Consider the following 57,671-nt stretch of genomic DNA (forward strand, 5'->3'; position numbering starts at 1 on the left):
CTTCTCGGCGATCTTGAGGGTTTACCCAAATAAAAATGGCAAAACGGGGCCTGGGGCATCGTTTGCATCCGATGAATGGGGCGTTTATCAGAAATAGTGCTCAATCGTTTTGGAAATGACTAGCACAGGTGAATGCCTGATCTTTGAGTCCTTGGCCTGGGTGATCAGCGGGCTGTTGCAGAGGTCTTGATATGGCTCAAGGCTGCATGCGTGCCTGGCATTTTTCGTGGGTGCTTCGAAGGGGAACGTCATATAGTCCAAGGTAAGCTTTTGTGTTTCCTGCATGACAGATCCTCTTGTGCCCGCGGGCATCGACGTTGTGGACAGCCCCCACTACTTGCGTGCGTTGACCGATATGGCCGACCAGCGCACCGTGGTCGCTGACGCAGCCATTTACACCGACAACGGCATCAAGCTGGTTGAAAAAGGCACACGCATTGACAGCCGCCTATACGACCGCCTGGTGCAGCACAAGCTGCGCGAGCCCATTGATCGCCATCTGTCCATCGAGAATCCCGTAGACGTACCCGCTTTGCTGGTGGCAGGGCAGGCCATGAGCGAGCAGGAAGTGCTGTTCAATCTGCTGGCAGAAGCGTTGGGTTCTGCAGCCCGGCTGCTGGCGCCGCTGCGTTCGCTGCCCTTGCCTTCATCCATGGCCTGCAAGCTCACCGTGATGCGCGACCAGCGGCCAGAGCTTTTTCAGCACAGCCTCCAGATGATGGCCGTGGCCGTGTTTCTGGGCATCAAGAGCGGGCTGGCGGAGCGCGATTGCGCCAACCTCGCCGCTGCGGCCTTGCTGCACGACCTGGGTGTGCTGCACATGGACCCGGCCTGGATCGATCCCGACCACAAGGTGGTTGGTGCGCAGCGCAAGCATCTGGTGGCACACCCCATCACCGCCATGCTCATGATTCGCGATACCCAGGTCTACCCCAAGGCCGTTGAGGTCGCTGTGCTGGAGCATCACGAGCGCATGGATGGAAGCGGCTACCCGCGTGGCCTGGCAGGTGCCGATATCTCCGCCCTGGGACGTATCTTGCTGCTGGCCGAGGTGGTGGCTGCGTTCTACGAAAAATACGAAGACATGCCCGCGCAGCGCCTGTCGCTGGTGCTGCGGCTGAACCACCGCAAGTTCCCTGCGGCCCTGGTGGCGCACATCCTGCCCCTGCTGCAGGAAGAGGTCGCCCGGGAGTCCGCCCTCATGCCGCTGGGCAACGACGCCTCGCGCCAGATCGACTTGCTGGCCGAAGCTTTTGAATGCTGGGACCAGCTCAAGGTCGCACTGCCCCCCGAAACCAGCGCCAAGGCACTGCCGGGAAGCGCCTTTGTATTCCTCGACGCGCGGCTGTTGGCTCTGCAAAAGGCCTTGCTGGAGGCTGGCTCACATCCCCGGCAGCAGGGCGAGCTCATGGCCCAGTTGCAGGGTGATGCCATCGGCATGGCCGAAGTGGCGCTGGTGGGGCGCGAGGCGCTGTGGCAACTGCAAAGCATCCTGAATGCCAGCCATCGCCGCTGGCCGCAACTGGCAGACCGCGCCACGCCTGCGGATGCGGCGGTGGCGGATTGGTGTGATTGGGCCGTTCGGAGGCTTTGAAGAGAGTGGTCAGCCCACTACGTTTCGCCGCGAGAGTCGATGGCGCGTCGCCCAACCAGCCATGAGCACCGCGAGGATCAGCAGCCCCCACTCAGACAGCGTAGGGATGGATGCAGGCGGTGCGATGCCGATGTGAATCGTGAAGGAATCCGCTGTAGGGCCAGCATCCCAGGTCCAGAGATAGGTGCCCGGTGTGAGTCCCAGACTGGCGAGTGAGGTCGCAGTCCAGGTGGCCGAGGACGTCAGCGCAGAGCCCGAGACGTAGCCTGTCGGGGCGAAGACAAACCCGGGCCCTGTGCTGTCCAGGCCCACCATGTTGCCAGATCCTGCATCCGCCCCGACGGGGCCTCCGCCTCCGAACGCTGGCGGGCCGGATATCCCCAGGTAGGCGTCCACTGTACCTGCCGTGCCGGTGAAGACCAACCCAGCCGAGGCAATGACTCCGGGGAACAGAGGCCCGCTGCCCGCAGGCAAGAGGGCCCCCAGATTCATGCTGCCGCTGCCACTGGCGACCACATTGCCACCGCTTTCAAAAAAGTAGAGCGTATAGGCTGCGAACGTGTTGCCGGACAGGAGCAGCAACAGGGCGACTGCTGCCGATTGGATTGTTTTCATTCAACGGACCCTCTCTTTTTTTGTCCGGCCCATTGTAGGGAGCGTGGCGTGCATTGGCCCAGATTTATATGGCCGGGGATGCACCGGTGTGCAAAGCCTCTCACCCCAAAGTCTTCCTCGCCAGGTACCCCATGGCTTCAAAATACTGGTTATATTTACAGTATTCAAATCGTTCTCCTCTTTGTCTTCACCATGTCTGCGCCACGCCACTCCCTGCGGGTTGTCGCGTCCGATCTGCCATTCGCCGTGCCCGGTGTCTGGCATGCGGACGCATTGGGTGCGGGCCAGCAGTCGGCGCAGTCCACGGGCTATGGTCCTCTGGATGCGCAGTTGCCTGGCGGGGGCTGGCCGGTCGGGGCGCTGAACGAGGTGCTGCAGCCCGTGGCGGGCCTGCACGAATGGCAGTTGGTGCTGCCCGCCCTGGTGCAGGCCACGGCCCGGCGCTCGGGTGCGGTGGTGGTGGTCGCGCCGCCTTGTGAGCCTTTTGGACCCGCGCTGCAGGCCCAGGGGCTGGCGGCCGACCGGCTGTGTGTGGTGCGGGCCGATGCCGCCACCGCACTGTGGGCTGCAGAACAGGCGCTGCGCTGCCGGGAGGTGCTGGCCGTGATGGCCTGGCTGCCGCAGGTGCAGCCCGCAGCCCTGCGCAGGCTGCAACTGGCAGCAGCACAGCAACGGCAACTGCTGTGGGTGTTTCGCCCGGCCAGTGCTGCGCACCAGGCCTCACCAGCCTTGCTGCGGCTGCAGGTGCTGGGGATGGCCATGCCGGGAGGTGTATCCACATTCCCCGGTATGCAGGTGCACATCCTCAAGCGCCGGGGGCCGCCCCTGGCGCAGGGGCTGGATCTACCGGGTTGCCATTCCCGGTTGGCCCAGGTGCTGGCGGCACAGGCCGAGCGCCGACGCTCAGCGCAGGTGGTGGCCAGCACTTTCGCTGCAGCCAAGGCCCCCGGGGTGTTAGCCATGCGCCCACCGCTGGGGGCGCTGGGGGCGCTGGGTATAAGGCCAGAGGGGAGGGGGCATGCACTGGATCGCGCTGCCATGGCCCTGGTGCGATGAGTCTTCACTGTCGCCCGGGGCGTCGGTGCAAGCTGCCGCGGCAGGCTGGTGGGCTTTGCGCTTTACCCCGCGTGTGGCACTGGTGGATGCAGAGGCCGTGCTGCTGGAGGTGTCCTCCACCGAGCGGCTGTGGGGTGGGCGCGAGGTGCTGCTGGCCCAGGTGCTGCAGGCCTGGGTCGAGGCATCTGTCAGGGGCATGGACCCCACAGCTACCAAGGGCGCAGTCGAACGTGGGCCTGCAAGAGCAGGGTTGGTGGCGGGCGCCCAATCGCCTGGCGCGCCGGTGGCTTGGGGCAGTGGCCCCACAGCCCTGGTGGCGCACGCCCGGCTGCGGATGGCCTTGGCGGGGCATGCGCTTCCTGCGCAGGGGCCGCTGGGCCTGCCCCTGCACACGCTGACGGCCGTGCGCCCGCATGTGGCCAGCCTGGAGCGCATGGGCTGCCGCACCTGGGGGGCACTGCGGGCGCTGCCGCGCGCCGGGGTGTCGCGGCGTTTTGGTGCGGCGGTGCTTCGGGTGCTGGACCAGGCCCTGGGGGATGCCCCCGAGGCCCACGCCTGGGTGGAGCTGCCTGAGCAGTTTGTGCTGACGGGCGAGCTGCCTGCGCTGGCAGAGTCGGCCGATGCCTTGCTCTGGAGTACCAGCCGCTGCCTTTGCGCCCTGCAAGGCTGGCTGCAAGCGCGGCAGCAGGGCGTGCTGGGCCTGGAACTGGCCTGGCGCCACGACCTGCGGCGCATCGATGGCGTGGCCATCGCCCCCACGCAAGCGCTGCAGGTTCGCACGGCCCAGGCCACGCAGGACATGGGGCACCTGCGGCGCCTGCTGTCTGAGAACCTGGCGCGCACCACGCTGGCCGCGCCAGCCAACCAGATCACGCTGCGCCTGCTGGAGGCGGCACCACTTCCACACCGCAGCGCGAGCCTGCTGCCGCCCGATGATCTTGGCGGGGGTGATCCCACCGGCGTTCAGGGTGAGGCCTTGCACCAACTGCTAGAGCGCCTGTCAGCCCGCCTGGGGACTGACCATGTGCAGGCCCCGGTGCTGCAGGCCGACCACCGCCCCGAATGCATGCAGCAATGGCGCCCTGCGGCCGAGGTGCTGCGTCTCACGGCAGCGGTGACAAAGCACGCTGCAGCCCGGAATGCCCTCGCCAGCGTTTCCGACAGGCTCCTCGATGCGGCCCCCGATGCCCTGCTGCTGCCCACCTGGCTGCTGAATCCGCCCCGGCGGCTGGCCGTGCAGGGCAACCGCCCCTGCCACCATGGCCTGCTGCGCCTGCTCGCCGGGCCCCACCGCTTTGAGGCTGGCTGGTGGTCTGCGGCCGAGGAGGGCGCAGGCCCAGCCCCCGGTGGGGGGGCGCTGGCCTTGCGCGACTACTTTGTGGCGCACAACGACGTCGCGGGGCTGGTGTGGGTGTTCCGCGAGCGGCTGGCGCCGGAGCCAACCGGGTCTGATGGCCCCCCAGCCGCCGTGCGGCCCCATCGCTGGTTCCTGCATGGGGTGTTTGGGTGATGCCAGCGGAGCTTTTATGGGGCTGATACCGTCCTCTGCATCTTCCGCATCTTCTGCAACTGCCTTGGCGGGGCGTTCCACTGCGGCCCCGCCTGCGCGGCCGACCCCAGCCGTACTGCCGGGCTATGCCGAGCTGCACTGCCTGTCCAACTTCAGCTTCCAGCGGGGGGCATCGCACCCCCAAGAACTCGTGGAGCGCGCACTGGCGCTGGGCTACCAGGCCCTGGCGCTGACGGACGAATGCTCGGTGGCAGGCGTGGTACGTGCCTGGGAAGCGGCCCTGGAATGCGGCTTGCACCTCATCGTGGGCAGCGAGTTTGTGTGGGGCGATCTGCGGGTGGTGGTGCTGGCGCGGGATGCCGAGGGCTGGGGCAACCTGTGCGAGTTCATCACCGCCGCCCGCGCGGCCGCACCCAAAGGGCAGTACCACGTGGGCACGGCCAGCCCATGGGCGGCTTTGAAGGGGTGCGAATTGTTGCTGTCCCCATGTCGGCAGGGCTTTGATGCTTCTGATTTGATAGCTATTAGCGCTTGTCTATCAAGCGCTAGGGGCCAATTTGACTCATATTTTGACGGCCACCTCTGGCTGGCGGTCGAGCTGCACCTGGCACCGGACGACAGCCTGTGGCTGGCCACGCTGCAGCGTGCGGGCGCGGCGCTGGGCTTGCCACTGGTGGCAGCGGGTGATGTGCACATGCACGCCCGTTCGCGCAAGCCGCTGCAGGACGTGATCACCGCCGTGCGCCTGGGCTGCAGCGTGGGCGAATGTGGTTTTGCGCTGCAGCCCAATGCCGAGCGCCACCTGCGCCGGCGCGTGCGACTGGCGGGCATCTACCCGCCCGAGTTGCTGGACGCCACGCTCACGGTGGCGGGGCGCTGCACTTTCCGCCTGGATGAAATCAAGTACCAGTACCCGCTGGAGACGGTGCCCGCCGGCATGACACCCGCACAGGCCCTGGCCTGGCTGGTGGATGTGGGCGTGCAGGGCGAATACCCGCAAGGCGCGCCAGAGAAGGTGTGGGTGCAGATCCGCAAAGAGCTGGATCTGATCGCACACTGCCAGTACGAGATGTACTTCCTCACGGTGCATGACATCGTGCGCTACGCACGCAGCCAGAACATCCTGTGCCAGGGCCGTGGCTCGGCTGCGAATTCGGTGGTCTGCTACATGCTGGGCATCACGGCCGTCCCGCCCGAGAACACCAACCTGCTGTTCGAGCGCTTCATCAGCAAGGAGCGCAAGGAGCCGCCCGACATTGACGTGGACTTCGAGCACGACCGGCGCGAGGAGGTCATCCAGTACATCTACGAAAAATACGGCCGCGAGCGCGCCGCCATCGCTGCGGTGGTCACCACCTACCGCACGCGCAGTGCCCTGCGCGATGTGGGCAAGGCACTGGGTGTGGCGCCGGCCTTGGTCGATGCCTTTGCCAAGGACCACCACTGGTTTGACGAACAGTTCGCCACCGACCGGCTGCAGGAACTGGCTGAAAGCCTGGGCGCACCGCTGCACCGGCACACGGCCCAGCTGTGGCTGGAGCTGGCGGCGGACCTGAAAGGCTTTCCGCGCCACCTGAGCCAGCATGTGGGCGGTTTTGTGCTCACGCAGGGCAAGCTCACGCGCCTGGTGCCGGTGGAGCCGGCGAGCATGGAGGATCGTTCCGTCATCCAGTGGGACAAGGACGACCTGGATACCATGGGCTTGCTCAAGGTCGATGTGCTGGCCCTGGGCATGCTCAGTGCCTTGCGCCGCTGCCTGGATCTGCGCGATGCCTTGCGCGGTGAGCGCTGGGACCTCAAGGGCATTCCGCCCGAAGACCCTGCCACCTACGACATGATCTGCGCCGCCGACACCGTGGGCGTGTTCCAGATCGAGAGCCGCGCGCAGATGAGCATGCTGCCGCGCCTGCGGCCCCGCAAGTTCTACGATCTGGTGGTGGAGGTGGCCATCGTGCGGCCCGGGCCTATCCAGGGTGGCATGGTGCATCCTTATCTGAAGGCGCGAGAGGTCGAGCGGCAGATGCGCAGTGCGGGCAGCACGGAGCCTTTTCCGTTGGAGTACCCGGAGCTGCGCAACGCACTCGAACGCACGCTGGGTGTGCCTATCTTCCAGGAACAGGTGATGCAGATCTCCATCGATGCCGCCGGTTTCACGCCGGGCCAAGCCGATGACCTGCGCCGCTCAATGGCGGCCTGGAAGCGCAAAGGGGGCGTGCACCGGTTTGAAAAGCCGTTGAAAGACGGCATGGTCGCCCATGGTTATGCCGCCGAATTCGCCGACCGCATCTTCCAGCAGATGTTGGGCTTCGGCGAATACGGCTTTCCCGAAAGCCACGCGCACAGCTTTGCCTTGCTGGCCTATGCCAGCAGCTGGCTCAAATGCCACGAGCCCGCGTGTTTTCTGGTCGCGTTGCTCAACTCGCTGCCCATGGGCTTTTACACCGCCTCGCAACTGGTGCAGGACGCACGACGCCACGGCGTGCGTGTGCTGCCCATCGACGTGACCCACAGCAACCACGATTGCACGCTGGAAGGCCCGGCTGAATACCTGCGGCCTGCCAAGGGGTTGCCCACGCCACTGCTACCGCAGCCTGCCGTGCGCCTGGGCCTGTGCCTGGTCGGTAGTCTGGGCAAGGGCGCAGCGGAACGCCTTGAGCAGGCCCGTGCCTCTTCGCCCTTCACCACCGCCGAAGACCTGGCCCTGCGTGCCCACCTGAGCCAGCAAGACCTGCAGGCCCTGGCCGCTGCCGATGCCTTGGTCAGCCTTTCGGGCCACCGGCGCCAACAGATGTGGGACGCAGCCGCGCAGCACACCGCACCCGCGCTGCTGCGCGATGTGCCCGTGCACGAAGCGCTGCTGGCCTTGCCAGCCGCGCCCGAGGGGGAGGAAATCCTGTTCGACTACGCCGCCACCGGTCTCACCCTGCGCCGCCACCCGTTGGCCCTGCTGCGCCCGCGCCTGGACCGCTGGCGCCTGCAGACCGCCCTGCAGTTGAACACCGTGCCCCACGGCCGCAAGGTGCGCGCCTGCGGCATCGTCACCGTGCGCCAGCGCCCCGGTACCGCCAAAGGCACGATGTTCGTCACGCTGGAAGACGAGACGGGCCCCGTCAACGTGATCGTGTGGCCTGCGCTGGTGGACACTTGGCGCAATGCGCTGCTGCGCTCACAGCTGCTGGCGGTGGAAGGCATGTGGCAGTGCAGCGCGCCGGAGGGGGGGGATGCCACCCCCGGTCGCACCCCATCGCCTCCCTCAGAGAACCCGGTGCCGACGGTGGTCCGCCACCTGGTGGCCCAGCGTTTCAAGGACCTCACCCCGCTGCTTGGGCGCATGGCCCAGGCACTGCAGGGCAGCCGGGACTTTCATTGAAGGCAAGTGGCAACCCCCTGAGCGGCTACGCTGGTTGTCTGTGATGAGTGCGAAGCGCCGCAAAACAAGGTGTTGAGATGAGAGGCCTGACTCCAGCGGCTACCGCTCGCGCAGATAAGCGTGGGGGTCGATGAAAAACGCTTTTTTGTAGCCCTGCGTTGCGCCATCCACCTTCCACGGTGCGGGCAGCATGCGCACGATGGAATAGTGCAGGTGTGGCGGTTTACCCTGCGCGTTGCCGCTGGCGCCCAGCGTGCCAATCGCCTCACCAGACGCCACGAAGGACAGGGCCCCGGTTCGGATCGAGTCCAGGTGCGCAAAGTAATGCAGCCGCCAGCGCGGCCCGAGGATCAGTACCACCTTGCCGCCTTTGGCGATTTCCCCTGTAAACAGCACGACGCCGTCCGTGGTGCTCAGCACCGGCGTGCCCGTCTTGCCAAAGATGTCGATGCCCTTGTGCACACCCGAGCTGCCCCAGGGCTCGAACCAGAAGGACTGAGGGTGCCAGTCCTTCGCCAATGCCCAGGCCACCGGGATCTGGATACGCTCCGGAAGCAGCAGGCCCGCCACGAGCGCCGCCAGCAGGGTGAGGCCCAGAATCTTTGCAATTTTCATGAACGCGATTATTCCGCGCCCCAAACGTTGTAGCCGATACCGATCAGCGCGAAGGGTCTGTCTTGCTGGCGGCCTGCCGCGCGGGCTGCGAGGCCGTGCCGGCTGCCCCCTGTACGCCGGGCTTGACAGGCTGCTGGGCCAAGTTCAGCAGCGGCTTGCAATGGGTGTCGTCGTCCGCTGCAGGCACGGTGATGGGTACCAGGGCCAGCGCGGCGGGAGCCACCACGGCGGCTACCACCGCAGCGCCCGCACGCAGCAGCAGCGGGCCGGCTTCGACGCCCACATCCGGGTTGCCAAACGTGCCCCTCACATACAGGGGTGAACGCAGCGAAAAGAACTTCCATTGCAATGACTCGGGCTTGATGCGCAGGTCCAGGGCCTCGGTCCCCAGGTCGATGGTGCCCGTGGCCTCCACCACGGCATCGTCGGTGCTCATCTTCACGATGCGTGTGGTGGCCAGGCCGTCCACCACGGTGAAGTCCGCCACCGCGCAGCGCAGGTGCACTTCCTTGTTTTCCCCAAAGAGCTTGCCCACAATGATGCTGCCCACGTTGAGGGCGGCCAGGTCCAGCATCTGCTTGCTCAGCGTGCCCTCGCGCACATACAGGCGCATCTCGCCCGTGCCGTGGCCCAGCAGCCCGGCCATGCTGTTGCCGGTGCTCTCCAGGGCGATGGCTCCGTCCATGCGTCCAAGGCTCTTCTTCATGAGCTGCACCTTGGGGAACAGCGCAGACAGTTGCAAGCCCTGCACGGTGCCGCGTATCTGCGCCTTGAGGGGGGCTGTGCGTCCATCGATGGTGACCTGCGATTCGATCTTGCCGTCTGCCACGCCAAACGTGAGGGGCGCCAGCCTGAGCTGCGCGTTCTCCATCACAGCGCGCGTGCTCAAGTCCTGCAGCGGCAGGCTCTCGGGGCGGATGATGTGGCGGCCCTTGAACACGATGTCCATGTCCATGGCATTCCAACGCTCAGCCGCAAATTGCGAGTCTGGCAGCACCTTGCCGCCCTGGCTGCGGCTGCGTGGTGTGTTGCCGGACTGGCGGGTGCCCAGCGTCGGCCCCAGGTCTGCCAGGCGCAGCTGGTTGGATGTCATGGTGCCGGTGAGCCGGGGGCGTGGTTTGCCCGAGGTGTATTTCAGCGACCCCTGCAGATCACTCTGGCCCACCTTGCCGCGAAAATCGCTGTACTCCCACACCGCGCGTTCGGGCGCCAGGCTGCCGGTCAGCCGTCCGCGTGTTTCGAACGCCGGGGTATTCGGCAGCACCAGCCCGGTCAGGTCGTACAGGTCGGCCATGCTGCCGCCTTTGAGGAACACCTGAAAATCCAGCCCCGAGAGCGCCCCGGGGTTGGCCAGCACCCCCTCGGCCGAGAGTGCCACGCTGCCTGCGCTGGCATCGATCTGCAGCGGGTAATTCACCACCTTGTTGCGCAGGCTGATCACCTGGCCCGCTCGTCCCCGTCCCTCGATCTGGGCCTTGGCATAGCGGCCTTGCAGTTCAAAGCGCAGGCCATAGGGTGTGGCCTCTGTGGTGGCGACTGCAGGTGGTGTTGCAGCCTGATCGGCCGCACTGGCCGGGGCCCTTGCGACCGCGCTTGCAGGGGCAACGGGCCCCGTCGTGTCAATACGCGCCTTCAGGTCCAGGTCTTTGACGGCGTCGGCATAGGCCAGCACGCCCTGGTGCACCACCAGCTGGTCTACATCAACGCTCCACCCGCTCCTGGGGCCATCCTTGCGCTCAAAGGTCCAGTTGTTGGTGCCTTCGGCCGTGCGGGCCAGAGCCACCTGGGGGTCGATGAGTGCTACGGTATCGATCGACAGGTGCCGCCCCAGAAGGGGCAGCAGGCGCACCGTGGCAGTGGCGCTGCCAATGCGGGCCATGGTGGAAGCATCAGGCAGATCCGCTTTGCCCTTGGAAGGCGCTTTACCATCGGCGCGCTGAAATGGCGGCGCAAACCCCACGGGGTGATCCATCACCAGGCGCTCGGCCTTGACCGTCACGCCGGGTATCCATCGGTGCCATCCTTCTTCCAGGGGTTGGGGCCAGCGCCACGCTGCCGACAAGTCGCCCTCAATGGCAAAGTGCCGGCCCGTGGCTTCGCTGACTTTGTCGTTGACCCAGGGTTTTGCGCGGTTCCAGTCGATCACGGCCAGCAAGGCGCCGAGCACCAGCAGCAACACCGCCACCAGCCCCAGAGCCATCAGCACCCACCGTGCGCAACGTTGCCCAACGCCCGGGGCAGGCACGGTGTGGCCGATGGTCGCGGCAGCGCTCGGCAGATCGGCAGAAGGCGGGGCAGGTGGTGATGGCATGAAAGGCGAATGGGTTATGGCCGCGTTCCGCAGAACGATTCGTTGCACGGGGAATGCGTGGGTGCAGCGTTGGTTCACGCGGCACAGGGCCTCTTGGGTTCATGCTAGCCCGCATCGGCGTGCGATGTGGCGGTGTAGCAGCAACTGCCGCCCTTGTCCTACAGGGCGATACCCGCGCCAGCGCGCCCTAAAATCCGCGCAATATGCACAACCCCCGCCATGCCCACGCCCCGCCCATGCGCGATGGCGTGGGGCCCAGCTGCGTGGTGCTGCCCACCCACGGGCACGGCAGCATGCTGGATTTTCTGGCGCAGCGTCTGCCGGTGGTCACCCGCGACGAATGGTTGCAACGCATGGAGGCGGGCGACGTGGTGGACGAACGTGGCGAACCCGTGGCGCCTGGGCGCCCGTTTGAAGGCAGCCTGCGGGTGTACTACTACCGCAGCCTGCCTGCCGAACCCGCCTTGCCGTTCGCAGAAACGGTGCTGTACCAGGACGAGCATCTCGTGGTGGCCGACAAGCCCCATTTCATGCCGGTAACACCGTCCGGCCGCTATCTGCACAACACACTGCTGGTGCGCCTCAAGCGTCAGCTGGGGCTGCCAGAACTGTCGCCCTTGCATCGCATTGACCGGGACACGGCGGGGCTGGTGCTGCTGTCGGTGCAGCAGCGCACACGCGGGGCCTACCAGGCCCTATTCCGCGACCGCCAGATCACCAAACATTACGACGCGATTGCGCCCTGGCGCGAAGACCTTCTGTTTCCGCGCGAGCACCTCAGCCGTTTGGAGGAAAGCCCGCAGTTCTTCCGCATGCAGGAAGTACCTGGCGAACCCAACAGCCACACGCAGATGCACGTGCTGCAGGTGGCCAGGGCAGGCGATTGGGCGCGTTATCGCCTGTCGCCCGTCACGGGCAAGCGCCACCAGTTGCGCGTGCATATGGCGGCCCTGGGGCTGCCGCTGCGCAACGACCCGTTCTATCCGGTCGTGAACGATCCGCCTGAAGGAGATTATTCGCGGCCGCTGCAGCTTTTGGCGCGGTCGCTGGAGTTCGTGGACCCTGTCACGCGCGAGCCCCGCGCGTTTGAGAGCGCGCAGCGGCTCGATTTGCCGGCTTAGGCCAGATCACCGCTGTTGGCGCATGCCCGCCCATTCCGGGAGTCCCTTGCGCGGGCAGGGCATTGGGTGGAATTTTGGTTTTGAACACAGATAAGGTAACTTGGTTACCCATTCTGGGCAGAGGGCCTGGGAGCTGAAAAATGAAAACAACAGTGAACCCCACCACCCCCCATCGCTCGGTCGCGTTCAAGCTTTCGCTGACGGCACTGCTCAGCCTTCTTCTGGTGCTCATCATCACGATGGGCATCGTCAGCGCCTTGCTCTGGCAGAACTTTGGGCACCTTGCGCGTGGTGATGCGCAGCAATACGCGGCCCAGCTGCGCACGCAGGTGCAGATGTTCGATGAAACCGCACAAGAGCAGGCCAAGCGGGATTTCACGCTGTTCAAGGCCAACTTTCCGGGCAATTTCTCGCTGAGCGAGGTACCCGGGGCCGACGGCAAGCCTGAGGCGACGCTGGCGTTTCAGGGTGCTTCGGTCAACGGCAACTTCGAGGTGGTGGACCGGTTTTCCAAGGACAGCATGGGCGCGGTAGCCACCATCTTCGCGCGTTCGGGCGACGACTTCATCCGCGTGACCACCTCGCTCAAGAAGCAGGACGGCGACCGTGCCTACAAGACCCTGCTCGACCGCAAACACCCTGCCTATGAGTTGATGAACGAAGGCAAAACCTTCATCGGCCGCGCCAACCTGTTCGGCCGTGAGTACATGACGGTGTACGAGCCCATTCGCGAGGGCAACCGGACCATCGGCATCCTGTTCATTGGTTCGGACATCGCCCCCATCCTGGGCAAGCTCAACACCGTGATGGCGGGGCAAAAACTATTTGCCACAGGCGCTGTCTACGCGGTCAACATTTCCTCCGGCCCTGCACGGGGCAGTGTTTTCGGGCTGCCGGGCGCCAATGCGGCACTCAAGATCGATGAGAAAGTGGACGATGCCAAAGCCTGGCTGGCGTCGCTGACGGGCGTGGAGCAAAGCGGGGATTTTGAATCGGCCTGGTCGCCACGCCGCAGCGGCGATGGCGACAATGCCACGCGTTTTGTGGCGGTGCAGCGCTACAAGCCTTGGAGTTGGGCCATCGTGGCCGAGGCGCCGCAGTCTGAAATGATGGGCGAAGCCCGCAGTGTGCTGACCTGGTTGTGGCTGGGGGTGTTGGTGGCCTTGGTATTGCTCGCCGTGGTGCTCGTGGTGGCCACACGCCGCCTGGTGGGGGCACCCGTGCAACAACTGAGCACGGCGCTGGGTTACCTGGCGCAGGGCGACCTCACGCACGCCGTGTCCCTGAAATCCCGTGACGAAATCGGCAGCCTGGCCCAGGCCATGGAGGGCTTTCGCGTTCGCTTGGTCGATAGCCTGAGCACCGTGCGCACCAGCGCGGAAAGTGTGTCCGCCGCCAGCACTGAAATCGCGCAGGGCAACCAGGACCTGTCGGGCCGCACCGAAAGCCAGGCCAGCTCGCTGGAGGAAACGGCGGCCAGCATGGAGCAGCTGGGTGCCACCATCCGCCACAACGCCGACAGCGCCAGCCAGGCCAACCAGCTGGCCGTGGGTGCCAGCCGAGTGGCCGCCCAGGGCGGTGACGTGGTGTCCAAAGTGGTCAGCACCATGCAGAACATCAACACCAGCAGCCAGAAGATTGCCGACATCATCGGTGTGATTGATGGCATTGCCTTTCAGACCAACATCCTGGCACTCAATGCGGCAGTCGAAGCCGCGCGTGCGGGCGAGCAGGGGCGGGGTTTTGCCGTGGTGGCTGCCGAAGTGCGCAACCTGGCCCAGCGCACGGCCGCAGAAGCCAAGGCCATCAAGGAACTGATCGGTGCCAGCAACGCCATGGTGCAGCAGGGCTCGGTGCTGGCCGATCAGGCGGGCACCACGATGCAGGAGGTTGTCAGCTCTATCCAGCGCGTGGCCGACATGGTTTCCGAAATCAGCGCCGCCAGCAGCGAGCAGACCGCTGGTGTGGGCCAGGTGGGAGAAGCGGTGACGCAACTGGACCAGACCACGCAGCAGAATGCCGCGTTGGTGGAAGAAATGGCCGCTGCGGCCAGCAGCCTGCAGACGCAGGCGCACCAGATGGTGTCTGCGATTGCGCAGTTCAACCTGGGGGGGGCTGGTGCCAACACCGGTTTGCCAGCCCTGGCGGGTGGGGCCTCCCGCAACCGGGCAATTTCCGGCTGAATGGCCTAGAAGGCCAAACGCCCGCGGGCTGCGGGCGGCTTTGCCACGGCAGGATCAGCGAAACGGAATGGGCTTGCCCTTTGCAGGAGCGCTTTTCGGAAGCCGCGAATTGAAGAATTCGGCCAGCGCCCGCTGGGTATCGGGGTGCAGCCGCCAGGCGGTCCAGCCCAAGCCAATGCTGCGCAGGTACACGGTGACATGGGCATCCTCCAGCGGGTACTGGATGGCGAGAGCCGGGTTGTCCTGCGACATCACCGGGACTCCACTCCCACTGCTGTCTTGGGGAGCCGGGGTGACTTCGGGCGTCATCTGCGAGCGCAACATGGCCAGCTCACGAATCAGATTTTCGATCTCCGGCGCTGTGAGCGTTTTGTTGATTGCCAGGGTGGCCTGCGTGCGGTCGTCGCTCAGTTGCATGGGGTCTTTCCTTCTTTCGCTGAGAGTTGTGAAGGGCTCCATTGTGCTGCCTCCGGTCTGATGCCTGCCGATGGCCGTGGAAACCCGGGGCCGCAGACCTTCGGCCAAGCCCGGTCCGGACATGCTGCCGCGTGGCTACAATACGGCTGCAGTTGAAACTCTGAAGCGGCGCAGGCCCACCGGATGTCTTCAATGGCCAGACTGAAATACCGTTGTCAATCAACGGGTTACAGAAGGCGGGTGTAGTTCAATGGTAGAACGGAAGCTTCCCAAGCTTCATACGAGGGTTCGATTCCCTTCACCCGCTCCAGCCCTCCCAGGCTGACCAGCTTTTCCCCAACTCCCCTCCGGCTTTATCTCTTTGCACTGCGTGTATTGCGCGGGTTGCCTGCCATCATGTGGCGCTTCGCCAGCAAGCGTTGATTCCGCATATTCATAGTCGTTTTGTTTGGTTGGGCCAAGGACTGGGCCCTTCTAAATTCCGTGTACCGGGTGCCGCAAGCCCTGGCATTTCAACGACACGGAAAGGAAGACGATGTTCACCGCACCATTCACAACCACTTTTGCGCAAACGGCGCGCACGTGGCTCCGCGCCTCCGCGCTGGGCGGCGCCATGCTGGTCTGCAGTGCGGTATTTGCCGCCACCCCCATTCCCGCAGGACCCCTGGTCTCCACCGAGTGGCTGGCACAGAACCTCGATAACCAGCAGGTGCGCATCGTCGAAGTGAGCGTGAACCCGGGCCTTTATGAGCGCGGCCATGTGCCGGGTGCGGTCAACTTCTCGTGGCACCAGGATTTGAACGACCGCGTGCGCCGCGACATCGTGGGCAAGGAGGCCTTTGAGGCGCTGTTGTCCAAGGCGGGCGTATCGCAAGACACCACCGTGGTGCTGTACGGCGACACCAACAACTGGTTTGCCGCGTGGGGAGCGTGGGTGTTTGACATCTATGGTGTCAAGAACGTGAAGCTGCTCGACGGCGGCCGCAAGAAGTGGGAGGCGGAGAACCAGCCGCTGAACAACCGCGTACCGGATGTGGCAGCCACCAGCTACAAGGTGACCAAGGTGAATACCGACCTGCGCGCCCGCCTGTCGGACGCACTGGCAGCCGCCGAAGGCAAGAGCAACGCGAAGCTGGTGGACATCCGCTCGGCCGACGAATACTCCGGCAAGATTTTTGCCCCGGCGGGTGTGCCCGAGCTGAGTATCCGCGCCGGCCACATCCCCGGCGCGGCCAACGTGCCCTGGGGCCAGGCAGTGAAGGAAGACGGCACCTTCAAGTCGGCTGAAGACCTCAAAAAGCTCTACGCCAGCGCAGGCCTGGACGGCAGCAAGCCCATCATCACCTACTGCCGCATCGGCGAGCGCTCCAGCCACACCTGGTTTGCGCTGTCCAAGATCCTGGGCTACAGCGTGAAGAACTACGACGGCTCGTGGACGGAATACGGCAACTCGGTGGGCGTGCCCATCACCAACCCGGCGGGCACCATCTGGGCTGCGAAGTGAATGGGTTGACCGACAGAACCTTTTGGGAAGAAGGTGCAATGCAGAACAAAGAGAGTTTTTGATTTTTGGTAGGGGGTCTCCTTTACAGCCCGCCTTGTGCGGGCTTTTTTATGGGTGAGGTGCAATGACATACAAGATCAATTTCTCTCACGCAGGAAGCTTGGCGCTGCTGGCGGTATTGGTTTGGGCGGCCCAGGCACTGCGGGGCCTGCCCGGCGGGCGCACGCTCGTTTTTGCGCTGGTCACGGGTGCGGTGTTGGGGCTGGTGCTGCAGCGCTCGCGCTTTTGCTTTTACTGCCATGCGCGCGACTGGTTGGAAGACCGCAATCCGCGCGGGCTGCTGGCGATTGTGCTGGCGCTGGCGGTGGGGGTGGTGGGCTATACCGTGGTGCTGGGCAGCTGGCTGCCGGTGCCCCAGCCGGGCAAGCTGCCGCCTGACATGCACATCGGCCCCGTGAGCTGGGTGCTGGTAGCGGCTGGGCTGTCGTTTGGCGCGGGGATGGTGGTGTCGGGCTCGTGCATCAGCGCGCACTGGTACCGACTGGCCGAGGGGTCAACGGTGTCGCCGTTTGCGCTTGTCGGGTCGGCGCTGGGCTTCATCCTGGGTTTCAAGACCTGGAACCCCTTGTTCAGCCTGAGTGTTGCCGATGCGCCCGTGGTCTGGTTGCCCGCCCATCTGGGGTATGGCGGTGCCTTGCTGGTGCAACTTGGCGGGTTGGCCCTGGTGGCTGCCTGGCTGTGGCGTGGCTTTGCACGGGACGCCGCCATCACGTCGGCACCGGGTATCGGGCCTGCCGTGCCCGGGTTAGGCACCGTGTGGCGCAACCTGTGGACCGGGCGCTGGCACTACTGGGTTGGAGGGCTGGCCGTGGGGCTGATTGGCGCCTTCGCGATTGTGCGCATGCGGCCATTGGGCGTGACGGCCACGCTGGGCAGTGCGGCCCGCCAGTGGGCGCAGGGGCAGGGTTGGATTCCCGATCGGCTCGATGGGCTCGACGGTTTTGCGGGCTGCGCCACCGCGCCGCAGTCCACCTGGTTCACTCCCAATGCCTTGCTGCTGGCGGGGCTGGTGACGGGGGCGTTTGTAGCCGCCCTGGCCAGCCGCCAGTGTGCGCCGCGCTGGCCCACCTGGCGCGACGCCGTGCGCGGCCTGTCGGGCGGCGTGTTGCTGGGCTGGGGTGCGATGACAGGGCTGGGCTGCACCATTGGCACGCTGTTGTCCGGCGGCATGGCTGGGGCGCTGTCGGGGTGGGTGTTTGGGGCGGCGGTGTTCTTCGCAGTGTGGGCAGGCCTGCGTGTGAAGGCGGTGCTGCGTCGCTGACGAGGCTGAATATTTTGAAGCGTTTTTGGCCGCTAGCGCTTATCCATAAAGCGCTAGCAGCTATCAAAAGCATATCAACGGGAAGTCGCCCGGGCGCCGGTCACTTCTGAATGTCGCCCAGGCACAGGTACTTGATCTCCACGTAGTCGTCCATGCCGTAGTGCGAGCCCTCGCGGCCCAGGCCCGACTGCTTGACGCCACCAAAGGGCACATGCTCGGTGGCCAGGATGCCCACGTTGGCGCCGACCATGCCGTATTCCAGCGCCTCGGTTACGCGGAAGATGCGGCCCACGTCGCGGCTGTAGAAGTAGCTGGCCAGGCCGAACTCGGTGTTGTTGGCCGCGTCGATGGCTTCCTGCTCGGTCTTGAACTTGAAGACCGGCGCAAAGGGGCCAAAGGTCTCCTCGCGCGCGCACAGCATGTCGGCCGTGGCGTTGGCGACCACGGTGGGTTCAAAGAACTGGCCTGAGCCCAGGGCGGTGAGGCGCTGCCCGCCCGCCACCACCTGGCCGCCCTTGGCCAGCGCGTCATCCACATGGCGCTGCACTTTCGCCAGCGCGGCTTCCTCAATCAAAGGGCCCTGGTTCACGCCGGCTTCAAAGCCGTTGCCCACCTTGGCCGTCTTGACCTTGGCGGCGAACTTGGCCACGAACTCGTCGTACACGCCTTCCTGCACATAAAAGCGGTTGGTGCAGACGCAGGTCTGGCCCGCGTTGCGGTATTTGCTGGCGAATGCGCCTTCCACGGCGCTGTCGATGTCGGCGTCGTCAAACACCAGGAAGGGCGCGTTGCCACCCAGCTCCAGCGACATCTTCTTGACCGTGGGGGCGGACTGCGCCATCAGGATGCGGCCCACCTCGGTGCTGCCGGTGAAGCTGATGTGGCGCACCACGTCGCTCGCACACAGCACCTTGCCGATGGCGATGGAGTTGTCGCTGTCGGCGGGCAGGATGTTGAACACGCCGGCAGGGATGCCCGCACGCAGGGCCAGCTCTGCGGCGGCCAGGGCGGTGAGCGGTGTCAACTCGGCGGGCTTGATGACCACGGTGCAGCCCGCAGCCAGGGCAGGGGCCACCTTGCGGGTGATCATGGCCAGCGGGAAGTTCCACGGTGTGATGGCGGCACATACGCCAATGGGTTGTTTGAGCACCATCAGGCGGCGGCTGTTGTCGAACTGGGGCAACACCTCGCCGTTCACGCGCTTGGCCTCTTCGGCAAACCATTCCACAAAACTCGCACCGTAGGCCACCTCGCCCTTGGCTTCAGCCAGGGGCTTGCCTTGTTCGGCCGTCATGATGCGGCCCAGGTCGTCCTGGTTCGCCATCAGCAGGTCGAACCATTTGCGCAGGATGATGCTGCGCTCCTTGGCGGTCTTGGTCTTCCAGGGGCCCCAGGCCGCATTGGCTGCGGCAATCGCGGCCTCGGCGTCGGCGGGGCCCAGGTTGGCCACATCGGCCAGCTTGAGGCCTGTGGCCGGGTCGTTCACGTCAAAGCGGCTGCTGCCTGCCAACCACTGGCCATGGATGAGGCCGTCGGTCTTGAGCAGCGTGGGGTCGTTGAGCAGTGCGAGGGGGGAAGTCTTCATGTCCATGGGTCTCCGGATGCAGGTGAAATAACGGCAAAAAGAGGGCGCTGTCAGCGCCAAAGTGCGGGCAGTGCGGTGCGTGGATGCGGGGCGACGGGCAGGCTATCACGGGCGGTGCGGGCGGGTGTCGCCTGCGTTGCAGGGCCCTGAGGCAGCTGAAAGATGCTGACCAGCTCGGCCAGACGTGCCGCCTGGCCTTGCAGGCTCTGGGTGGCGGCTGTGCCTTGTTCCGCCAGGGCCGCGTTTTGCAAGGTGGTTTCGTCCAGCCGTGCCATGGTGCCGCTGATCTCGCGGATGCCTTCGTACTGGCGCGCCATGGCGTGGTGCATGTCGCCGATCATGGCGCTGATCTCCTGCACCTGCGAGACGATGGCGCGCACCGAAGCCCCTGCCTGCTGCACATGCTGGTGGCCCTGCGCCACCTTGTCCACGTTGTGGTGAATGAGCCGCTTGATCTCTCGGGCTGCCTCGGCACTGCGCTGGGCCAGCGAGCGCACTTCGGTGGCTACCACGGCAAAGCCCCGGCCTTGCTCGCCAGCGCGCGCGGCTTCCACGGCAGCGTTGAGCGCGAGGATGTTGGTCTGGAACGCAATACCGTCAATCACTGCCGTGATGTCGCTGATGGTCTTGGACGACGTGGAGATGCCTTCCATGGTGGACACCATCTGCTGCACAGCGTGTCCGCTGTCTGCCGCAGCGCCAGAGGCCCCGTCTGCGAGGCGATGGGCCTGCTCGGCCTTGACCGTGCTGTCCCGCACCGAATCGGTCAAGACGGACACGGCAGCGGCGGTTTGCTGCAGGTGGCTGGCCTGCTCTTCGGTGCGTTGGCTCAGGTGGAGGTTGCCGGTGGCCAGCTCTGCCGAGCCGGTGGCAATGCTCTCGCTGCTGTTGCGCACATCGCCGACCAGGGCCGCCAGGCGGCCGCGCATGGTGGCCATGGCCGCCATGACACTGCCCGGCAGGGCGCGCGCCGACCCGGCGGGGGGTGCTGCGCTCAGGTCGCCCTGGGCGATGGTCAGCGCCATGTGCGCCACATCGACCGGCTCGCCCCCCAATTGCCGCGTGATGGAGCGGATGACCATCGCGGCCAGGCCTGTGCCCAGCAGCAGCGCCAAAGTGCAGCTGCCCGCGAGCAGGGCCATGGAGAACACATAGGTAGCCCGACCTTTGGCGGCCAGCGCATTCGCCGCGTCGGTGGTGAACTGCCATTGCTGTTCCACCGCCGCTGCACTGGCCGCAAACAAGCGCTGCGACCGGCCGGTGAACAGGCGCCGCGCTTCTTCTGCCCGGGTGGGGTCGGAGAGCGACTCCCGCGATACGGCGCGCAGCTTGTCCCAGTAGGCCATGGCCGTTTGCGTCACGTCGGCCACCGCCATCCACAAGGCCCGGTCTTCCTCGCCCGTCAGGCGCTGTTCATGTTCGGCGAGGCTGCTGCGCAGCTGGGCATGGGCTTCGTCAATGCCCTTTTCCAGAAGGTCCATCTCGGCGGCGGAGACGGTCATGAGGTGCTGTGCCTGCAGGATCCGGATGGCGGCCAGCTTCTCCTGCCAGGACTTGACGGCCTGCAACGATGGCGTGGTGTTGCGTGTGTAGTGGTCCAGCGTTTCATGGAGCACCAGGATGCGCTGCGCCGCCACAAGGCCCACGCCCGCCAGCAGGGCCAGCAGCAAGCCCAGCGTGCACATCAGGCGCACCCAGACCTTCATGGCGCTGACCGCCTGTAGTGTTTTTCGGATCATGGCGCGCCTGCTGCCCAGCGGCGCTCTACCGAAGCGCCCTGCGTGCGCCAGAAACCGGCGTCAAAGGCCAGGGACCCGCGCAGGTTCGCGGGGGCGGAGGGCAGGTCGCTGGGGGCCATCGACAGGTCGACCAACGGTGTGTGCGAGGGGCCAGCTCCTGCGGGTTCTGTGGACCGGGGCCGGTTGTCTTCATAGCGCAGGATGGCACCCATGTGGGTGGGGCCGTAGGGAATCGCCTGCGAAAAAGCGAGCTGTGCGGCTTCCGACGTGGCAAAGCGAATGAAGTCCAGCGCCATCGCCTGCCGTGGCGTGCCCCGCACAATGGCCCAGTAGTCCATCTCATAGATCGCATCCATCCAGACGATGGACAGGCGCAAGGACTGGGTGGCTGCATTGGCTGCAGCCACGCGCCCGTTGAAGGCCGTTGTCATGCTCACCGTGCCGTCGAGCAGGTTCTGCGGCCCTTGTGCACCCGACTCCCACCACACGATGTGGGGCTTGAGTTGTTCCAGCTTCTTGAGCGCGCGTGCCAAGCCGGCTTCACTGTTCAGTTGGGCGTAGACATCGCGGCGGTGCACGCCGTCGGCCAGCAGTGCGATCTCCAGGTTGTAGCGCAGGCCTTTGCGCATGCCGCGTTTGCCGGGGAAGCGTTTGGTGTCCCAGAAGTCGGCCCAGCTTTTGGGCACTTCCTTGCCAAAACGCTGGCTGTCGAAGGCCAGCACGGTAGACCACACGAAGGCCCCAAGTCCGCAGTCTTGCACCGTGCCGGGTAGCAGCATGCTGGCGTGGGGCACGCTCGTGCGGTCAATGCGCTCGAAGTGTCCTGCGGCGCAGCCATTTGCCAGGTCGACGGATTCCACCTCCACCACATCCCATTCAGGCTTGCCGCGCTTGACCATGGCGCCCACCTGGGCCAGGTCGCCCGTGTATTCAACGCCCTGCACCTTGGCCCCCTTGGCGTTGGGGGTGGCTTCAAAAGGGGCATAGAAGGCCAATTGCTGGGCTTTGGCATTGGCGCCGCCAAAATTGGCCACCGTCAGCGTCTGGCCGAGCGTGGGGCTTACGGCCAAGGCCAGGCAACACGGCACCCCAAGGGCGTGTTTCATAAAAGCTTTGCGCATGCTCAGCCCCTGCGCGTGCGCAGCCATTCCAGCGCCAGCAGCAGGCTGGTGGTGAAGAGGATGAGCAGTGTGGCCACGGCGGCAATGGTGGGCGAAATGTTCTCGCGGATGCCGTTGAACATCTGGCGCGGCAGCGTGGACTGGTCGGCCCCGGCCAGGAAGAGGGTGACCACCACTTCATCAAAGGACGTGGCAAACGCAAACAGTGCGCCGGATATCACGCCCGGTGCAATCACCGGCAGCGTGACGCGAAAGAAGGTGTTGAGCGGTGTTTCACCCAGGCTCAGCGAGGCGCGTACCAGGTTGTGGTTGAAACCCGCCAGCGTGGCCAGAACGGTGGTCAGCACAAAGGGGGCACCCAGGGCTGCGTGCACGATGATGAGGCCGAAGTAGCTGTCGGCCAGGCCCAGCGGCGCGAAGTACAGGTAGGTCGCCACGCCCACCACGATGATCGGCACCACCATGGGGGCAATCAGGATGCTCATGAGCAGGCCTTTGAAGCGGAAGTCTGCCCGCGACAGCCCCACGGCCGCCAGCGTGCCCAGGGCCGTGGCGATCAACGTGGCCGCAGGCGCCACGATGAAGCTGTTGCGCGTGGCGCGCGCCCACTCTGCCGACTCGAACAGGTTGCGGTACCACTTGAGCGACCAGCCCGGGATGGGGTAGGCCAAGAACGAGCTTTCGGAGAACGACAGTGGCACCATTACCAGGATGGGGGCCAGCAGGAACACCAGCACGGCCACGCACAGGGCGCGCACGGCCCACCAGCCGAGCTTGTCGGCCAACGTGGCGTACAGGGGGAATTGGGGCAGGCGAAACATGGTCAGCGACTTTCAGCTTTGGAGGGAGTTATCAGCCCAGACTCAATTCGGCTTTGCCAATGCGGCGGTACACGCCGTACAGCACCAGCGTGGCGGCCAGCAGCAGGGCGCCCAGTGCACAGGCCATGCCCCAGTTCACTTCCACATTGGTATAGCGGGCGATGTAATAGCTCAGCATCTGGTCGTCGGCGCCGCCCAGCAGCGCGGGGGTGACGTAGTAGCCGATGGCCAGGATGAACACCAGCAGCGCACCCGCGCCCACGCCCGGGTAGGTTTGTGGCACATACACCCGAAAGAACGCTGCGATGGGCGAGCTGCCCAGCGAAACCGCTGCGCGCAGGTAGGTGGGGGGCACGCTTTTCATCACGCTGTACAGCGGCAGGACCATGAAAGGCAGCAGGATGTGGACCATCGCAATCACCACGCCCGTTCGGTTGAACAGCAGCGCAAGCGGCTGCTCGATCAGGCCCAGGCCTATCAACCCGCGATTGACGAGGCCTTCGGACTGCAGCAGTACGATCCAGGCGGCCACCCGCACCAGGATCGAGGTCCAGAATGGCACCAGCACCAGGATCATCAGCACGTTGGCCTGGCGTGCGGGCAGCGAGGCCAGCCACCAGGCCAGCGGGTAGCCCAGCAGAAGGCAGAACAGCGTCACCACAAAGCTGATGTGAAAGGTGCGCAGCAAAATGCCGCCAAACGCGCGCTGCTCCTCGGGCATGCGTTCGACCTGGCCCAGCGCATCGCGCTGCAGGTCCACCGAGGCGAGCAGGTAGTCGGGTGTCCAGCGCGCGCCGTTTTTGGCAATGGCACGCCAGAAAGGTGCTTCGCCCCAGCGCGCATCCTTGTCGATCAGCTGGTCGCGGATGGATTCGGGTGCGCCTTGCATGGGCAGGGCGCGGAAGGCGCCCATCACCATCGAGCGTGCGCCGGGCACTTCCGAGTTCAGTCTGCGCGCCAGCGCGCCAGCGTCAGAGCTGTCAGGCAGGCGGGACAGGTCTTTCATGAGCGCGGCATAGGCGGCTGGGCCCGGTGCCTCGTGGCGGTCCCAGCCATGCAGCGCCTCGATGGTGGCGGGCAACGTGTTGGCCACCTCGGGGTTCTCCACCCCGCGCTGCAGCAGTGCGGCAATGGGCACCAGCAGCGTGAGCAGCAAGAACACCAGCAAGGGCAGGGTCAGGGCAAAGGCCCGCCATTTGCGCCGCGCCTCAGCACGCGACAGCGCCTTGCGCAGTGCACCGGGTGCCTGTGCGTCCAGGGCAAGGGCGGCAGGGGCGATGGCAGAAGATGCTTGCATGGTGTCTTGCGCTCCGGGTGCAGTTGACTTACTGGGTGGCCCAGGCGGCGAAGCGTTTTTCCAGCGCCTCGCCCTGGTCGGCCCAGAAGCTCACGCCGAACTGGATAGCTTCCTTGGCATTGATGGCAGAGGTGGGCAGGTCGTCCAGCACCTTCTTGTCCAGCTTGGCGAGGGCGGTGGTGTTGGCCGGGCCGTAGGCGATGTTCTGCGCGTAGGCGGCCTGGTTGGCGGTCTGCATGGTGTAGGCGATGAACTTCACCGCCGCGTCCTTGTTCGGCGTGCCCTTGGGGATGGCCCAGTAGTCCAGGTCATAGATACCGCCGGGCCAGTAGATCTTGAGGTTGCGGCCTTCGCGGTTGGCCGCGTCGATGCGGCCGTTGAACACGGTGGTCAGCACCACGTCGCCCGCCACGAGAAACTGCGGTGCCTGGGCACCGGCTTCCCACCATTGAATGTTGGGCTTGAGTTCGGTCAGCTTCTTGAAGGCGCGGTCGGCACCGTCTTTGGTGGCCAGCACCTTGTACACGTCGGCGGGCTTCACGCCATCGGCCATCAGTGCGAATTCGAGGTTGTAGCGTGCACCCTTGCGCATGCCACGCTTGCCGGGGATCTTCTTGGTGTCCCAGAAGTCGGCCCAGCTGGTGGGGGCAGTCTTGAGCTTGTCGCCGTTGTAGGCCATGACGGTGGACCACACGAAGATGCCCACGGCGCAGTCGGACACCGCAGCGGGCAGCAGGTCGGACTTGCTCACGATCTTGCTGTAGTCGAGCTTTTCATACAGGCCTTCGTCGCAGCCGCGTGCGGCGTCTGGCGACTCCAGCTCCACCACGTCCCAGGTCACCTTCTTGGCCTCGACCATGGCTTTGACCTTGGCCTGCTCGCCGTTGTATTCCACGGCCACGATCTTGTTGCCCAGCTTTTCGTAGGGCTCATAGAACGCTTTCTTCTGCGCGTTGGCGTTGGCGCCACCAAAGTTCACGACGGTAAGTTGCTGCTGCGCAAAGCTGGGCAGTGCCAGGCAGGCGGCCAGGGATGCGCAGGCGATAAGGCTCTTTTTCATGGTGCAGTTTTTCCTTGGGGTTGTGGAGGAACAGGGAAAGGGAACTTGGGTACAGGGGAGCGGAAAAGAGGAATGGGGCGGTGTTCACACGGCATAGATGCGCGTGGAGGCCGGTGGGAACTCCAGCAGCACGGCATCGCCCGGCTGCGGCTGGATGCCCGTGCCGGTGGGGGTGAGGGCCAGTTTCACAACGGCTTGCTCCTGGCCATGGCCCAGGTCGCACATCAGGCGTTGGTGGTCGCCGTAGTAAATGGTGCGCGCCACAGTCGCCGGAACGGCTGAGACCTTGGGGTACTGCGAGTGCGGTTGCAGCACCACGCGCTCGGGCCGCACGCAGGCTTGTACGGGGGCGCCCCGGGCGGCCTGGTTCACGTTGACGCCAGGCAGCAGGTGGCCTCCGGGCAACTGGATGGCCGCCTCGGTGCCTGCGCCTTGCAGGGTGCCCGTGAGCACCGTGCTGTCGCCCACAAAACCGGCCACAAAGCGGTTGGACGGAGCTTCATACAACGTCTCCACATCGGCCAGCTGCTGGATGATGCCTTCGTTGAACACAGCCACGCGGTCGCTCATGGTCAGGGCCTCGCCCTGGTCGTGGGTCACGTACACAAAGGTCACGCCGAGCTGGCGGTGCAGCTCTTTCAACTCAATCTGCATGTGTTCGCGCAGCTGCTTGTCCAGGGCACCCAGGGGTTCGTCCATCAGCACGAGCTGGGGGTTGAACACCAGGGCGCGCGCCAGCGCCACGCGCTGCTGCTGGCCGCCCGACAGGCGCGCAGGCAGGCGGTCTGCCATGCCCGTCAGGCGCACCATGTCCAGGGCCTTCTTCACACGGTCGGCCTGCTCGGCCTTGGGCACCTTGCGCACGGTGAGCGGGTAGGCCACGTTCTGCCCCACGGTGAGGTGCGGGAACAGCGCGTAGTTCTGGAACACCATGCCAAAGTTGCGCTTGTGGGGTGGCGTGCGCGTGATCTGCTTGCCATCGAGCAGGATGTCGCCCGCAGTGGGAGATTCAAAACCCGCCAGCATCATCAGCGTGGTGGTCTTGCCAGAGCCCGAGGGCCCGAGCAGGCTCAGAAACTCGCCGCGCTGGATGTCCAGGTCCAGCGCGCGCACCACCAGTTGTTCACCGTCGTACGTCTTTTGCACGCCGCTGAAGCGGACCAGGGGTTCTGCTGAGGGGGTCATGGTCGGGGGCACCTTGTAAGCAGAATGAAGGTCGGGCCGCATATCAGCTCAGTGCGGCAAAGCTGTCGGCCAGGATGGCCAGGCCCTCGTCGAGCAGCTCGTTGGAGGCGGTCAGCGGCACCAGGATGCGGATCACATTGCCATAGGTTCCGCAGGACAGCAAGATGAGGCCACGCTTGGCCGCTTCGGCAACGACTTTCTTGGTCAACGCCGCGTCGGGGCGGTGGACATCGCCGTCTTCGAACAGCTCGATCGCCACCATCGCCCCCAGGCCGCGCACATCGCCGATGGCGGGTACTTTGGCGGCCATTTCTTTCAGTGCCCTGACCAGCAGAGCGCCCATGTCCTGGCTGCGGGCCAGCAGGTTTTCTTTTTCAAAGGCTTCGATCACGGCCAGCGCTGCCGCACAGGCGACGGGGCTGCCTGCATAGGTGCCGCCCAGGCCACCGGCCGCAGGGGCGTCGATGACATCGGCGCGGCCCACCACCCCCGACAGTGGAAAACCGCCCGCCAGCGACTTGGCGGTGGTGATGAGGTCGGGTGCCACCGGCCATTGTTCACAGGCAAACCAGGTGCCGGTGCGGCCTGCCCCGGTCTGCACTTCGTCGGCGATCAGCAGGATGCCGTGGCGGTCGGCCAGGGCCTTGAGGCCGGTGATGAATTCAGGTGGCGCCACGTAAAAGCCGCCTTCGCCCTGCACGGGCTCAAGGATGAACGCTGCCACACGCTCGGGCTCGATGTCGTTCTTGAAGATCAGCTCCACCGATTGCAGCGCCTGCTCCACGCTGACGCCATGCAGCGCATTGGGGAACAGCGCGTGGTACACCTCGCCCGGAAACGGCCCAAAACCCGTCTTGTACGGCACCACCTTGCCCGTCAGGCCCAGTGTGAGGTTGGTGCGGCCGTGGTAGCCACCCGTGAAAGCGATCACGCCAGCACGCTTGGTGTAGGCGCGGGCGATCTTGATGGCGTTCTCCACGGCCTCGGCACCAGTGGTCAGCAACAGGCTCTTCTTGGCAAATGCACCCGGCGCCAGGGTGTTCAGGCGCTCGCACACTTCCACGTAGGGCTCGTACGCCACCACTTGAAAGCAGGTGTGGGTGTACAGGTCCAGCTGGGCCTTCACGGCGGCGATCACGCCGGCGTGCAGGTGGCCGGTGTTGAGCACGGCGATGCCCCCGGCAAAGTCGATGAAGCGGCGGCCTTCCACATCCCACAGCTCGGCGTTGCGTGCTTTCTGGACGAAGATTTCATGGGCCTGACCGATGCCACGGGCCACGGCGGCATGGCGACGGGTGAGGAGGGCGGCGTTGGTGAAGTGGCGGTCTTGCTGCATGGCGGTGGACATGTGTGATGAACACGAAATGAAGGAATGGGTGAATTCTGAAAGTCACGCAACCTATCGTCCATGTACACCGGCATGCCGTTTTGCGTGCACTGTGCAGGGCCTGGGTCCTGTACAGGCAATCCCTGATCTGGCGCGCGCCAAGTCGGTGCACAATGCGCGCCCGTTTGCGCGGCCGTAGTGCAATCCCCACGCGGATCAGTGGGCAAACCAAGGCGTTCAGAGGACAGAGGGTCTGGAGCCAGGATGCAGCGGCGGGCCGCTTGCCATCTTCCAAAATGGTGCATGAAGACAAAAAAGGCCTCGCAGCGTGCTGCGAGGCCCATGCTCACCGAGGCGCGAAGCTATCCTCTACCGGGCGCACACCCCGGTCGTTGCAGCCACTCCTGTCACCACGGTGTTGTTCGTGACCACGCTGTTCGGTGCAATCACGCGCACCGCGGTGCTGCTTGCGTGGGGTGTTGGAAAACACGCTACGTTGTTGCGCACCACGGCGTTTCCATCGGGGACATCACCGTTCTGGAATTCGGTGTGGCCCACGTTGATGGCTACTTGAAACGTCGTCTGTGTGTTGATGACGACGTTGCCCTCGATCACGATGCCGGGTGCCGACTGCACGGCCATGCCGGTGTTGCCGGCATTGATGAGCTTGTTGTTGCGCACCACGAAGTTGCGGAACCACTCGGCCGAGTCGTACCCCTGCGTGATCGACATCTCCCAGCAGCCGTCCGTCGCAGCATCCTGCTCGATCCGGTTGCCTTCAATCAGCACACCGTCCATCTGGCCGTGGAAGGTCATGTTGCCCCCCTGGCAGACGCCGTTGACCACGGAGTTGCGGATGTAGCGGTTGTTGCGCAGGGTGACGTTGGTGCCACTCAGTCCGCTGCTGCCTGAGAGATAGGTGCCGTGGTTGAAACCGCTGCCGCTGAAGTTGTTGGCCTCGATCAGGTTGCCCTCGATCACGCTGTTCCGGAACTGGCCCAGGATGCCCATGCTGGCGTTGTGATGGATGTGGTTGTTGCGGATCAATACGTTGTTCACGCCATGGGGCGCGCGTGCCTGCGAGTGGATGGCGATCTGGAAGCCGGATATCTCCACGTTCTCGATCACGACGTCGCGGACATTGCCGTTCAACCAGAAGCCCCAGGCCGAGTTGTTGGATCCGTGGATTCGGAGATTGCGGAATGCATACCCGCCGTCGTTCGATGTGTTGCTGTATCGCCCTCCCAGCTCGAAGGGGGCAATCCCGTTGTTGTTGGTGGTCAGCAACGGCGCAGGCCCTGCGCCATATGCATCGAACGTGAGGGGGGCATCTGCGCGGACGTTCATGTTCTCGAACGTGGTAATGCCCACCACCCACGCACCACCGCGTGCGAAGCGCAATGCCGCGCCAGCAGGCAGGGTGTTGACGTTAATTCCTGTGAGGTTTTGCTTGGGGGCGGCCTGGGTGCCGGGGTTGGAATTGCTTCCCGGCACGCAACCGGTGGCGGCGCCTGCCTGGCAGTCCGAGAAGTAATACGTTACGGAGCCACCGGGAGCTGGTGCGGGCGGAGGAGCTGGTGGAGCCGGCGGTGCCGGAGGCGTTGGCGGAGGAGCCGGTGGTGCTGGTGTTGGGACGGGGCTGCTGGCGTAACACGCCTTTTTCACGCCATTCAGGGGGTCGCCAAAAGTGGCGTTGTTGCACATCACGTTGTTGGTGAATGGGCGCGCGGCAGTCCAGGTTGTTCCAGCCCCATAGACCACCTTGGCGGTGCCGCTGAAGCTGCATTGCTGCCCCTCGACGGCGCACAAGGTGTAGCCTGATGGAGGCGCGCCCAGCACCGGCGCAGGAGCTGGCGGTGACGCTGGGGCACTGGCATAACAAGCCTTTTGCACGCCCCACAAAGGGTCGCCAAATGTGGCGTTGCTGCAGTTCGCACCGTTGGTGAAGCTGCGGGGGCTGGTCCAGGTGGTGCCCGCTCCATAAACCACATTGGCCGTGCCGCTGAAGCTGCATTTCTGCCCCTCGATGGCGCAGGGCTTGTAGCCTGCCGGTGGGGTGTGGGCGGTTTCTGCCAGTGCATGGCCCGTGGCTCCGCCCAGGCAAAGTCCCAAGGCCAGGGCCCAGGGCTTGGGCTGAAAAATCCGTGAAGAAGTTCGGTCAGGCGTCCGTGTCAGCATGGGTGTCCCTCAGTGTGTTGGGTGTTGGTTTTCAAACCCGGTTCAGCGTGATCGGTGCCAGGCGGGTTGGGGGGCAAGCCTATCGCTGGGGAACGTGTGCGTGCATATCCAGAAGGCCGAAAAAGGACAGACGGTGGGCGCAATCCGATGGCCGTTATTGGTGACAAAAGGCTGAATACCGCCCGTCGGTCTTGCGCTACCGTTCACATCGGACAGGCCTTTTCGCCGGCAGGACTACCCGGGCTGAAGGCGCCTGCAGACTGGTCCCAAGGGTTGAAAACATCGCGCTGAAACTGCGCAATGTGCCGCTTGCCACCGGCCCGAAAAATCGCGTGGCGGCCTCCGGGATGGGCATGCGAGGCTGGCGGACAATAGAGGCAGGTTGGAGGGGATCTGATGGGGGCTCTGCCCGCGGTCCCTCCAGGCACTCGGCACCACGGAAGGATGCGCGCTGTGCAGGTGCCCGGTCCTGTACACGCAATCCCTGAGCTGGGATCTGCGGGGCCGGTGCACAATTTGGCCCCTTTTCTTGCTCTTTTGATGCTCACTCTCAGCCCGGATCTTCAGACACCGCTGGTCAGCCAGATCGTTGATGGCCTGCGCGGCCTCATCGCTGGGCAGGTGCTAAAACCTGGCGCCAAGCTTCCCTCCATCCGAGCTTTTGCGGCCGCCCACGGCGTGAGCGTGTTCACGGTGGTTGAGGCCTACGACCGCCTGGTGGCACAGGGCTGGCTGGTGTCGCGCGCCAACGCAGGCTTTTTCGTGAAGCGGCGGGGCGATGAAGGGGCCGCGCCCGGCGCTGGTGCGCCCGAGCGGCCGGTGCCCCGTTTTGATGCGCGCTGGTACCTCAAGCAGATTTTCGAGAACCGCAACCTGCCGATGAAACCAGGGTGCGGCTGGCTGCCGCACGACTGGCTGTTTGGCGATGCCGTCAAACGCAGCATGCGCCAGCTGTCGTCCGATGGCCCGGAGCTGGACGGCTATGGTCTGCCGCACGGCCACATGGCGTTGCGCATGGTGGTGGCCGAGTCGTTGGCCGAACACCACCTGGCCGTGGACGCCGACCAGGTGCTGCTGACCCAGGGCTCCAGCCAGGCGCTGGACCTGGTGGCGCGCCGCCTCGTCAAGCCCGGCGATGTCGTGCTGGTGGATGACCCGGGTTACCCCAACCTGTTGTTCATGCTGCGTTTTGCGGGGGGGCATCCTGTGGGCGTGCCACGCACCGCCACGGGCTACGACCTGGCGGCGCTGGAGGCCCTGCTGGCCGAGCACAAGCCCACGGTGTTTTTCACCCAGCCACGCCTGCAAAGCCCCACCTGCTCGGTGGCGTCGGTGGCGCACCTGCACCGGCTGCTTCAGCTGGCCGAGCAGCACAACTTCATGCTGGTGGAAAACGACATCTACGCCGACATGGACACGGGCGTGCGCCCCTCGCTGGCCAGCCTGGACCAGCTCAACCGCGTGATTTACCTGGGCAGTTTCTCCAAGACGATCTCGCCCAACCTGCGCACCGGCTTTCTGGCGGCGCGGCGCGATCTGCTCGATGAGCTGGTGCAGCTCAAGATGATCTCGGGTCTGACCTCGTCAGAGATCACCGAGCGCATCACCTTTGGCGTGGTGACCGATGGGCGCTGGCGCAAGCACCTCAAGTCGCTGCGCGAACGCCTGGCCGAGGCGCACCGCACGGTGGGGCGGCGCTTGCTGAACCTGGGGTTCGAGCTGTTCCACGAGCCCGAGGCGGGTATGTACCTGTGGGCCCGGCACCCCGACCTGCCCGACAGTGCCGAGCTGTCGAAAGAGGCTACCGGTGCGGGGATCATGCTCGGCCCCGGTCAGCTGTTCCTGGTGGAGCCGCGCCCCACAGGCTGGCTGCGGTTTAACGTGGCGTTCAGCCAGGACGAGCGCATATGGCGCTTTCTGGAGCAGCGCATCGTGCTGGGCCAGCAGGTGGCGGAATAGCCTGGCTGCCTCCGTTGGAGCAGCAGTTTGCAAGTTATTTTGGCCGCTAGCGCTTATTGGTAAAGCGCTGAAAGCTATAAAAATGATAGCTCAACCCGCTGAAGCCCGAATTGCCCCTGCAGCTGCCGTTGTGGCGGCGCCTGTTACTACCGGTCAATGATGCGCCGCGCAAACCGCTCCAGGTATTCCATCAGCTGCTCCGCGCCCGCCATGGCCTGGGCTTCGTCACCACTGGCGATGCCCTGGGCCAGTTGCATGTGCGCGCGGGCGCCTTCCGACACCTCACCTTCGTGCTGGTAGGCGTACCAGAAGCGGCGGCACTGCACGATGAGCGGTTGCACGCATTTGACGGCGGAATGGTTCTGGCTGGCCTGGTGGGTGACGAGGTCCAGCTCATGGTCGGCCAGCATGTAGCCGTCGAGGTGGCCACGCGCCGCGGCCTGCACCATGTTTTCAGCACAACGCACGATGGCCTGGCGCTGCGGCGCGGTGGCGCGGCGTGCGGCGTTGGAGGCCAACAATCGCTCCAGCACGCGGCGGGTCTGGATCACGTCCAGGTGATCGGCCAGGTCGATGTGCGACACCAGCAGCCCGCGCCGGGGCTGCTGCACGATGAGCCCGATCGACACCATGCGCAGCAGCGCCTCGCGCACCGGTGTGCGCCCCAGGCCCGTGCTCTCGGCGATTTCGGCCTCTACCACGGGGCTGCCGGGCTGCAGCTGCAGCGTGGAGATCATGGTCTCGATGGCGTCGTAGGCCACGTCCGCCGCGCGCCGCTTGGGCGCGGGGTCTTGCAGGGGGGAAGGGCGGCGGAGTGTCATGGCGGGGTTGTTTGATGGTCAGGGCAGGGGCTTGCGCACGGCATCTTAAGGCCCCCGGCCCCTCGTTCTTCTATGCCCCGCACCCGGCGAAACTGGCGCGGCATAAGCCAGTGCACCCGTGGAACCGGCTTGGCAGGGCCACCGGGTGCGTCCCCCTCCCGCGCAGCGAGAGAGGGGGCAGGCGCCAAAGGCGACTCAGGGGGAGTCACGCCAATCCGGCGCCCGCCTTGCGCAGCTCGGCAATCTGCGGCGCCTTGGGCAGCCACAGCTTGTCGAACTCCTGGATGATGCCGTCGGGGTTGAAGGACGACGCCGTCTTGAAGGCGATGGACGTGCCCTTGAACTTTTCGATGAGGCCGGCTTCGGTGGTCACGATGTCGTTGATCTGCGCATCCAGCGACTGGGACACAAGCCTGCGGATGATCTCTTTGTCCTTGGCATCCAGCCCTTGCCAGATGCGGCCCGACACCAGTGGCGCAAACGGCATGAAGAGGGCGTTCATCTGCAGCAGCGTCTTGGCGACCTTGTCGAAACGCTGGTTCCAGGAGAACTCGATGTCCGCCTCCAGCCCATCGACCTGGCCGTTGCTCATCGCGTCAAACACCTGGGGCGTGGGGATGGGTGTGGGGGCAGCGCCCAGCATTTGATAGAAATCGCGGTACACGGGCGTGGGGTTGATGCGCAGCTTCATGCCCTTGATGTCGGTGGGCACGGCGATGTCCTTGGTGGAGAACACGGCGCGCATGCCGGTGATGCCCCAGCCCAGGCCAATGGTGCCAGTCTCGCGCGGCAACGCCTCCAGCAGCTTGGTGGCGGCCGGGTGCTTGACCAGCTTGGCCACGCTGGGCGTGGAGCGCACAAGATACGGCGCATTGATGGCCGCAATGCTGGAGACGCGCGAGCCCAGCTCTGCCGCCTGGATCCATCCCATGTCGAGCGCGCCCGACTGCAGCTGCTGCATCATCGCCGCCTCGTTGCCCAGCTGGCCCGAGTGGAAAACGGTGACGCTCAGGCGTCCGTCGGTTTCCTTCTTGAGCGCCTCGCCAAACTGCAGCGCGGCGCGGTTCCATGAGTGTCCTGCGGGCGTGATCAGGCCGAGGCGGAACTCCTTGGCATCGGCTGCGCGCACCAGCGCCGGAAAGCCCAGCCCCGTGACGGTGGCGGCGGCCACGGCGTGGCGCTGGATGAAATGGCGGCGGGTGACAGTGTGGGCGGGCGTGGTCGTCATGGTGATCTCCGGGTAGAAGGACGGTGGGAGGGTTGGGGCAGCGGGAGGGGAACGGGGTATGTGGCGCCGCAAAGGCGGGTTACTTGAGCAAGCCGAGCGACAGGCTGGGGAACAACGACAGCACCACCAGCGCCACGCAGCTGATGATGAAAAATGGCAGCGTGACGATGAACATCTTTCCGGGCTTGGCCCCGGTCACGGCGGACGCGACAAAGAAGCTCAGGCCCACCGGAGGCGTCATCAGCCCCAGCACCAGGTTGACCACCACCACCACGCCAAAGTGGCGCGGGTCGATGTGGTACACGTCGGTGGCAATGGGCAGCAGGATGGGCACGGTCATGATGAGCCCGGGGATGCCGTCGATGACGGTGCCGATGACCAGCAGGATCACGTTGAGCAGCAGCAAAAAGGTGACCGGGTCGTGCGCCACGGTCTGCACCCATGCGGCCACCATTTGTGGCACCTTGCCGTAGATCAGCAGCCACGAGAACACCGCAGCGGCCGCCACCAAAAACAGCACGATGGCCGAGTAGATGGCCGATCGCAGCAGGATGGCGGGCATGGCGCTGAAGCGGAACTCCTTGGTCACATAGCGGCCCACCAGGGCCGAGGACAGTGCGCCCACGGCAGCGGCTTCGGTGGGGTTGGCCAGGCCGCTCAGGATGGAGCCCACGATGACGATGGGAATCAGCAGCGTGGGGCTGGCCTGCACGATGGTGCGTGCGCGCTGGGCCAGCGTGCGCTTTTCGCTGCGGGGGTAGTCGTAGATGAAGCCCATGAGGGCGATCACGATGAAGAACATCAGCGTGAGCAGCACACCGGGCAGGATGCCCGCAATCAGCATGTCGCCCACAGCCACCTGGGCGAGTACGCTGAACACCACAAACATCACCGAGGGCGGGATGATCGGCCCCAGCATGCCGCCATACACCGTGAGGCCGGCCGCAAAGGTCTTGTCATAGCCCTGCTTGACCATCTCGGGCACCATGACCTGCGACATGATGGCCACCTGCGCGGTGGCCGAGCCAATGATGGAAGACACCAGCATGTTGGCCAGGATGTTCACGTAGGCGAGGCCCCCCTTGACCGAGCCGATGAAGGCCATCGACAGGTCCACCAGCCGGCGCGTGATGCCGCCGCTGTTCATGATCTCGCCGATCAGGATGAACAGCGGAATGGCGATGAGGCCGTAGCTGTCGACCCCGCCAAACATCTGCATGGGGAACGACTGGAACAGCACCGGGCTGCCGATGCTGAGGATGTACACCGCACCCGACAGGCACAGGCACACCCCAATGGGCACACCCACCAACAAGGCGGCGAGGAAGAACAGGGTGGTGATCATGGTGGGGCTCCGGGCGGGTGGTGCGGGTGTGGCGGAGGGTCAGTTCACGGCGTCGGCGTTGACCACGTCAAAGCCTGCGTGCTTCACGCGCTCCGCAGCGCCCAGGTCTTCGAGCAGGTTGGCCAGCGCATGCACGCTGAAGGTGGCCGAGAAGACTGGCAGGATCAGCTGCAGCACCCAGGTGGGCCAGTTCAGTGTCTGGGTGCGCTCGGTGTAGATGAAGTTGAAGCTGTCGGCCGCAAACTCCTTGGCGTCAAATCCGTAGCGCGCAATGCCGATGGGGTCCATCCACACCCAGCACATCACCAGCATGGCCAGGCCAAACAGCAGCACCCCAGATGTAGCGACCACCTTGGCCACCTTGGCACCCCGGGGGCCCATCTGGTCTGTGAGCATGCCCACGGCAAAGTCCATGCGCAGGCGCGTCATGACCGAGGCGCCCACAAATGTCAGCCAGACCACGGTGTACACCGCCGCCTCGTCAATCCAATAGATTGGCATGCCGGAGTAGCGTGTGACCACGTTGAGCAGGATCAACAGCACCAGCAGGGTCATCAGTGCGGTAAGCAGGTGCCGCTCGACGCGCAATACCTGCGTGGACAACGCCAGCACCCAGCGGACGGGGGCGGGCGGCGATGGAGCTTGCGAGGCTGGTGGACTGGTGAGCGTGGGCATGGTGTGGTTTCGGGGGGAGGGCTTGCCGATGGAAGAAGCAATCGCGTGTTGTTTAATATCTAACAAATATATTTAAAAGCAAAATAGATGCCTGCGGGGTGCGGGTAAGCCCTGAAAAGGATGGCGTGGGAAAACTGGCGGTGCGCCCGTCAGCCCGAGGGCGTGACGGGCTCGCTGGTGGGCGCGGGTGTGCACGCGGCCAGCGTGCCAATGCGCGCGGGCGCCAGCAGGTGTCGTGGGGGCATGGGCATCCAGCCAAACAGGTGCTGCGTGGCCGCGCCGCAGATGCGGCCCTGGCAGGCGCCCATGCCGCAGCGGGTGTGGAGCTTGGCATCGATCCAGCCGTCGCGATCGGCCAATGCAGCGTAGGGCACGTCTTCGCAGCGGCATACCAGGGTGTCGGGCCGTGCCAGTGTCTTGAGTGCCCCGTTCAGTGCGAACGAGGCCTGCAGCGCCTGCGCAAAGTCCTCCCAGCGCGCCAGCTGGGGGCGCAGCGCCTGGGCCTGTTGCACCTGTCCTGCCGCAGCATGGCCTGCCATCGCGCCCTGAACCAGTGCACGTTCGCTGCCGCCAAAGCCGGTGGCTTCACCTGCGGCGAACACACCGGGCACGCTGGTGCGCATGTGGGCATCGACAGCCAGGCCCTGGCCACCGCTCAGCGGCCCGCCCAGTGCGCAGCCCAGCATCTGCCCCAGGTGGGTGTTGGGCACCAGCCCGAACCCGCAGGCCACGCGGTCGCAGGCCATGGTTTCTTCGGCGTGTTGGCCTTTGCGCAGCCTCACTGTTTGCACCTGCGTGGTGCCTTGGACTTCCAGCACATGGCTGCTGGCGCGCAACTGCGGGTGAAGCAGCGTGAGAGCTTGCAACGCCTTGGCAGGCCAGCGCGGCAGTTGCGCTGCAAAGCCAGCGAGCGCGCTCCACGGCGCCTGCTCCGCCACGCGCACCACGGTGGCACCCGCTTTGTTGGCGGTGGCGGCAGCGGCCAGCAGCAGAGGGCCTGTGCCTGCAATGACGATGCGCTGGCCGCGCACGTCGAGCCCTGCCTTGATGAGGGCCTGCAAGGCGCCCGCACCCGTCACACCGGGCAACGTCCAGCCCGGAAAGGGCAGCAACAGCTCGCGGGCTCCGGTGCACAGCACGATGCGGTGGCTGTGCTGCGTCCAGCCCCGGTCTGCGTCTTCCAGCAGCAGGGCCGGGGCCTTGTCGCCGGGTTGGGAATCACCCAGGCCCACCACGCGGGTGCCAGGCAGCAGGCGGATGTTGGTGTGCCGGGCCAGCGCCGCGCGGTGCTGTTGCGCCAGGGCGGGCAAGACCACCTGGGGGCCAGCGCGCCAGATCTGCCCACCGGGTTGCGGGTTGTCATCCACGATGGTGATCGATGCACCGCTGGGAGCAGCAGCCACGGCTGCGGCCAAACCGGCAGGGCCTGCGCCGATGATGAGGATGTCGCAGCGCTCGTGCGCCGAGTGTTGCTCGGTCATGGCGTTGCGCTCCCAGGGGCTGTACCGACATCGGTGTGAATTTGCATGCCCTCGACGCAGACCGTCTGGCACGCCAGGCGTGTGCGGCCGTGGATGCGGACCCTGCATTCGTGGCACACCCCCATGCCACACAGCGGTGCCCGCGCCGCGCCGGTGACCGAGGTGCGTGTGGTGCCGGGTGTTTGCTGCGCCAGCGCGGCGGCGACGCTGGTCCCTACGGGCACCTGGAGGAACGTGCCATTCACCACGATGTGCACCAGGGCGGGTGTTCTGGATGCGGTCATGGTGCGCTCAGGCCCGCAAAGCGGGCAGGTGCAAAGGGCGTGGGGTCGATCGCCGGGGTGCCCCCTGCGATCTGGGCCGCCAGCAACTGCGCGGTGGCCGGGGCGGTGGTCACCCCCAGTCCTTCATGTCCCACGGCCAGCCACAGGTGCGGGTGTTCGGGGTGCGCGCCAATCAGCGGCAGGCTGTCTGGCGTGGCGGCGCGAAAGCCGGTCCAGGTGCGGATGGCGTTGAGTTCGGCCAGGCCTGGCAGGTAGTCGAGTGCCCGTTGCAGCATGCGCGCCATCACGGCGTTGTTGACGGCGGGGTCGGTGGTGTCGAACTCGCGCGATGAGCCGATCAGCAACTGCCCTGTGGGCCGGGGCTGCACGTTGAAGGCCACCGAGGTACCGTCGCTGTGCTGCGCGCTGGTGATGTAGCCCAGCTCCACCAGCTGGTGGTGCACGGTGCCCGGGTAGCGGTCGGTGATGACGAGGTGGCCCTTTTTGGGGCGCAGCGGCAGGCCGGGGCACAGCTGTGGGGCGTGGATGCCGCTGGCCAGCACAATGGCGCCTGCGCTGCGCTGGCTTCCATCGCGCAGGGTGACGGTGTGGCCGTCGATCTGCATCGCTTCAGCCTGCTCCAACACAAGGTGTCCGTGGGCTGCGGCCTGGTCCAGCAGCCACTGGGCTGCGCGCGGGGCGTAGACCACGCTGTCCCCCTGCACCTTGAGCGCACCCGCCAGACCGGGGCGCAGTGCGGGTTCTGCGTGGGACAGGGCGGCCGCGTCGAGCATGTCGCAGGCGATTCCGTGTGCTTGCAGGGTGCTGCGTTTGTCATGGGCCGCCTGCAGCTCTGCATCGTTGGTGGCCAGCCAGAGCGTGCCGCAGGGCGTGAACGCACAGCCCGCATCCATGTGGGGTGCCCAGGTGTGCCAGAGGTCCAGCGACGTCTGGCTCAGCGCCAGCTCGGCAGGGTTGTCATCCATCACCACCAGATGGCCCATGCCCGCCGCCGTGGCACCGCCGAGGCGCGCATCGATGACGCGGACCGACAGCCCTGCCAACACCAGCGCATGGGCGCAGGCGGCACCCACGATGCCAGCGCCAATCACAAGGACATCGGTGTGTTGCATGGGGCGCGGGTGCAGCAGGGTCGGGTTAAAGCCGGATGCCCCAGCCAAAGGGGTCCTTGTCTTCAATCAGCAAAGTAGCGTCGGCGCTCATGTGCGCGCGGCCCCGCAAGGTGGGGATGACCTTGCCATCGTCCTGCAGCGTGTAGCTGGCCTCGAACTGGCTGCCGATGATGCTGGCCTGGCGCCAGAGTGCGCCCGGTGCGAGCTTGCCGTCAGCCGCCAGGCAGGCCACCTTGGCGCTGGTGCCCGTGCCACAGGGCGAGCGGTCATAGGCCTTGCCGGGACACAGCACATAGTTACGGCTGTCGGCCTGGTCGTCGTCGGCAAACAACTCGATGTGGTCAATCTCGCCGCCGTTGTCGCCCCGAATGCCCTGGTCTTTGAGGGCTTGCTGCACGGCGCAGCTATAGCCCATCAACGCCTCCAGGTTGTCGCTGGCTACGCGCTGGCCGTGGTCAGAGATCAGGAAGAACCAGTTGCCGCCCCAGGCCACATCACCCACCACACGGCCGTAGCCGGGCACCTCGATGGCCAATGCGTGGTGCAGCCGGTAGGCGGGCACGTTGCGCACGCTGACCGATCCATCGGCGTGCAGGGTGGTGGTGACGGTGCCCACGGGTGTCTCGATGCGGTGCTCACCGGGCGTGATGCGGCCCAGGTAGGCGAGCGATGCGATCAGCCCGATGGTGCCGTGGCCACACATGCCCAGGTAGCCGCTGTTGTTGAAGAAGATCACACCCGCCGTGTTGGCAGGGTCTTGTGGCACACACAGAAGGGCCCCCACCACCACATCGCTGCCACGCGGCTCCAGCACGGTGGCGGCCCGCCAGGCGTCGTGGCGCTCGGCCAGCAGCGTGCGCCGCTCGGCCATAGTGCCAGTGCCCAGGTCCGGAAAACCATCGATGACAAGCCGGGTCGGCTCGCCGCCGGTGTGGGAGTCGATCACGTGGATGCGTTGCATGGTGCTCTGGTGGTGGTGGAGTAGGGCGCTCAGTGTCTCAGGCGACAGACTGGTATTTTGTAGGGCGCGTGGCCAGGGCCTTGCGCACCACACTCTCGACAAATGCGCGTTCCTCGCCCACCAAGGGCAGGCGCGGGCGGCGCATGTGTTCGGTGCCCACACCCACCAGTGCGTCGATGAGCTTGAGGTTTTGCACCAGCTTGTTGGATACATCCAGGTGCAGCATGGGCGTCATCCACTGGTACAGCGGCAACGCCTCGGCAAATTTGCCCGCCTTCATCAGGTCGTACAGCGCCACGGTTTCGCGCGGGAAGGCGCAGCCCACGCCGGCCAGCAGGCCGTCGCAGCCCAGGGCCAGGCCTTCGTAGGCCAGGTCGTCCACGCCCAAAAAGAGCTGGTAGCGGTCGCCCACGGTGTTGCGCAGGTCGGTGATGCGGCGGATGTCGCCGGTGCTTTCCTTGATGGCGGCGATCCACTCGCAGTCGGCCAGCTCCACCATGTGCTCGGGTTTCAGGTCCACGCGGTAGGCCACGGGGTTGTTGTAGACCATCAGCGGGCGCTGGGCGGCGCCCGCCATGGCGCGCACGTTGGCCATGGCCTCGCGGGCATCGGCCACGTAGATCACCGAGGGCATGACCATGTAGCCGGCCACGCCCAGCTTGTTGCCACCGTCGATGTAGCGCAGAGCATCGCGGGTGCTGGTTTCAGACACATTGGCCAGCACGGGCACGCGGCCATCGGCAGCTTCGAGCGCAATCTTGGCGACCTGCAGTTTTTCTTCCAGGCTGAGCGTGCTGGCTTCACCCAGCGACCCGCAAGTGACCAGCCCATGGATGCCGTTGCGGATCTGGAAGTCGATGTGGCGGGCCGTGCCTTCGGCGTCGATGGACTCGTCGGCGTGGAACTTGGTGGTGATGGCGGGGAAGATGCCTTGCCAGCGGGGTTGTGGGTTCACGAGGGGCTCCTTGGGTCGGTGGGTGGGTTGCAGTTATTAATATATTAACAAGATATTTAAAGTGCGCAAGCGGATTTTTCAGCATTCGTTGGCGCGTGGATCGGGGCGTCCATCCCCGTCCTGTCTCGCTCCCGCCACGGACCACCAGACTGCAAACCTATAATGAAAGGTTGGTCCCCATAGGGGCAGCGACAGGCAACGCGCAGGCGCGGGTCCTGCGGCCTGCCTGCTCCGTGCAACCACTCCATAACACCATGAGCACTCCCACTTTTTCTGTCGCTGACATCCGCAAGTCCTTCCTGGACTTCTTCGTCTCCAAGGGCCACACCGTGGTGCCGTCGAGTCCCCTGGTGCCGGGCAACGACCCCACGCTGATGTTCACCAACTCGGGCATGGTGCAGTTCAAGGACGTGTTCCTGGGCACCGACAAGCGCCCCTACAACCGGGCGGTGTCCGTGCAAGCCTGTCTGCGGGCCGGCGGCAAGCACAACGATCTGGAAAACGTGGGCTACACGGCGCGCCACCACACCTTCTTCGAGATGCTGGGCAACTGGTCGTTTGGCGACTACTTCAAGCGCGAGTCGCTCAAGTGGGCCTGGGAGCTGCTGACCGAGGTCTACAAGCTGCCGCCCGAGCGTCTGCTGGCCACGGTCTACCAGGAAGACGACGAGGCCTACGACATCTGGACCAAGGAGATCGGCCTGCCGCCCGAGCGCGTAATCCGCATCGGCGACAACAAGGGCGGCCGCTACAAGTCCGACAACTTCTGGATGATGGCCGACACCGGCCCCTGCGGCCCGTGCAGCGAAATTTTCTATGACCACGGCGACCACATCGCTGGTGGTCCGCCCGGCAGCCCCGATGAAGACGGCGACCGCTTCATCGAGATCTGGAACAACGTGTTCATGCAATTCAACATGGACGAAACCGGCGCCGTGACCCCGCTGCCCGCGCCCTGCGTGGACACCGGCATGGGCCTGGAGCGCCTGGCCGCCATCCTGCAGCACGTGCACAGCAACTATGAGATCGACCTGTTCGATGCGCTGATCAAGGCCGCAGGCCGCGAGACCGGCGTGGCCGACCTGAACCACAAGAGCCTGCGCGTGATCGCCGACCACATCCGCGCCACCGCCTTCCTGGTGAGCGACGGCGTGATCCCCAGCAACGAAGGCCGCGGCTATGTGCAGCGCCGCATCGTGCGCCGCGCCATCCGCCACGGCTACAAGCTGGGCAAGAAGACGCCGTTCTTCCACAAGCTGGTGGCCGACCTGGTGCGTGTGATGGGCGATGCCTACCCGTCCCTGCGCGAGCAGGAACAGCGCATCACCGAAGTGCTGAAGGTGGAAGAAGAGCGCTTCTTTGAAACGCTGGCCAATGGCATGGAAATCCTGGACGCCACCCTGGACGGCGGCGCCAAGGTGCTGCCCGGCGATGTGGCGTTCAAACTGCACGACACCTACGGCTTCCCGCTCGACCTGACCAACGACGTGTGCCGCGAACGCGACGTCGAGGTGGACGAGGCCGGTTTCAAGACCGCCATGGAAAAGCAGAAGGCCCAGGCCCGCGCAGCCGGCAAGTTCAAGATGGACAAGGCGCTGGAGTACACCGGTGCAGCCAACGCGTTCACCGGCTATGAAAATCTGGCTGAGACTGCAAAAATCATAGCTATCTACGTAGATGGGACAAGCGCTGCAGCCCTAAAGGCTGGTCAAAACGGTGTGGTGGTGCTGGACACCACCCCGTTCTACGCCGAAAGCGGCGGCCAGGTAGGTGACGAAGGCACCATCACCAGTGGCTCCGCCCGCTTTGCAGTGGGCGACACGCTCAAGATCAAGGCCGATGTGTTCGGCCACCACGGCACGCTGGAAGAGGGCACGCTGAACGTGGGCGACACGGTGCAGGCCCAGGTGAACACCGCCGTGCGCGCAGCCACCGTGCGCAACCACTCGGTCACGCACATCATGCACAAGGCGCTGCGCGAAGTGCTGGGCAGCCATGTGCAGCAAAAGGGCAGCCTGGTGAATGCCGATCGCACGCGTTTTGACTTCACGCACAACGGCGCCGTCACCGCGGCTGAGATCCGCGAGATCGAGCACCGCGTCAACGAAGAAATCCTGGCCAACCAGCCCACGCAGGCCCGCGTGATGGACATCGAATCGGCCCAGAAAACCGGCGCCATGATGCTGTTTGGCGAGAAGTACGGCGAAACCGTGCGTGTGCTCGACATCGGCACCAGCCGCGAACTGTGCGGTGGCACCCACGTGCAACGCACGGGCGACATCGGCCTGTTCAAAGTGGTGGGCGAGGGCGGCGTGGCTGCGGGCATCCGCCGCATCGAGGCCGTGACGGGCGCGAACGCACTGGCTTATCTGCAGAACCTGGAAGACACCGTGAACCAGGCCGCCAGCACCCTCAAGGCGCCGGTGGCTGAACTCAATGGCCGCATCAGCCAGGCGCTGGACAATGCCCGCGCGCTCGAAAAGGAAGTGGCGGCCCTGAAGGGCAAGCTGGCCTCCAATCGGGGCGATGAGCTGGTGAACCAGGCCGTGGATGTGAAGGGCCTGAAGGTCCTGGCCGCCGCGCTGCCTGGCGCCGACGCCAAGACACTGCGCGACACCATGGACAAGCTCAAGGACAAGCTCAAGACCGCTGCCATCGTGCTGGCCGCCGTGGACGGCGACAAGGTGCAGATCGCTGCAGGCGTCACCGCCGACAGCGTGGGCAAGGTCAAGGCCGGCGAACTGGTCAACTTTGTGGCCCAGCAAGTGGGCGGCAAGGGCGGCGGCAAGCCCGACATGGCCATGGCCGGCGGCACCGATGCCTCCAAGCTGCCAGCGGCGCTGGCCTCGGTGACGGGCTGGGTCACGCAACAACTGGGCTGATCCCCGAACGTAAACACGTTCGGGTCGTCACAGGGTCACAGTGGCGCAGGCCGCTGTGGTGTGACTGATGTGCTGGTGGCCTTGTCTGCCAAAAAGGGGATGACGGAAAACCGGCTTTCCCCCTACATTCAAGCGCATGGACCCCCTGCGCGAAAGCCCGCAAGAGCCGGTGCCTGCCCATGGCACCCGGCCGAGCTCGTCTGATCCGGGGGCTGCCGAGTTGCCCTGGTGGCGGCGCATCACCGTTCCGTTCGAAGTGGTGATTGCGTCGGTGGTGGTGTCTGCCATGCTGCTGCTTACGGTGCTGCTGGTGTACCAGGTGGGCACCGGCGCCCGGCAGGCCATCATCGCCGCGTCGGACGACAGTGCGCAGCACATCAGCCTGTTGATCAGCGAACGGGTGCACCACATCGTGGACCCGGCGGATGCCACGATCCGGTTGCTGGCGTTTGATCCCATTGCTTCGGCCACCACCCTCCCGGCGCGGCTGCGTCGCCTGCCGGTGTTTGTGCGTCTGCTGGAGCAGAACCCGTTGCTGTCGGCGGTCTTCATCGGCTATTCCGATGGTCAGTTTTTGCTCATGCGCCCGCTGCGCAACGCCGCGCTCCGTGCGCGGCTGGAGGCGCCTGCGGAGGCTGCGTTCCTGGTGCAATCGATGGCGCGCGAGCGCAGCGCGGCGGGGCCAGCAGGCCTGGTCGGACGGTGGAACTACTACGACGCACAACTGCACCTGCTCGATTCCGCCGTGCGCCCCGGCTACCGATATGACCCCCGGTCCCGCCCCTGGTATGCCGAGGCAGCCGAAAAGAACGCGCAGGTCCTCACCGCACCCTATGTGTTCTTCACCACGCAGGAGGTGGGCATCACGCTGAGCCAGCCCAGCGAGGACGGCCGCGCCGTGATCGGCCTGGATGTGGCGCTCACCGACCTGGGCCGGGAGATTGGCGAGCTGCGGCTGATGCCGCGCACCGAGATCGCCGTGGTGGACCAGGACCAGCGCGTGCTGGCCTACCCGGACATGTCCCGCGTGCTGGTGCGTGATGGCAACCAGCCCAGCCTCAAGCTGCGCACGCTCGATGGCCTGGGGGTGCCCAGCCTGCAGGCCCTGCGCAGTTTCGGGGTGAAGGAGGGGCCTTCGCGCCGCTTTGTGGCGGGTGGCGAGGAGTGGCTGGCCAAGGTCATGCCACTCAAGTCGCAGCGCTGGGAGGGGCTGCACATCCTGATGGCCATCCCCACCCGGGAGCTGCTGGCGGACGTGAACGAAAACCTGCAGCGCCAGGTGTGGCTGTCCCTGGGGCTCATCGCGCTGATGCTGCCCTTTGGCTGGCTGGCCGGGAGGCGTGTGGGGCGCAGCCTGTCGGGGTTGGCCACGCAGGCGCAGGCGTTGGCGCGGTTTGATTTTCGGCGGCCTGCGCAACGCCGCATGTCGCCGGTCCGCGAGGTGCGTGCGCTGGGCCAGGTGATGGACCGCATGTCCGACACCATCCAGGAGTTCCTGCACATCACGCACCACATCAGCGCCGAGTCGCGCATGGATCTCATGCTGTCGAGCGTGCTCTACGAACTGGTGCGCGCCACCAGCTGCACTGGCGGTGCGGTGTACCTGGTGGAGGCGCAGCGCGCGGGCCTGCTGCGCACGGCGCGGTACTGCGAAGACCCCGAGCAGCAGTCGCGCTACGCGGAGCACCTGCCCATGGTGTTTTTCATCAACCCTGCCGAGCCGCAGGACGGCGACCGGCATGAAGACGACGACCAGACCACCCCCCAGCGCGTGCTGCGCGTGCAGTTGCGCACGCGCGACGGCCAGCCGCTGGGCCTGCTGGTGCTCCGTTACCGTGCGGACCAGCAGCAGGACGATGTCCACTTTCGGGCGTTTGTCGAGAAGCTCTCGGGCACGCTGTCGGTGGCCATCGAGACGCGCAGCCTGATCGAAGGGCAAAAGAAGCTGTTCGACGCCGTCATCCGTCTGCTGGCCGACGCGATCGACGCCAAGAGTCCCTACACCGGCGGGCACTGCGAGCGGGTGCCCAAGCTGGCGGAGTCCCTGATGCAGCGCATGTGCGAGGCCGAGGAGGGGCCGTTTGCCCCGGTGGCCATGACCGATGCCGAGCGCTATGAATTCCGCCTGGGCGCCTGGCTGCACGACTGCGGCAAGGTCACCAGCCCTGAGCACATCATCGACAAGGCCACCAAGCTGGAGGCGCTCTACAACCGCATCCACGAGGTGCGCATGCGCTTTGAAGTGCTGTGGCGCGATGCGGAGCTGGACTACTGGAAGCAGTACGTGTCCGGCGTGGACCCGGTGCGGCTGCAGCGTGAGCTTTTGCAGCGGCGCGACCGGCTGCAGGAAGAGTTTGCCTTCGTGGCCCGCAGCAATGTGGGTGGCGAATTCATGGCAGATGCCGACATCCAGCGGCTGACCACCATCGGGCGGCAGGTGTGGCAGCGGCATTTTGACGACCGGCTGGGCCTGTCGGCGGCCGAGAAGATGCGGCTGGCCCCCGTGCCGGTGCGCCCCTTGCCCGCCAACGAACCCCTGCTGGCGGACCGGCCAGAGCACATCGTGCGCTGGGGTGCCCGCAAGCCGCCCGTGGAGGTCGGCAACCCGGCCAATCTCTGGGGTTTTGACATGGTGCTGCCCCCGCAGGAAGCCCACCTGGGCGAGTTGCACAACCTTTCGATCCAGCGCGGGACCCTCACCGCAGAAGACCGTTTCAAGATCAACGACCACATTGTTCAGACCATCGTCATGCTCAGCGGCCTGCCGTTCCCGCCGCATCTGGCGCGGGTGCCGTCGATTGCGGGCTCGCACCACGAAAAGCTGGACGGCACAGGCTATCCCCGGCGCCTGAAGGCTTCGGAGCTGACGCTGGCAGACCGCGTGATGACGCTGGCCGATATCTTCGAGGCGCTGACGGCGTCAGACCGGCCCTACAAGCCGCCCAAGACACTGTCCGAATCGCTCAAGATCATGGGCCACATGGTGCGAGAGCGCCACATCGATGCTGAGGTGTTCCGCTTCTTCCTGTGCAGCGGGGTCTGGCGGGAGTATGCGGAGCAGTTTCTGCCGGCTGCGCAGCGGGATGCGGTGGACGTGGAGGCGATCCTGACGTCGATGAACTGATGCGCTGAAAGCGGGCAGTGGCGCCTGTTTCGTGCCTGTTTCGATGCGGGCGCCGCAGTCAGGCGGGGGCGTTCAGAACAGCTCGACGTCGTCGTTGGCCACTTTGGCGGCCAGTTGCCCGCTGGCCACCAGGTCGTCATAAAAACAGACCTGATTGCGGCCGTGTTCCTTGGCGTAGTAAAGCGCCTGGTCGGCCTGGCCCAGAATCTCCACGGGTGAGCCTCGGTTGGTGCTGACAAAGCCCAGGCTGACGGTGACCTGGCCGACCTGCGGAAAGTGGTATTCCTGCACCGCAAGCCGGAAGCGGTTGAACACCCGGTGCGCCGTGCTCAGTGTGGTGGAGCGCAGCAGCACCACAAATTCTTCGCCGCCAAAGCGGAAGATGCGGTCGTGGCTGCGGAACGAGCTGCGCAGGATGTTGGCAATCAGGATCAGCACTTCGTCGCCATACAGATGGCCGAAGCGGTCGTTGACCAGCTTGAAGTGGTCGATGTCCACCACGGCCAGCCATTGCTGCACCGGCTCCCCGGGCAGCGAGCCCTCTTCGGGGGCGATCGATTCGGTCACGGTGCCCGAGCGGCCACTGGCCAGACCGTTCAGCGCGTGGCGCGAGAACTGTTCGTCGAAGGTCTTGCGGTTGAACAGGCCCGTGAGGGCGTCGCGTTCGCTGTAGTCGAGCAGGCTCTGGTAGTTCTGGTAAACCTGAAACACGCCCTTGAGCACTTCCAGCTTGTGCGCCGAGAAAGAGCGGGACTGCGTGATCTCCAGGCAGGTGTTGACCTTGTCATGCATCCACACCGGCAGCCAGAGCACATGGCGGCCCCGGCGGGGCGATGCCAGGGCACTGTCGCCGTGGTTGGCAATGCAATCGCGCAGGGCGGGGTATTTGTCCAGTGTCTCGCGGCGGGGGTCTGCGGCGGCTTCAGAATCGGTGGACACCAGTTGCCCGTCCTCAACCCAGCTGCGGGGGCGCACATGGGGCACGCCACCGTCGGTGAACAGCTCCAGCGCACGCACTTCAACAATGCTGCTGAGCGTTTGCAGCGTGGACAGCACCGACACCTCCAACCGCAAGTGGTCGCGGTGGCCAGTCATTTCGACCAGGTTCTGGAGAATGGGCTTCATTGGGGTGTACGGTGGAGCAGTGGGGGCTGGTTGTCAATGTCGTCGTAGGAACACAACGTCCCACACGCCGTGTCCCAGCCGCAGGCCACGGTTCTCGAACTTGGTCAGGGGCCGGTAGTCGGGCTGTGGGGCAAAGCCTGTGGCGGTGTTCTGCAGCAGGGGTTCGGCGCCCAGCACCTGCAGCATCTGCTCGGCATAGGGCTGCCAGTCGGTGGCGCAGTGCAGGTAGCCGCCGGGCTTGAGGCGGGCGGCCAGCTTGGCCACCAGGGGGGACTGGATCAGGCGGCGCTTGTTGTGTTTGGTCTTGTGCCAGGGGTCGGGGAAGAAGATGTGCACACCATCGAGGCTGCCCTCGGGCAGCATGTGGTCGATCACCTCCACGGCATCGTGCTGCAGGATGCGGATGTTGGCCAGCTCCTGCTCGCCAATGCGTTTGAGCAGCGCGCCCACGCCGGGCTCATGCACCTCACAGCACAGGAAGTTGTCACCAGGGCGCACGCGGGCGATGTGGGCCGTGGCCTCGCCCATGCCAAAGCCGATTTCAAGAATCAGCGGGGCCGTGCGGCCAAAGGCAGCGGTGGCGTCGAGCGGCGCGGGCACATAGGGCAGCACGAAGCGGGGGCCCAGGTCTTCAAAGGCCTTGGCCTGGCCGGTGGTGGTGCGGCCAGCACGGCGCACGAAGCTCTTGATGGTTTTGGGATGGGTCACGCCAGCGGGAGCCCCGCCAGGTGTGGTCGCGGAGGCTGCAGCGGGCACAGCGGTGGGGGCAGAAGCGGTGGTCAGTTCGGTCACGGTGCGCCATTGTAGTTTCGTCGCCACGCTGCGACCCACAGGGTTAGCGCGTCCGAGATGCAACGAATGTGTGGATTTGGCTGTGGTGGCAGGCCCAGCACCTGCGCGGCGCTGGCCAGGGCCTGCAGCGGGTCGGCCAGGTCCAGCGCGCGTGCGCCGTTCTGCTTGGAGAGTTTTTCGCCGTTGTCGCCACATACCAGCGGCGTGTGCAGGTAGCGGGGCGTGGGCACGCCCAGGGCCTGCTGCAGCAGGATCTGGCGCGGGGTGTTGTCTGCCAGGTCTTCGCCGCGCACCACGTCGGTGATGCCCTGGTCGGCGTCGTCCACCACCACCGCCAACTGATAGGCCCAGAGCCCGTCGGCCCGGCGCAGGATGAAATCCCCCACGGTCTGCGTGACATCCTGGTGTTGTTCGCCCAGTCGGCGGTCGTGCCATTGCAGCAGGTGATTTGCTACTGTATTTGTAGCTGATGGCGCATTTCTATCAAGCGCCAGAGCCTGTTTTTGCTTGAAATCTGTGGCGTTGAACCGCCACGAACGTCCGGCGCGGCCCTGCAGCCCCTGGCGGCAGGTACCCGGGTAGGGCAGTGCTGCATGGCGCTCGCGGGTGTGGCCCTGCGCGGCATGGGCGTCTTCGATGTCCTTGCGCGAGCAGGCGCAGGGGTAGGCGTGGCCCTGGGCCACCAATTGGTCCAGGGCCCGCTGGTAGAGCGGGCTGCGGGCGGATTGCCATTGGGTAGGGGCGTCGGGCACCAGGCCGCAGGTGGCCAGCTGCTGCAGGATGAATTCGCCTGCACCCGGCACGCAGCGCGGCGCGTCCACATCTTCCATGCGCACGAGCCATTGCCCTTGCTGGGCCCGTGCGTCCAGCCAGCTGGCCAGCGCCGCCACCAGTGAGCCCGCGTGCAGCGGACCCGTGGGGGAGGGCGCGAACCGTCCGATGTAGCGGGCCCCGGTGGCCGCGCCGGCCTCCGTCATGCCACGGCGAGTGCCAGTTCGAGTCCCGACACGAAGGCATCTTCCACCCGGTGGCCCAGGCACCAGTCGCCACAGGCGCCCAGGCCCATGGTGGCGTCCCACAGGTGGCTCTTGCCCAGTGGGTGGGTGGTCTGCGCATAGCGCCAGCGGCGCGTGTCGGCATGCGCGGGGGTGGCGCGGATGCCCGTGACTTCGGCAAAGGCCTTGATGAGCTTGGCCTGCACGCGGGCTTCGTCGTCTTCCAGGTGTTCGGCCGACCAGGCAGGGCTGGCCTGCACCGTCCAGCGCTCCACGACGTTGCGGCCGGGCTTGGACGACTCGCGCGCCAGCCAGGCAATGCGGTGGTGCGTGCTGCGCGCGGCGTTCCACTGCGGACCCAGCGTGGTCAGGCCGGGGCGCACTGCGTGCGGGTAGGCCAGCATGAGCGTCCAGCAAGGGGCAATGGCCACCTTGGAGAGGGCATCGGTCAACGGGGTGTCCACTGCGGAGCTGGCCAGCAGGGCCTGTGCGGGCACCGAAGGCTGGGCCAGCAACACCGCGTCGAACCCGGCATAGACACGCTGGGCACCCGCAGGTCCCTCGGTGCGCAGTTGCCAGCCGGGGGCATTCAGGGAATCAGGCTCGATGGCCGTGACACGGGTGTGGGTGATGAGCTGGCCGGCCTGCAGCAGCGGCTCGGCCCAGGCGCCCACGAGGGACTGCATGCCCGGGCTGGCCACCCAGTGCGCTTCGCGGTGGGGCAGGCCCGCGGCAGCCACACGCCCTGCGGCGTCGAGCACCTGCACGGAATTGGCGCTCCAGCGCTTGCAGATGCCGGGCACGGTGTCGATGGCGCGGGCAAAGCGCGGGTCGCGCACGGTGAAGTACTGGGCGCCAGCGTCAAAGTTGCCAAAAGGGGAGTCGATGGTGGCGGTGCGGCCGCCGGCCTGGGAGGATTTCTCGAACACCGTCACGCGGTGCCCGGCCTGCACCAGGGTGCGTGCGCAGGCTATGCCAGCCACGCCGGCGCCGATGATGGCGAAATGGCGCTGGGGCTTGCCGGAGCGCGCGGTGGGTGCCGCAGGGGCTGCAGGCATGGGGGCGCTGTTGCGTCGGAGCCGTTTGGCGGGAAGAGGATCAGGTTTGCTCATGGAAGGCCTTTCGGTGACGGTCGGCAAGTGAAATGCAATGCAAAACCAACAGGAACCACTCTACACGCGCCACAGCGTGCGGGCGCGTGCGCTGGGTCAGAAATGATGGTGGTTTTCCAGCAGAGCGCGGCGAGTGGCCGGGCTTTGCAGCTGGTTGAGCCACCACTGCAGTGCCCGCCCCGGTGCGGTGAAGCCGGGACCGCCCCAGGCGTAGTTCACGCGCACATTGCGGTCAGGGCGGGCCACGCGGCGGGCCACCAGCCGGCCTGCTTCGACATAGGGGCGCACCATGGGCTCGGGCAGAAAGCCGCCGCCCAGGCCGCGCAGCTGCACACGCACCTTGGCCTGCATGGTGTCCACGGTCAGCACGTCCTGCCCGCCGAGCAGGCCCATCGTGGCGCCACCGCGCGTGGCCGAATCGGCCACGGCCACGGCACGGTGCTGCAGCAGCATGGCATCGGTGATGGGCTCGGGCGCCGAGGCCAGGGGATGGTGGGGTGCCACCACATAGATGAACAGCAGGTCGCCCAGGGGCGCCTGCTGCAGGCCGGCCACACTGGCGCCAATCACCGATACGCCGATAGCCAGGTCGGCCCGGCCCGAGGTCAGCGCCTCCAGCGTGCCGGTCATGATGCCATCGCGCAGCTTCAGCCGCGTGGGGGGCGCCATGGCATAGAACGCGTCCACCAGTTCCAGCATGGTATGGGGCGAGACCGCGCCATCGACCGAAATGGTGAGCTGGGGCTCCCAGCCCGTGGCCACGCGGCGCACACGATGGGCCACGGCATCAATCTCCTGCAGCAGCCGCACGCCCTCGCGCAGCAGCTCCGCACCGGCTTCGGTGGGCTTGGCCTGGCGTGCACTGCGGTCGAACAGCAGCACATCCAGCGCATCTTCGATCTGGCGCACGCGGTAGGTGAGGGCGCTGGGCACCAGACCCAGTTGCCGGGCGGCGGCGGCAAAGCTGCCCGCCTCCGCAATCACCTGCAGCATGGTCAGCGCATCGGGGGTGAGGACATCGCGTGCGTTTTGCATGGTGGCGCCATGTTAGTTCAGATTATTTGAACATTGCCATCAATTCATCAGCCCCCGCGCAGCACCCTGCAGTTCTACAGTCGGGGCTTGAAAGGAGCACTCACATGCTGACTGTTCGCAAATCCCAAGACCGGGGCCACGCCGACCATGGCTGGCTCAACTCTTTCCACAGCTTCTCGTTCGCCGGCTACTACGACCCGGCCCACATGGGCTTTGGCAATCTGCGCGTCATCAACGAAGACCGCATTGCCCCTGGCACCGGCTTTGGCACCCATGGCCACCGCGACATGGAAATCATCAGCTACGTGCTGTCGGGCGAACTGGCCCATAAGGACAGCATGGGCAATATCAAGGGCATCCCGCCTGGCGATGTGCAGCGCATGAGCGCGGGCACCGGGGTGCAGCACAGCGAGTTCAACCACGCGGCTGGGCAGACCACACACTTCCTGCAGATCTGGATCGAGCCGAATGTGCGTGGCATTCCACCCAGCTATGAGCAAAAGACGTTCGCCGAAGCGCAAAAACGCGGCGCGCTGCGCCTGGTGGCCTCGCCCGATGGGGCGCAAGACTCGGTGACGATCCATGCCGATGCAGCCTTGTATGCTGGCCTGCTCGATGGCGAAGAGGCTGTCGCGCTGACACTGGACCCGGCACGCAAGACCTATGTGCACCTGGTGCGCGGGGCGCTGCGGGCCAATGGCAATGTGCTGTCGGGCGGCGATGCCGTGCTGATGGAGCAAGAAACCGCCTTGTCGTTGACCGATGGCCACGACGCCGAGGTGCTGGTGTTTGATCTGGCCGCCTGACATTCGACATTCATTTTTCAACCCCCTTCACCGGAGTTCTTCACCATGTTCACATCTTTGCAAAACCCCCTGGCCCTGGCATCGCGCTTGCTGCTGGCCGCCCTGTTTCTGCCTGCGGGCATCAGCAAGCTCACCGGCTTTGCTGGCACCGTCGGCTACATCACATCCGTAGGCCTGCCTATGCCCACCGTGGCCGCCGCCGTGGCCGCAGCGGTGGAAGTGCTGGGCAGCCTGGCGCTGATCTTTGGCTTTGGTACACGTTTTGCGGCCCTGGCACTGGCGTTCTTCACGCTGGTGGCGAGCTTCTTCTTCCATGCGTTCTGGAATTTGCCCGCCGACAAACAAATGATGCAGCAGCTCCTGTTCTTCAAGAACGTGGGCGTGACCGGCGGCCTGCTGGCGCTCGCAGCGTTTGGCGCGGGCGGCTGGAGCCTGGATGCGCGCCAGTCTGGCCGCTGATCTGAGGCGAAGAGCCTGTTGTTGACTGCGGGACGGCCACTGCAGGCGTCCCATCCGTTTTTCCGTAGGTCTGTTTTTCCCTCGTTACCACTTGTTTCCACAGGAGTTCTCTCATGGCACACATCGCAGTTGTTTATCACTCGGGTTACGGTCACACACAGCGCCTGGCGCAGGCCGTGGCAGAGGGCGCTGGCGCCCAGTTGATCGCCATTGATGCCGAGGGCAACCTGCCCGAAGGCGGCTGGGAAACGCTGGCCGATGCCAGCGCCATCATCTTTGGCACCCCCACCTACATGGCCGGCCCCAGCTGGCAGTTCAAGAAGTTTGCCGATGCGTCGTCCAAGCCCTGGTTCAGCCAGGCCTGGAAGAACAAGCTGTTTGCGGGCTTCACCAACAGCGCCAGCACCAATGGCGACAAGCAGATCACGCTGGACTACCTGTTCCACCTGGCCATGCAGCACGGCGGTGTCTGGGTGGGCAACGGCATGATGCCCGCCAATTCCAAGGCCGCCACGCGCAACGACGTGAACTGGATTGGCTCCTTCAGTGGCGCCATGTCGCAGTCGCCGTCGGATGCCTCGGCCGCCGAGATGTTCCCTGGCGATCTGGAGACCGGCAAGCAGTTTGGCCAGCGTGTTGCGGACATGGCCGCCAAGCTGGGCAGCTGAAGCTGGTAGGCTGGCGACGTTGTTGTCCAGCCCTCAAGGAACCCCCGATGAATCACTGTTTTTGCCTTGTCCCTGCCATGGATGCGATGGGAGTGTTGTCATGAACGCGCCCCTGCGTCTTTCGGGCCACGCCAAGGACCTGGGCGGTGGTTTCACGGTGCGGCGCCTTTTGCCGGCGGTGCAGCGCCAGGCCGTGGGGCCTTTCCTGTTCTTTGACCACTTTGGGCCGGTGACGGTGGAGCCCGATGCGGGCCACGATGTGCGGCCCCACCCCCACATCGGCCTGGCCACGGTGACCTACCTGTTCTCGGGCGCCATCATGCACCGCGACAGCCTGGGCTACGTACAGCAGATCGAGCCCGGGGCCATCAACTGGATGACGGCGGGGCGCGGCATCGTGCATTCCGAGCGCCGTCCGCAGAATCTCGCAAACCAGGCTTATGTGAACCATGGCATCCAGCTGTGGGCTGCTTTGCCGGTGGCCCATGAAGAGGCCGACCCTTCGTTTGTGCACACGCCTGCCGCTGCCATTCCGCAGGTGCAGGTGGGAGATGCCACCGTGCGGGTGCTGATTGGGGAAGCCTTCGGGCAGACCTCTCCTGTTGCCACCTATTCGCGCACGCTGTACCTCGATGTGCAGTTGCCTGCGGGCGCCACACTGGAGATCCCCGCGCTCGTCCCGGAGATGGCGGTCTACACCGTGGATGCACCGGTCCAGCTAAACGGGGACACAGTGGCCCCACAGCTTCTGGCAGTGGTGGAACCAGGGCGGGCCACACACCTTGCTGCGGGTGACAGCGCCGTGCGCCTGATGGTGATTGGTGGCGATGCACTGGATGCGCCGCGCCACATGTGGTGGAACTTTGTCTCCAGCCGCAAGGACCGCATCGTGCAGGCGGCCAGTGACTGGGATGCGCAGGCCATGGGGCAGGTGCCGGGCGAGGTGGAGTGGATTCCGTTGCCGGAGCGCCGCTTCAAGGCCTGACCTGGGCAAGGTTGTTGGCTTGAATTTTTGAAATTTCAAGCAAAATTGGCATCTGGCGCTTGATGGATAAGCGCTGGTAGCTCACTTATTGATAGCGTTTTCGCTGCTGGCAGGCTCGGGGTCGGTCGAAAGGTCTGCCCCCAGCACCCTGCGTTCATCGAACACAAAACAGCCGCCGTGGTAGTGCGCGCCATCGGTGAGCTCAAAGTACTTGAGAATCCCGCCTTCGAGCTGGTAGACATGCGAGAGGCCTTCTTCGCGCATCAGGATCGCCGCCTTCTCGCAGCGGATGCCGCCGGTGCAGAAGCTCACCACGGTTTTGTCCTGCAGCTCGCTCTTGTGTGCCCGTAGGGCGGGCGGGAACTCGGTGAACTTGTCGATGCGCCAGTCGATGGCGTTGTCGAAAGTGCCGCGGTCCACCTCGAAGGCGTTGCGCGTGTCGAGCGTCACCACCTCGCGCCCTTCGTCGTCATGCCCTTGTGCCAGCCAGCGGTGCAGGGTGACGGGGTCCACCGACGGCGCCCGGCCCTGGGCGGGCTGGATGGTGGGGTGATCCATGCGAATGATCTCGCGCTTGACCTTGACCAGCATCTTGCGAAACGGAACCGTGGCCGACCAGCTCTCCTTGGGTTCCAGATCGGCAAAACGGGCATCGGTGCGCAGCGCATCGACAAAACCGTGCACGGCCTCGGCCGGTCCTGCCAGAAAGAAATTGATACCTTCCTCGGCCAACAGGATGGTGCCCTTGAGGCCTGCCGCAGTGGCGCGCCCATGCAGCACCTCGCGCAACGCTGCCGCATCGGGCAAAGGCACGAACTTGTAGCAGGAGATATTCAGGACGGTGTCGATGGGGTTCACGGCAAATCAGCGCAATGGGGTCGCGTTTCCACTCGGATCAAGGCAACTTCTTGGGATTCCGCGCAGCGCACCGCGCCGCTGTGGAGCGCCGGTGCCTGCGGGTTTCTCAGGCTGCCGGTGTCAGCAGCGTGGTTTCGATTTTGTTGGCCAGCTGGGCGATGGCCAGGGCCGCAGGGCAGCCCGGGGTTTGCAGCAGCAGCAACTGCCGGCGCATCACGGCATCGCGTACCGAAGGGTCGGCCGGAATGTCGCCCATGTGAATCAGGCGCATGGGGCGGCCGGATTCAGTGGTCACAAAGCGGTCCAGCACCTGCTGCAGCTGGCTGGTGATGGCACGGCCGTCGCCCGGGCGTGCGGCCTGGTTGATGACCATGCGCACATGCTGGCGTTTTTGCTGCATGGCCAGCACCTTGATGGCGGCGTAGGCGTCGGTCAGCGAGGTGGGTTCGGGCGTGGCCACGATGAGCACCTCGGAGGCCAGCGAAATGGAGAACAGCACCACGTCGGAGATACCGGCGCCGGTGTCCAGCAGCACCACGTCGTACTGGGGTGTGAGCGCCTGGATCACGCTCAGGAACTGGTTGCGCACCTCCGGCGTCAGGCGCGAATACTCGACCATGCCCGAGCCCGCCAGCAGCACGTCGAAGCCGCCCGGGGCCTGGATCACGGCATCTTCGAGGGTGGCTTTGCCGGTGAAGACGTCGTGCAGGGTGATCTTGGGGTGCAGGTTCAGCACCACATCCAGGTTGGCCAGGCCCAAGTCGGCGTCGAGCACCAGCACGCGCTGGCCACGCCGGGTGAGGGCTGCTGCCAGGTTGGCCGAAACGAAGGTCTTGCCAACCCCGCCCTTGCCGCTGGTGACGGCAATGATGCGGGCCCCCCCAGGACTGGGGGCGTGTGGCGTGGCCGAGCCTGCAGGGGCTGCTGGCGATGTGGGTGGGGGAGGGGACAGCGCGTCGCTCATCATCTAACTTTCAGTAGGCGCTGCCTGTTGGGTTGGGGTCCAGCGGGGGCAGGTCGCCCCAACCCGAGGGGGTGTAGAGCGGGCCAAACAACAGGCTTTTCTCTTCGGCACTGACCGTGCTGTCGGGTTGCTCCTCGATGCTGACGCGGTTGCGGCCTTCTGCCTTGGCTTGGTAGAGCTGGTGGTCGGCGCGGTCGGTCCACAGCAAGGTGGTGGAGCGGATCCACTGCATGGCAAAGGCACCGCCAATGCTGACTGAAACATTGAGCTCCACAGAGCCGGAGACCTTGATGGGTGTGTTGGCCACTGCGCGCCGGATGCGCTCGGCCACCACGCGGCCAAAGCCAGCCTGGCATGCAGGGAGCACCACGGCAAATTCTTCGCCGCCGTACCGCGCCAGCGTGTCCATGGGGCGCACGCAGGCACTGAGCGTGCGCGCCACCGACTGCAGCACGATGTCGCCGGCCAGATGGCCGTGCGTATCGTTCACTTTCTTGAAGTGGTCGATGTCCAGCATCAGCAGCAACGCTGCCTCGCCCGAGCGGGTGACACGGTCGATTTCGCGTTCCAGCACGGCACGGAAGTGCCGACGGTTGGCCAGGCCGGTGAGAGGGTCTTTGAGGGAGAGTTCGCACAGGCCGTCGATCAGGCCTTGCAGGTAGCGCGAGGGCACCTCGCGGTGCAATGCTGCTTCGCTGCCGCCGGCCTGAGCCACCAGCGCGTGGGCAGTATCCAGGCGAAGGTCGCGCAGATCTACCAGATGAGAGGCCGCAGAGTCAGACACAAATGGAGCAAAGAAAGTTGATGAAGTGTACCAGTGCGCCGGTAAGAAAGCCCCTGGCCCCAGGTCTAGGTGAAACCCGCAGCAGCGCTGGGAAAAGGGGGTGGAAGGCCCCGGCTTCAAACCCGTTCCACGGGCTGCGGCAACTGCTGCAACGCCACCAGCGCTTCGCCGTCCGTGCGGTACATCGCCAGGCCGATATTGGGCTCCAGCAAACCTGCCTGGCGCAGCACCTGCTCCGCAGGCAGTTTGAGGCCACTGAGGTGCAGCGTGCCACCCCGCGATTGCAGCAGTGCCAGCAACTGCGCAAAAGTCTCTACGCCCGTCACGTCGA

At 65.5% G+C, this 57,671-nt stretch carries 46 protein-coding genes and 1 tRNA gene (1 of these 47 cut by a window edge); 16 read left to right on the forward strand and 31 right to left on the reverse strand.

The features are described from left to right. The first annotated feature begins 283 nt into the window (after positions 1-283). Positions 284-1,594 carry an HD domain-containing phosphohydrolase gene (locus ASE52_RS04560; RefSeq protein WP_057224128.1) on the forward strand — a complete coding sequence of 437 codons (1,311 nt, stop codon included), beginning with the start codon at positions 284-286 and terminating at the stop codon, positions 1,592-1,594. Between the two features lie 9 nt (positions 1,595-1,603). Here the strand turns inward: ASE52_RS04560 and ASE52_RS04565 are convergent, their stop codons facing one another. Continuing rightward, the gene (locus tag ASE52_RS04565; protein WP_057224130.1) at positions 1,604-2,209 is read right to left on the reverse strand and encodes an IPTL-CTERM sorting domain-containing protein; all 606 of its coding nucleotides are present in this window, start codon (positions 2,207-2,209) and stop codon (positions 1,604-1,606) included. A 192-nt stretch (positions 2,210-2,401) separates the two neighbouring features. Here ASE52_RS04565 and imuA point away from each other — a divergent pair, with 192 nt between their 5' ends. The 3 genes from imuA to ASE52_RS04580 all read left to right on the forward strand — a co-directional run bounded on the left by imuA (position 2,402) and on the right by ASE52_RS04580 (position 8,145). Continuing rightward, positions 2,402-3,265, forward strand: a complete 864-nt coding sequence (gene imuA / locus ASE52_RS04570) for a translesion DNA synthesis-associated protein ImuA (protein ID WP_057224132.1) — start codon at positions 2,402-2,404, stop codon at positions 3,263-3,265. Next, positions 3,228-4,775, forward strand: a complete 1,548-nt coding sequence (locus ASE52_RS04575; RefSeq protein WP_057224134.1) for a hypothetical protein — start codon at positions 3,228-3,230, stop codon at positions 4,773-4,775. Before imuA ends, ASE52_RS04575 begins: the two co-directional genes overlap by 38 nt. A 64-nt stretch (positions 4,776-4,839) precedes the next feature. Further along, entirely contained in the window at positions 4,840-8,145 is a 3,306-nt protein-coding gene (locus tag ASE52_RS04580) for an error-prone DNA polymerase (RefSeq protein WP_057224136.1), read from the forward strand. A 99-nt stretch (positions 8,146-8,244) separates the two neighbouring features. Here ASE52_RS04580 and ASE52_RS04585 read toward each other — a convergent pair whose 3' ends face one another. Further along, complete coding sequence (locus tag ASE52_RS04585) at positions 8,245-8,760, reverse strand: M23 family metallopeptidase (protein WP_057224138.1); 516 nt, start codon at positions 8,758-8,760, stop codon at positions 8,245-8,247. A 43-nt stretch (positions 8,761-8,803) separates the two neighbouring features. Next, a complete protein-coding gene (locus ASE52_RS04590; RefSeq protein WP_057224140.1) occupies positions 8,804-10,960 on the reverse strand; it encodes an AsmA family protein in 2,157 nt (718 codons plus the stop codon). Between the two features lie 314 nt (positions 10,961-11,274). On the opposite strand from ASE52_RS04590, the gene ASE52_RS04595 reads away from it, so the two are divergent. Together ASE52_RS04595 and ASE52_RS04600 are read left to right on the forward strand one after the other, a co-directional pair. After that, on the forward strand, positions 11,275-12,192 hold the full coding sequence (locus tag ASE52_RS04595) for a pseudouridine synthase (RefSeq protein ID WP_057224142.1): 918 nt from the start codon (positions 11,275-11,277) through the stop codon (positions 12,190-12,192). Between the two features lie 140 nt (positions 12,193-12,332). Beyond that, positions 12,333-14,375 carry a Cache 3/Cache 2 fusion domain-containing protein gene (locus ASE52_RS04600; protein WP_241776918.1) on the forward strand — a complete coding sequence of 681 codons (2,043 nt, stop codon included), beginning with the start codon at positions 12,333-12,335 and terminating at the stop codon, positions 14,373-14,375. A 54-nt stretch (positions 14,376-14,429) separates the two neighbouring features. Here ASE52_RS04600 and ASE52_RS04605 read toward each other — a convergent pair whose 3' ends face one another. Beyond that, a complete protein-coding gene (locus ASE52_RS04605) occupies positions 14,430-14,792 on the reverse strand; it encodes a hypothetical protein (RefSeq protein WP_010458595.1) in 363 nt (120 codons plus the stop codon). A gap of 236 nt (positions 14,793-15,028) precedes the next feature. On the opposite strand from ASE52_RS04605, the gene ASE52_RS04610 reads away from it, so the two are divergent. The 3 genes from ASE52_RS04610 (at position 15,029) to ASE52_RS04620 (ending at position 17,617) form a co-directional block, all read left to right on the forward strand. Continuing rightward, a tRNA-Gly gene (locus ASE52_RS04610) sits at positions 15,029-15,102 on the forward strand. 303 nt (positions 15,103-15,405) lie between these two features. Continuing rightward, entirely contained in the window at positions 15,406-16,296 is an 891-nt protein-coding gene (locus ASE52_RS04615) for a sulfurtransferase (RefSeq protein ID WP_057225202.1), read from the forward strand. A 124-nt stretch (positions 16,297-16,420) separates the two neighbouring features. Continuing rightward, positions 16,421-17,617 carry a YeeE/YedE family protein gene (locus tag ASE52_RS04620; protein WP_057224144.1) on the forward strand — a complete coding sequence of 399 codons (1,197 nt, stop codon included), beginning with the start codon at positions 16,421-16,423 and terminating at the stop codon, positions 17,615-17,617. Positions 17,618-17,717: 100 nt separating this feature from the next. Here the strand turns inward: ASE52_RS04620 and ASE52_RS04625 are convergent, their stop codons facing one another. The 9 genes from ASE52_RS04625 to ASE52_RS25470 all read right to left on the reverse strand — a co-directional run bounded on the left by ASE52_RS04625 (position 17,718) and on the right by ASE52_RS25470 (position 29,930). Further along, complete coding sequence (locus ASE52_RS04625) at positions 17,718-19,208, reverse strand: NAD-dependent succinate-semialdehyde dehydrogenase (protein WP_057224146.1); 1,491 nt, start codon at positions 19,206-19,208, stop codon at positions 17,718-17,720. A gap of 44 nt (positions 19,209-19,252) precedes the next feature. Further along, positions 19,253-20,941, reverse strand: coding sequence for a methyl-accepting chemotaxis protein (locus ASE52_RS04630; RefSeq protein ID WP_057224148.1), 1,689 nt, complete (start codon positions 20,939-20,941; stop codon positions 19,253-19,255). Continuing rightward, positions 20,938-22,047, reverse strand: coding sequence for an ABC transporter substrate-binding protein (locus tag ASE52_RS04635; RefSeq protein ID WP_241776919.1), 1,110 nt, complete (start codon positions 22,045-22,047; stop codon positions 20,938-20,940). Before ASE52_RS04635 ends, ASE52_RS04630 begins: the two co-directional genes overlap by 4 nt. A gap of 17 nt (positions 22,048-22,064) precedes the next feature. Next, complete coding sequence (locus ASE52_RS04640; protein ID WP_057224151.1) at positions 22,065-22,883, reverse strand: ABC transporter permease; 819 nt, start codon at positions 22,881-22,883, stop codon at positions 22,065-22,067. Between the two features lie 31 nt (positions 22,884-22,914). After that, positions 22,915-24,180 carry an ABC transporter permease gene (locus tag ASE52_RS04645; RefSeq protein WP_057224153.1) on the reverse strand — a complete coding sequence of 422 codons (1,266 nt, stop codon included), beginning with the start codon at positions 24,178-24,180 and terminating at the stop codon, positions 22,915-22,917. Between the two features lie 28 nt (positions 24,181-24,208). Beyond that, on the reverse strand, positions 24,209-25,240 hold the full coding sequence (locus ASE52_RS04650) for an ABC transporter substrate-binding protein (RefSeq protein WP_057224155.1): 1,032 nt from the start codon (positions 25,238-25,240) through the stop codon (positions 24,209-24,211). Between the two features lie 84 nt (positions 25,241-25,324). Next, complete coding sequence (locus ASE52_RS04655; RefSeq protein WP_057225204.1) at positions 25,325-26,425, reverse strand: ABC transporter ATP-binding protein; 1,101 nt, start codon at positions 26,423-26,425, stop codon at positions 25,325-25,327. A 43-nt stretch (positions 26,426-26,468) separates the two neighbouring features. After that, positions 26,469-27,761, reverse strand: coding sequence for a 4-aminobutyrate--2-oxoglutarate transaminase (gabT, locus tag ASE52_RS04660; protein ID WP_057225207.1), 1,293 nt, complete (start codon positions 27,759-27,761; stop codon positions 26,469-26,471). Between the two features lie 360 nt (positions 27,762-28,121). Further along, positions 28,122-29,930: a right-handed parallel beta-helix repeat-containing protein gene (locus ASE52_RS25470; protein WP_140426131.1), complete on the reverse strand. Its 1,809-nt coding sequence runs from the start codon at positions 29,928-29,930 to the stop codon at positions 28,122-28,124. Positions 29,931-30,470: 540 nt separating this feature from the next. Here ASE52_RS25470 and ASE52_RS04670 point away from each other — a divergent pair. Next, positions 30,471-31,889: a PLP-dependent aminotransferase family protein gene (locus ASE52_RS04670; RefSeq protein WP_057224159.1), complete on the forward strand. Its 1,419-nt coding sequence runs from the start codon at positions 30,471-30,473 to the stop codon at positions 31,887-31,889. A 146-nt stretch (positions 31,890-32,035) separates the two neighbouring features. On the opposite strand, the gene ASE52_RS04675 is transcribed toward ASE52_RS04670, so the two are convergent. The 9 genes from ASE52_RS04675 to ASE52_RS04715 all read right to left on the reverse strand — a co-directional run bounded on the left by ASE52_RS04675 (position 32,036) and on the right by ASE52_RS04715 (position 40,751). Next, the gene (locus ASE52_RS04675; RefSeq protein WP_010458570.1) at positions 32,036-32,710 is read right to left on the reverse strand and encodes a GntR family transcriptional regulator; all 675 of its coding nucleotides are present in this window, start codon (positions 32,708-32,710) and stop codon (positions 32,036-32,038) included. A 205-nt stretch (positions 32,711-32,915) separates the two neighbouring features. Then, positions 32,916-33,938, reverse strand: a complete 1,023-nt coding sequence (locus ASE52_RS04680; RefSeq protein WP_057224160.1) for a TRAP transporter substrate-binding protein — start codon at positions 33,936-33,938, stop codon at positions 32,916-32,918. A gap of 79 nt (positions 33,939-34,017) precedes the next feature. Beyond that, positions 34,018-35,283 (reverse strand): TRAP transporter large permease, encoded by a 1,266-nt coding sequence (locus ASE52_RS04685; RefSeq protein ID WP_057224162.1) that lies wholly within the window; start codon positions 35,281-35,283, stop codon positions 34,018-34,020. 39 nt (positions 35,284-35,322) lie between these two features. Continuing rightward, positions 35,323-35,958, reverse strand: coding sequence for a TRAP transporter small permease (locus ASE52_RS04690; RefSeq protein ID WP_057224165.1), 636 nt, complete (start codon positions 35,956-35,958; stop codon positions 35,323-35,325). Between the two features lie 149 nt (positions 35,959-36,107). Beyond that, positions 36,108-37,439, reverse strand: coding sequence for an FAD/NAD(P)-binding oxidoreductase (locus tag ASE52_RS04695; protein ID WP_057224166.1), 1,332 nt, complete (start codon positions 37,437-37,439; stop codon positions 36,108-36,110). Continuing rightward, on the reverse strand, positions 37,436-37,723 hold the full coding sequence (locus ASE52_RS04700) for a 2Fe-2S iron-sulfur cluster-binding protein (RefSeq protein ID WP_057224168.1): 288 nt from the start codon (positions 37,721-37,723) through the stop codon (positions 37,436-37,438). Before ASE52_RS04700 ends, ASE52_RS04695 begins: the two co-directional genes overlap by 4 nt. Then, on the reverse strand, positions 37,720-38,835 hold the full coding sequence (locus tag ASE52_RS04705) for an FAD-dependent oxidoreductase (protein WP_057224169.1): 1,116 nt from the start codon (positions 38,833-38,835) through the stop codon (positions 37,720-37,722). Before ASE52_RS04705 ends, ASE52_RS04700 begins: the two co-directional genes overlap by 4 nt. Positions 38,836-38,860: 25 nt before the next feature. Further along, positions 38,861-39,796 (reverse strand): 4-hydroxyproline epimerase, encoded by a 936-nt coding sequence (locus ASE52_RS04710; protein WP_057224171.1) that lies wholly within the window; start codon positions 39,794-39,796, stop codon positions 38,861-38,863. A gap of 37 nt (positions 39,797-39,833) precedes the next feature. Beyond that, positions 39,834-40,751: a dihydrodipicolinate synthase family protein gene (locus tag ASE52_RS04715; RefSeq protein WP_057224174.1), complete on the reverse strand. Its 918-nt coding sequence runs from the start codon at positions 40,749-40,751 to the stop codon at positions 39,834-39,836. A 254-nt stretch (positions 40,752-41,005) separates the two neighbouring features. Here ASE52_RS04715 and alaS point away from each other — a divergent pair, with 254 nt between their 5' ends. Both alaS and ASE52_RS04725 read left to right on the forward strand, forming a co-directional pair. Continuing rightward, complete coding sequence (gene alaS, locus ASE52_RS04720) at positions 41,006-43,633, forward strand: alanine--tRNA ligase (RefSeq protein WP_057224176.1); 2,628 nt, start codon at positions 41,006-41,008, stop codon at positions 43,631-43,633. A 136-nt stretch (positions 43,634-43,769) separates the two neighbouring features. Next, the gene (locus tag ASE52_RS04725) at positions 43,770-46,757 is read left to right on the forward strand and encodes an HD domain-containing phosphohydrolase (protein ID WP_057224178.1); all 2,988 of its coding nucleotides are present in this window, start codon (positions 43,770-43,772) and stop codon (positions 46,755-46,757) included. Positions 46,758-46,829: 72 nt separating this feature from the next. Here the strand turns inward: ASE52_RS04725 and ASE52_RS04730 are convergent, their stop codons facing one another. The 5 genes from ASE52_RS04730 to ASE52_RS04750 all read right to left on the reverse strand — a co-directional run bounded on the left by ASE52_RS04730 (position 46,830) and on the right by ASE52_RS04750 (position 51,816). Further along, positions 46,830-47,882, reverse strand: coding sequence for a GGDEF domain-containing protein (locus tag ASE52_RS04730; RefSeq protein WP_010458550.1), 1,053 nt, complete (start codon positions 47,880-47,882; stop codon positions 46,830-46,832). A gap of 33 nt (positions 47,883-47,915) precedes the next feature. Then, positions 47,916-48,665, reverse strand: coding sequence for a tRNA (guanosine(46)-N7)-methyltransferase TrmB (gene trmB / locus ASE52_RS04735; protein ID WP_241776949.1), 750 nt, complete (start codon positions 48,663-48,665; stop codon positions 47,916-47,918). A gap of 5 nt (positions 48,666-48,670) precedes the next feature. After that, entirely contained in the window at positions 48,671-49,651 is a 981-nt protein-coding gene (gene gluQRS, locus ASE52_RS04740; protein WP_057224182.1) for a tRNA glutamyl-Q(34) synthetase GluQRS, read from the reverse strand. Then, positions 49,648-50,781 (reverse strand): FAD-dependent oxidoreductase, encoded by a 1,134-nt coding sequence (locus ASE52_RS04745; protein ID WP_029412973.1) that lies wholly within the window; start codon positions 50,779-50,781, stop codon positions 49,648-49,650. The genes gluQRS and ASE52_RS04745 overlap by 4 nt, the downstream gene beginning before the upstream one ends. 96 nt (positions 50,782-50,877) lie before the next feature. Next, entirely contained in the window at positions 50,878-51,816 is a 939-nt protein-coding gene (locus ASE52_RS04750) for a LysR family transcriptional regulator (protein ID WP_010458546.1), read from the reverse strand. 104 nt (positions 51,817-51,920) lie between these two features. Between ASE52_RS04750 and ASE52_RS04755 the strand changes: the two genes are divergently transcribed. The 4 genes from ASE52_RS04755 to ASE52_RS04770 all read left to right on the forward strand — a co-directional run bounded on the left by ASE52_RS04755 (position 51,921) and on the right by ASE52_RS04770 (position 54,734). After that, complete coding sequence (locus ASE52_RS04755; RefSeq protein ID WP_010458545.1) at positions 51,921-52,622, forward strand: pirin family protein; 702 nt, start codon at positions 51,921-51,923, stop codon at positions 52,620-52,622. A gap of 45 nt (positions 52,623-52,667) precedes the next feature. After that, positions 52,668-53,081: a DoxX family protein gene (locus ASE52_RS04760; protein WP_010458542.1), complete on the forward strand. Its 414-nt coding sequence runs from the start codon at positions 52,668-52,670 to the stop codon at positions 53,079-53,081. Between the two features lie 113 nt (positions 53,082-53,194). Next, entirely contained in the window at positions 53,195-53,749 is a 555-nt protein-coding gene (locus tag ASE52_RS04765; protein WP_010458541.1) for a flavodoxin family protein, read from the forward strand. Between the two features lie 100 nt (positions 53,750-53,849). After that, the gene (locus tag ASE52_RS04770) at positions 53,850-54,734 is read left to right on the forward strand and encodes a pirin family protein (protein ID WP_057224184.1); all 885 of its coding nucleotides are present in this window, start codon (positions 53,850-53,852) and stop codon (positions 54,732-54,734) included. A gap of 81 nt (positions 54,735-54,815) precedes the next feature. On the opposite strand, the gene ASE52_RS04775 is transcribed toward ASE52_RS04770, so the two are convergent. The 4 genes from ASE52_RS04775 to ASE52_RS04790 all read right to left on the reverse strand — a co-directional run. Next, on the reverse strand, positions 54,816-55,583 hold the full coding sequence (locus ASE52_RS04775) for a sulfurtransferase (protein ID WP_057225209.1): 768 nt from the start codon (positions 55,581-55,583) through the stop codon (positions 54,816-54,818). A 115-nt stretch (positions 55,584-55,698) separates the two neighbouring features. After that, a complete protein-coding gene (locus ASE52_RS04780; protein ID WP_010458536.1) occupies positions 55,699-56,556 on the reverse strand; it encodes a MinD/ParA family protein in 858 nt (285 codons plus the stop codon). A gap of 10 nt (positions 56,557-56,566) precedes the next feature. After that, on the reverse strand, positions 56,567-57,340 hold the full coding sequence (locus tag ASE52_RS04785; protein ID WP_057224186.1) for a GGDEF domain-containing protein: 774 nt from the start codon (positions 57,338-57,340) through the stop codon (positions 56,567-56,569). Between the two features lie 116 nt (positions 57,341-57,456). Continuing rightward, positions 57,457-57,671 carry the final stretch of a SulP family inorganic anion transporter gene (locus ASE52_RS04790; protein WP_057224189.1) on the reverse strand. The gene runs 1,477 nt beyond the window's last position, so 215 of the gene's 1,692 nt are visible here — the last part of the coding sequence; the start codon falls outside the window, past its right edge; the stop codon is at positions 57,457-57,459.

Origin of the sequence: Acidovorax sp. Root275, from assembly GCF_001428965.1 — a bacterium.
In the GTDB taxonomy this organism is placed as follows: Bacteria; Pseudomonadota; Gammaproteobacteria; order Burkholderiales; family Burkholderiaceae_C; genus Acidovorax; species Acidovorax radicis.

Coding starts and splice junctions, on each gene's coding strand:
- ASE52_RS04745 (WP_029412973.1), bottom strand. CDS start 50,781: ATGAGCAAACCTGATCCTCTTCCCGCCAAACGGCTCCGACGCAACAGC.
- ASE52_RS04695 (WP_057224166.1), bottom strand. CDS start 37,439: ATGACCGAGCAACACTCGGCGCACGAGCGCTGCGACATCCTCATCATC.
- ASE52_RS04620 (WP_057224144.1), top strand. CDS start 16,421: ATGACATACAAGATCAATTTCTCTCACGCAGGAAGCTTGGCGCTGCTG.
- ASE52_RS04595 (WP_057224142.1), top strand. CDS start 11,275: ATGCACAACCCCCGCCATGCCCACGCCCCGCCCATGCGCGATGGCGTG.
- ASE52_RS04765 (WP_010458541.1), top strand. CDS start 53,195: ATGGCACACATCGCAGTTGTTTATCACTCGGGTTACGGTCACACACAG.
- ASE52_RS04750 (WP_010458546.1), bottom strand. CDS start 51,816: ATGCAAAACGCACGCGATGTCCTCACCCCCGATGCGCTGACCATGCTG.
- gabT (WP_057225207.1), bottom strand. CDS start 27,761: ATGCAGCAAGACCGCCACTTCACCAACGCCGCCCTCCTCACCCGTCGC.
- ASE52_RS04585 (WP_057224138.1), bottom strand. CDS start 8,760: ATGAAAATTGCAAAGATTCTGGGCCTCACCCTGCTGGCGGCGCTCGTG.
- ASE52_RS04650 (WP_057224155.1), bottom strand. CDS start 25,240: ATGAAAAAGAGCCTTATCGCCTGCGCATCCCTGGCCGCCTGCCTGGCA.
- ASE52_RS04770 (WP_057224184.1), top strand. CDS start 53,850: ATGAACGCGCCCCTGCGTCTTTCGGGCCACGCCAAGGACCTGGGCGGT.
- ASE52_RS04645 (WP_057224153.1), bottom strand. CDS start 24,180: ATGCAAGCATCTTCTGCCATCGCCCCTGCCGCCCTTGCCCTGGACGCA.
- ASE52_RS04615 (WP_057225202.1), top strand. CDS start 15,406: ATGCTGGTCTGCAGTGCGGTATTTGCCGCCACCCCCATTCCCGCAGGA.
- ASE52_RS04630 (WP_057224148.1), bottom strand. CDS start 20,941: ATGATCCGAAAAACACTACAGGCGGTCAGCGCCATGAAGGTCTGGGTG.
- ASE52_RS04605 (WP_010458595.1), bottom strand. CDS start 14,792: ATGCAACTGAGCGACGACCGCACGCAGGCCACCCTGGCAATCAACAAA.
- ASE52_RS04760 (WP_010458542.1), top strand. CDS start 52,668: ATGTTCACATCTTTGCAAAACCCCCTGGCCCTGGCATCGCGCTTGCTG.
- ASE52_RS04590 (WP_057224140.1), bottom strand. CDS start 10,960: ATGGCTCTGGGGCTGGTGGCGGTGTTGCTGCTGGTGCTCGGCGCCTTG.
- ASE52_RS04705 (WP_057224169.1), bottom strand. CDS start 38,835: ATGCAACACACCGATGTCCTTGTGATTGGCGCTGGCATCGTGGGTGCC.
- ASE52_RS04675 (WP_010458570.1), bottom strand. CDS start 32,710: ATGACACTCCGCCGCCCTTCCCCCCTGCAAGACCCCGCGCCCAAGCGG.
- ASE52_RS04670 (WP_057224159.1), top strand. CDS start 30,471: ATGCTCACTCTCAGCCCGGATCTTCAGACACCGCTGGTCAGCCAGATC.
- ASE52_RS04640 (WP_057224151.1), bottom strand. CDS start 22,883: ATGTTTCGCCTGCCCCAATTCCCCCTGTACGCCACGTTGGCCGACAAG.
- ASE52_RS04710 (WP_057224171.1), bottom strand. CDS start 39,796: ATGCAACGCATCCACGTGATCGACTCCCACACCGGCGGCGAGCCGACC.
- ASE52_RS04685 (WP_057224162.1), bottom strand. CDS start 35,283: ATGATCACCACCCTGTTCTTCCTCGCCGCCTTGTTGGTGGGTGTGCCC.
- ASE52_RS04690 (WP_057224165.1), bottom strand. CDS start 35,958: ATGCCCACGCTCACCAGTCCACCAGCCTCGCAAGCTCCATCGCCGCCC.
- ASE52_RS04600 (WP_241776918.1), top strand. CDS start 12,333: ATGAAAACAACAGTGAACCCCACCACCCCCCATCGCTCGGTCGCGTTC.
- ASE52_RS04565 (WP_057224130.1), bottom strand. CDS start 2,209: ATGAAAACAATCCAATCGGCAGCAGTCGCCCTGTTGCTGCTCCTGTCC.
- imuA (WP_057224132.1), top strand. CDS start 2,402: ATGTCTGCGCCACGCCACTCCCTGCGGGTTGTCGCGTCCGATCTGCCA.
- ASE52_RS04655 (WP_057225204.1), bottom strand. CDS start 26,425: ATGACCCCCTCAGCAGAACCCCTGGTCCGCTTCAGCGGCGTGCAAAAG.
- ASE52_RS04730 (WP_010458550.1), bottom strand. CDS start 47,882: ATGAAGCCCATTCTCCAGAACCTGGTCGAAATGACTGGCCACCGCGAC.
- ASE52_RS04755 (WP_010458545.1), top strand. CDS start 51,921: ATGCTGACTGTTCGCAAATCCCAAGACCGGGGCCACGCCGACCATGGC.
- ASE52_RS04725 (WP_057224178.1), top strand. CDS start 43,770: ATGGACCCCCTGCGCGAAAGCCCGCAAGAGCCGGTGCCTGCCCATGGC.
- ASE52_RS04625 (WP_057224146.1), bottom strand. CDS start 19,208: ATGGACATGAAGACTTCCCCCCTCGCACTGCTCAACGACCCCACGCTG.
- ASE52_RS04560 (WP_057224128.1), top strand. CDS start 284: ATGACAGATCCTCTTGTGCCCGCGGGCATCGACGTTGTGGACAGCCCC.
- gluQRS (WP_057224182.1), bottom strand. CDS start 49,651: ATGACGGAGGCCGGCGCGGCCACCGGGGCCCGCTACATCGGACGGTTC.
- ASE52_RS25470 (WP_140426131.1), bottom strand. CDS start 29,930: ATGCTGACACGGACGCCTGACCGAACTTCTTCACGGATTTTTCAGCCC.
- ASE52_RS04575 (WP_057224134.1), top strand. CDS start 3,228: ATGCACTGGATCGCGCTGCCATGGCCCTGGTGCGATGAGTCTTCACTG.
- ASE52_RS04680 (WP_057224160.1), bottom strand. CDS start 33,938: ATGACGACCACGCCCGCCCACACTGTCACCCGCCGCCATTTCATCCAG.
- ASE52_RS04700 (WP_057224168.1), bottom strand. CDS start 37,723: ATGACCGCATCCAGAACACCCGCCCTGGTGCACATCGTGGTGAATGGC.
- alaS (WP_057224176.1), top strand. CDS start 41,006: ATGAGCACTCCCACTTTTTCTGTCGCTGACATCCGCAAGTCCTTCCTG.
- ASE52_RS04780 (WP_010458536.1), bottom strand. CDS start 56,556: ATGAGCGACGCGCTGTCCCCTCCCCCACCCACATCGCCAGCAGCCCCT.
- ASE52_RS04635 (WP_241776919.1), bottom strand. CDS start 22,047: ATGAAACACGCCCTTGGGGTGCCGTGTTGCCTGGCCTTGGCCGTAAGC.